At 62.1% G+C, this 57,076-nt stretch carries 54 protein-coding genes, 2 tRNA genes and 1 pseudogene (2 of these 57 only partly in view); 38 read left to right on the forward strand and 19 right to left on the reverse strand.

Features of this window, described 5'->3' with window-relative positions; genetic code table 11:
• Positions 1–746, reverse strand: partial view of a DHA2 family efflux MFS transporter permease subunit gene (locus tag KYT97_RS21885; protein ID WP_219110671.1) — the beginning only. The gene continues 871 nt to the left of window position 1, outside the view; 746 of the gene's 1,617 nt are visible here — the first part of the coding sequence; it begins with the start codon at positions 744–746; its stop codon lies off the left edge, out of view.
• Between the two features lie 162 nt (positions 747–908).
• Here KYT97_RS21885 and KYT97_RS21890 point away from each other — a divergent pair, with 162 nt between their 5' ends.
• Positions 909–1,343, forward strand: a complete 435-nt coding sequence (locus KYT97_RS21890; RefSeq protein ID WP_202026646.1) for a MarR family winged helix-turn-helix transcriptional regulator — start codon at positions 909–911, stop codon at positions 1,341–1,343.
• Between the two features lie 37 nt (positions 1,344–1,380).
• Here KYT97_RS21890 and KYT97_RS21895 read toward each other — a convergent pair whose 3' ends face one another.
• Positions 1,381–1,947 (reverse strand): P-loop NTPase family protein, encoded by a 567-nt coding sequence (locus KYT97_RS21895; protein WP_245005899.1) that lies wholly within the window; start codon positions 1,945–1,947, stop codon positions 1,381–1,383.
• Positions 1,948–2,024: 77 nt separating this feature from the next.
• Positions 2,025–3,056: an ABC transporter substrate-binding protein gene (locus KYT97_RS21900; RefSeq protein WP_172937715.1), complete on the reverse strand. Its 1,032-nt coding sequence runs from the start codon at positions 3,054–3,056 to the stop codon at positions 2,025–2,027.
• Between the two features lie 168 nt (positions 3,057–3,224).
• Between KYT97_RS21900 and KYT97_RS21905 the strand changes: the two genes are divergently transcribed.
• Genes KYT97_RS21905 through KYT97_RS21915 form a run of 3 tightly spaced genes read left to right on the forward strand, consistent with a single transcriptional unit; the run spans position 3,225 to position 7,761 of the window.
• The gene (locus tag KYT97_RS21905) at positions 3,225–4,781 is read left to right on the forward strand and encodes an acyl-CoA synthetase (protein WP_219110672.1); all 1,557 of its coding nucleotides are present in this window, start codon (positions 3,225–3,227) and stop codon (positions 4,779–4,781) included.
• A gap of 53 nt (positions 4,782–4,834) precedes the next feature.
• On the forward strand, positions 4,835–6,388 hold the full coding sequence (locus KYT97_RS21910; RefSeq protein ID WP_219110673.1) for an SIR2 family protein: 1,554 nt from the start codon (positions 4,835–4,837) through the stop codon (positions 6,386–6,388).
• 59 nt (positions 6,389–6,447) lie between these two features.
• Entirely contained in the window at positions 6,448–7,761 is a 1,314-nt protein-coding gene (locus KYT97_RS21915; RefSeq protein WP_219110674.1) for a wax ester/triacylglycerol synthase family O-acyltransferase, read from the forward strand.
• Here KYT97_RS21915 and KYT97_RS21920 read toward each other — a convergent pair.
• The 3 genes from KYT97_RS21920 to KYT97_RS21930 all read right to left on the reverse strand — a co-directional run bounded on the left by KYT97_RS21920 (position 7,742) and on the right by KYT97_RS21930 (position 9,248).
• On the reverse strand, positions 7,742–8,065 hold the full coding sequence (locus KYT97_RS21920) for a hypothetical protein (RefSeq protein WP_045066546.1): 324 nt from the start codon (positions 8,063–8,065) through the stop codon (positions 7,742–7,744). The genes KYT97_RS21915 and KYT97_RS21920 overlap by 20 nt on opposite strands.
• Positions 8,066–8,151: 86 nt before the next feature.
• Positions 8,152–8,225: transfer RNA gene (locus tag KYT97_RS21925), tRNA-Pro, on the reverse strand.
• Between the two features lie 54 nt (positions 8,226–8,279).
• Entirely contained in the window at positions 8,280–9,248 is a 969-nt protein-coding gene (locus KYT97_RS21930; protein ID WP_033235920.1) for a metallophosphoesterase, read from the reverse strand.
• A gap of 57 nt (positions 9,249–9,305) precedes the next feature.
• Between KYT97_RS21930 and KYT97_RS21935 the strand changes: the two genes are divergently transcribed.
• On the forward strand, positions 9,306–9,782 hold the full coding sequence (locus tag KYT97_RS21935; RefSeq protein ID WP_033235921.1) for a GatB/YqeY domain-containing protein: 477 nt from the start codon (positions 9,306–9,308) through the stop codon (positions 9,780–9,782).
• 88 nt (positions 9,783–9,870) lie between these two features.
• On the opposite strand, the gene KYT97_RS21940 is transcribed toward KYT97_RS21935, so the two are convergent.
• A complete protein-coding gene (locus KYT97_RS21940; protein WP_141485617.1) occupies positions 9,871–12,213 on the reverse strand; it encodes a penicillin-binding protein in 2,343 nt (780 codons plus the stop codon).
• A 300-nt stretch (positions 12,214–12,513) separates the two neighbouring features.
• On the opposite strand from KYT97_RS21940, the gene KYT97_RS21945 reads away from it, so the two are divergent.
• Positions 12,514–12,840 (forward strand): WhiB family transcriptional regulator, encoded by a 327-nt coding sequence (locus KYT97_RS21945; protein WP_033235923.1) that lies wholly within the window; start codon positions 12,514–12,516, stop codon positions 12,838–12,840.
• Between the two features lie 31 nt (positions 12,841–12,871).
• Here KYT97_RS21945 and bagB read toward each other — a convergent pair whose 3' ends face one another.
• Both bagB and bagA read right to left on the reverse strand, forming a co-directional pair.
• The gene (gene bagB, locus KYT97_RS21950; protein WP_095888109.1) at positions 12,872–14,026 is read right to left on the reverse strand and encodes an ATPase BagB; all 1,155 of its coding nucleotides are present in this window, start codon (positions 14,024–14,026) and stop codon (positions 12,872–12,874) included.
• A 35-nt stretch (positions 14,027–14,061) separates the two neighbouring features.
• Positions 14,062–15,078, reverse strand: a complete 1,017-nt coding sequence (bagA, locus tag KYT97_RS21955; protein ID WP_095887750.1) for an ATPase BagA — start codon at positions 15,076–15,078, stop codon at positions 14,062–14,064.
• 53 nt (positions 15,079–15,131) lie between these two features.
• Between bagA and sp36 the strand changes: the two genes are divergently transcribed.
• The 9 genes and pseudogenes from sp36 (at position 15,132) to KYT97_RS22000 (ending at position 22,479) form a co-directional block, all read left to right on the forward strand.
• A complete protein-coding gene (gene sp36, locus KYT97_RS21960) occupies positions 15,132–15,305 on the forward strand; it encodes a Sp36 family protein (protein ID WP_092805866.1) in 174 nt (57 codons plus the stop codon).
• Positions 15,302–15,772, forward strand: coding sequence for a RidA family protein (locus tag KYT97_RS21965; protein WP_033235926.1), 471 nt, complete (start codon positions 15,302–15,304; stop codon positions 15,770–15,772). The genes sp36 and KYT97_RS21965 overlap by 4 nt, the downstream gene beginning before the upstream one ends.
• Positions 15,772–16,557 carry an MBL fold metallo-hydrolase gene (locus KYT97_RS21970; RefSeq protein ID WP_219110675.1) on the forward strand — a complete coding sequence of 262 codons (786 nt, stop codon included), beginning with the start codon at positions 15,772–15,774 and terminating at the stop codon, positions 16,555–16,557. Before KYT97_RS21965 ends, KYT97_RS21970 begins: the two co-directional genes overlap by 1 nt.
• Positions 16,558–16,655: 98 nt before the next feature.
• Complete coding sequence (locus tag KYT97_RS21975) at positions 16,656–18,131, forward strand: 2-hydroxymuconic semialdehyde dehydrogenase (RefSeq protein ID WP_219110676.1); 1,476 nt, start codon at positions 16,656–16,658, stop codon at positions 18,129–18,131.
• Between the two features lie 43 nt (positions 18,132–18,174).
• The gene (locus KYT97_RS21980) at positions 18,175–18,948 is read left to right on the forward strand and encodes a 2-keto-4-pentenoate hydratase (RefSeq protein WP_219113081.1); all 774 of its coding nucleotides are present in this window, start codon (positions 18,175–18,177) and stop codon (positions 18,946–18,948) included.
• Positions 18,945–19,379, forward strand: a pseudogene (locus KYT97_RS21985) (RidA family protein); the annotation flags it as partial. The gene KYT97_RS21980 and the pseudogene KYT97_RS21985, both read left to right, overlap by 4 nt.
• Positions 19,380–19,453: 74 nt before the next feature.
• Positions 19,454–19,975: a 3-hydroxyanthranilate 3,4-dioxygenase gene (locus KYT97_RS21990; RefSeq protein WP_045066554.1), complete on the forward strand. Its 522-nt coding sequence runs from the start codon at positions 19,454–19,456 to the stop codon at positions 19,973–19,975.
• A 3-nt stretch (positions 19,976–19,978) separates the two neighbouring features.
• Positions 19,979–20,974 (forward strand): amidohydrolase family protein, encoded by a 996-nt coding sequence (locus KYT97_RS21995; RefSeq protein WP_045066556.1) that lies wholly within the window; start codon positions 19,979–19,981, stop codon positions 20,972–20,974.
• A gap of 158 nt (positions 20,975–21,132) precedes the next feature.
• Positions 21,133–22,479, forward strand: coding sequence for an MFS transporter (locus KYT97_RS22000; protein WP_033235932.1), 1,347 nt, complete (start codon positions 21,133–21,135; stop codon positions 22,477–22,479).
• Between the two features lie 53 nt (positions 22,480–22,532).
• On the opposite strand, the gene KYT97_RS22005 is transcribed toward KYT97_RS22000, so the two are convergent.
• The 4 genes from KYT97_RS22005 to KYT97_RS22020 all read right to left on the reverse strand — a co-directional run bounded on the left by KYT97_RS22005 (position 22,533) and on the right by KYT97_RS22020 (position 26,156).
• Positions 22,533–23,459 carry a LysR substrate-binding domain-containing protein gene (locus tag KYT97_RS22005; RefSeq protein ID WP_045066557.1) on the reverse strand — a complete coding sequence of 309 codons (927 nt, stop codon included), beginning with the start codon at positions 23,457–23,459 and terminating at the stop codon, positions 22,533–22,535.
• 37 nt (positions 23,460–23,496) lie between these two features.
• On the reverse strand, positions 23,497–24,774 hold the full coding sequence (locus KYT97_RS22010) for a carboxylesterase family protein (protein ID WP_172937723.1): 1,278 nt from the start codon (positions 24,772–24,774) through the stop codon (positions 23,497–23,499).
• A 163-nt stretch (positions 24,775–24,937) separates the two neighbouring features.
• Positions 24,938–25,612, reverse strand: coding sequence for a Crp/Fnr family transcriptional regulator (locus tag KYT97_RS22015; protein ID WP_003943506.1), 675 nt, complete (start codon positions 25,610–25,612; stop codon positions 24,938–24,940).
• 280 nt (positions 25,613–25,892) lie between these two features.
• Positions 25,893–26,156 (reverse strand): hypothetical protein, encoded by a 264-nt coding sequence (locus KYT97_RS22020; protein WP_033235936.1) that lies wholly within the window; start codon positions 26,154–26,156, stop codon positions 25,893–25,895.
• An 80-nt stretch (positions 26,157–26,236) separates the two neighbouring features.
• On the opposite strand from KYT97_RS22020, the gene nth reads away from it, so the two are divergent.
• The 4 genes from nth to marP are packed head-to-tail and all read left to right on the forward strand — an operon-like array spanning position 26,237 to position 29,575.
• A complete protein-coding gene (gene nth, locus KYT97_RS22025; protein WP_033235937.1) occupies positions 26,237–27,013 on the forward strand; it encodes an endonuclease III in 777 nt (258 codons plus the stop codon).
• 5 nt (positions 27,014–27,018) lie between these two features.
• Complete coding sequence (locus KYT97_RS22030; protein WP_095888111.1) at positions 27,019–27,672, forward strand: TlpA family protein disulfide reductase; 654 nt, start codon at positions 27,019–27,021, stop codon at positions 27,670–27,672.
• On the forward strand, positions 27,669–28,388 hold the full coding sequence (locus tag KYT97_RS22035) for an NUDIX hydrolase (RefSeq protein WP_045066561.1): 720 nt from the start codon (positions 27,669–27,671) through the stop codon (positions 28,386–28,388). Before KYT97_RS22030 ends, KYT97_RS22035 begins: the two co-directional genes overlap by 4 nt.
• Positions 28,385–29,575: an acid resistance serine protease MarP gene (gene marP / locus KYT97_RS22040; RefSeq protein ID WP_033235939.1), complete on the forward strand. Its 1,191-nt coding sequence runs from the start codon at positions 28,385–28,387 to the stop codon at positions 29,573–29,575. Before KYT97_RS22035 ends, marP begins: the two co-directional genes overlap by 4 nt.
• Before the next feature lie 4 nt (positions 29,576–29,579).
• Here marP and KYT97_RS22045 read toward each other — a convergent pair whose 3' ends face one another.
• From KYT97_RS22045 to nhaA, 3 genes are read right to left on the reverse strand one after another with little or no spacing between them, the layout of a single operon-like run.
• Complete coding sequence (locus tag KYT97_RS22045) at positions 29,580–30,512, reverse strand: alpha/beta fold hydrolase (RefSeq protein WP_141485494.1); 933 nt, start codon at positions 30,510–30,512, stop codon at positions 29,580–29,582.
• A gap of 10 nt (positions 30,513–30,522) precedes the next feature.
• On the reverse strand, positions 30,523–31,032 hold the full coding sequence (locus tag KYT97_RS22050) for a phage holin family protein (protein ID WP_033235941.1): 510 nt from the start codon (positions 31,030–31,032) through the stop codon (positions 30,523–30,525).
• Positions 31,029–32,264, reverse strand: coding sequence for a Na+/H+ antiporter NhaA (nhaA, locus tag KYT97_RS22055; RefSeq protein ID WP_033235942.1), 1,236 nt, complete (start codon positions 32,262–32,264; stop codon positions 31,029–31,031). The genes KYT97_RS22050 and nhaA overlap by 4 nt, the downstream gene beginning before the upstream one ends.
• A gap of 240 nt (positions 32,265–32,504) precedes the next feature.
• Here nhaA and KYT97_RS22060 point away from each other — a divergent pair, with 240 nt between their 5' ends.
• The gene (locus KYT97_RS22060; RefSeq protein ID WP_033235943.1) at positions 32,505–33,890 is read left to right on the forward strand and encodes an MFS transporter; all 1,386 of its coding nucleotides are present in this window, start codon (positions 32,505–32,507) and stop codon (positions 33,888–33,890) included.
• Between the two features lie 68 nt (positions 33,891–33,958).
• Here the strand turns inward: KYT97_RS22060 and acs are convergent, their stop codons facing one another.
• Positions 33,959–35,890: an acetate--CoA ligase gene (gene acs, locus KYT97_RS22065; protein WP_033235944.1), complete on the reverse strand. Its 1,932-nt coding sequence runs from the start codon at positions 35,888–35,890 to the stop codon at positions 33,959–33,961.
• Positions 35,891–36,254: 364 nt separating this feature from the next.
• On the opposite strand from acs, the gene KYT97_RS22070 reads away from it, so the two are divergent.
• From KYT97_RS22070 to KYT97_RS22090, 5 genes are all read left to right on the forward strand, one after another.
• Positions 36,255–37,871 carry a peptide ABC transporter substrate-binding protein gene (locus KYT97_RS22070; protein WP_219110677.1) on the forward strand — a complete coding sequence of 539 codons (1,617 nt, stop codon included), beginning with the start codon at positions 36,255–36,257 and terminating at the stop codon, positions 37,869–37,871.
• 125 nt (positions 37,872–37,996) lie between these two features.
• Positions 37,997–38,923, forward strand: coding sequence for an ABC transporter permease (locus KYT97_RS22075; protein WP_033235977.1), 927 nt, complete (start codon positions 37,997–37,999; stop codon positions 38,921–38,923).
• Positions 38,916–39,872 (forward strand): ABC transporter permease, encoded by a 957-nt coding sequence (locus KYT97_RS22080; protein WP_019746638.1) that lies wholly within the window; start codon positions 38,916–38,918, stop codon positions 39,870–39,872. Before KYT97_RS22075 ends, KYT97_RS22080 begins: the two co-directional genes overlap by 8 nt.
• A 5-nt stretch (positions 39,873–39,877) precedes the next feature.
• Complete coding sequence (locus tag KYT97_RS22085; protein WP_106939760.1) at positions 39,878–41,602, forward strand: dipeptide ABC transporter ATP-binding protein; 1,725 nt, start codon at positions 39,878–39,880, stop codon at positions 41,600–41,602.
• 56 nt (positions 41,603–41,658) lie between these two features.
• Positions 41,659–42,411, forward strand: a complete 753-nt coding sequence (locus KYT97_RS22090; RefSeq protein WP_033235946.1) for a Fic family protein — start codon at positions 41,659–41,661, stop codon at positions 42,409–42,411.
• A gap of 401 nt (positions 42,412–42,812) precedes the next feature.
• On the opposite strand, the gene KYT97_RS22095 is transcribed toward KYT97_RS22090, so the two are convergent.
• Positions 42,813–43,631 carry an HAD-IB family hydrolase gene (locus tag KYT97_RS22095; RefSeq protein WP_033235947.1) on the reverse strand — a complete coding sequence of 273 codons (819 nt, stop codon included), beginning with the start codon at positions 43,629–43,631 and terminating at the stop codon, positions 42,813–42,815.
• A gap of 335 nt (positions 43,632–43,966) precedes the next feature.
• Between KYT97_RS22095 and ssd the strand changes: the two genes are divergently transcribed.
• From ssd to KYT97_RS22130, 7 genes are all read left to right on the forward strand, one after another.
• Complete coding sequence (ssd, locus tag KYT97_RS22100) at positions 43,967–45,067, forward strand: septum site-determining protein Ssd (protein ID WP_092805963.1); 1,101 nt, start codon at positions 43,967–43,969, stop codon at positions 45,065–45,067.
• Entirely contained in the window at positions 45,064–46,266 is a 1,203-nt protein-coding gene (locus tag KYT97_RS22105) for a TadA family conjugal transfer-associated ATPase (protein ID WP_219110678.1), read from the forward strand. The genes ssd and KYT97_RS22105 overlap by 4 nt, the downstream gene beginning before the upstream one ends.
• Positions 46,263–47,051: a type II secretion system F family protein gene (locus tag KYT97_RS22110; protein ID WP_219110679.1), complete on the forward strand. Its 789-nt coding sequence runs from the start codon at positions 46,263–46,265 to the stop codon at positions 47,049–47,051. The genes KYT97_RS22105 and KYT97_RS22110 overlap by 4 nt, the downstream gene beginning before the upstream one ends.
• 71 nt (positions 47,052–47,122) lie before the next feature.
• A complete protein-coding gene (locus tag KYT97_RS22115) occupies positions 47,123–47,632 on the forward strand; it encodes a type II secretion system F family protein (RefSeq protein WP_245006178.1) in 510 nt (169 codons plus the stop codon).
• A 60-nt stretch (positions 47,633–47,692) separates the two neighbouring features.
• Complete coding sequence (locus KYT97_RS22120; RefSeq protein WP_033235950.1) at positions 47,693–47,893, forward strand: DUF4244 domain-containing protein; 201 nt, start codon at positions 47,693–47,695, stop codon at positions 47,891–47,893.
• Complete coding sequence (locus KYT97_RS22125) at positions 47,893–48,246, forward strand: TadE family type IV pilus minor pilin (protein ID WP_033235951.1); 354 nt, start codon at positions 47,893–47,895, stop codon at positions 48,244–48,246. The genes KYT97_RS22120 and KYT97_RS22125 overlap by 1 nt, the downstream gene beginning before the upstream one ends.
• A complete protein-coding gene (locus tag KYT97_RS22130; protein ID WP_033235952.1) occupies positions 48,246–48,596 on the forward strand; it encodes an Rv3654c family TadE-like protein in 351 nt (116 codons plus the stop codon). Before KYT97_RS22125 ends, KYT97_RS22130 begins: the two co-directional genes overlap by 1 nt.
• On the opposite strand, the gene KYT97_RS22135 is transcribed toward KYT97_RS22130, so the two are convergent.
• The gene (locus tag KYT97_RS22135; RefSeq protein WP_219113085.1) at positions 48,597–50,885 is read right to left on the reverse strand and encodes a DEAD/DEAH box helicase; all 2,289 of its coding nucleotides are present in this window, start codon (positions 50,883–50,885) and stop codon (positions 48,597–48,599) included.
• 458 nt (positions 50,886–51,343) lie between these two features.
• Between KYT97_RS22135 and cspE the strand changes: the two genes are divergently transcribed.
• From cspE to KYT97_RS22165, 6 genes are all read left to right on the forward strand, one after another.
• A complete protein-coding gene (cspE, locus tag KYT97_RS22140) occupies positions 51,344–51,547 on the forward strand; it encodes a transcription antiterminator/RNA stability regulator CspE (protein ID WP_033235953.1) in 204 nt (67 codons plus the stop codon).
• A 118-nt stretch (positions 51,548–51,665) separates the two neighbouring features.
• Positions 51,666–52,250 (forward strand): hypothetical protein, encoded by a 585-nt coding sequence (locus KYT97_RS22145; protein WP_033235981.1) that lies wholly within the window; start codon positions 51,666–51,668, stop codon positions 52,248–52,250.
• Between the two features lie 146 nt (positions 52,251–52,396).
• Positions 52,397–55,324: a type I DNA topoisomerase gene (gene topA, locus KYT97_RS22150; RefSeq protein WP_219110680.1), complete on the forward strand. Its 2,928-nt coding sequence runs from the start codon at positions 52,397–52,399 to the stop codon at positions 55,322–55,324.
• Between the two features lie 36 nt (positions 55,325–55,360).
• A complete protein-coding gene (locus tag KYT97_RS22155; protein WP_033235955.1) occupies positions 55,361–56,590 on the forward strand; it encodes a DNA polymerase III subunit delta' in 1,230 nt (409 codons plus the stop codon).
• 30 nt (positions 56,591–56,620) lie between these two features.
• A tRNA-Thr gene (locus KYT97_RS22160) sits at positions 56,621–56,693 on the forward strand.
• A gap of 119 nt (positions 56,694–56,812) precedes the next feature.
• On the forward strand, positions 56,813–57,076 hold the 5' portion of the coding sequence (locus KYT97_RS22165; protein ID WP_033235956.1) for an RDD family protein. It continues 342 nt past the right edge of the window; only the first 264 of its 606 coding nucleotides appear in the window; the start codon lies at positions 56,813–56,815; the stop codon falls past the right edge of the window.

A 57,076-nucleotide genomic window follows, 5' to 3' on the forward strand; every position in this document is an offset into this window, starting at 1 on the left:
ACTAGCGCGATCAGAACCGGTGACGGTCCGCTGGACCATGACAGGCCGAACAGTTCGAAGGGCTGCTTCGTGGTCAGCCACCCGTACGTACGTCCCTCGACGAGGCCGAAGGCCAGCAGGCCCAGGCCGGCGATGGACAATGCCGCTCCGGTGGCGTCGATGCGCCCAGTGGTGCGGGGTGAGGGCGCGATGAACAGCACTGCGCCGATGAGAATGAGCGCAGCAAGCGGAATGTTGATCCCGAATGCCCAACGCCACGAAGCGTGTTCGGCAAGCCAGCCGCCGAGCAATGGGCCGAGGGCGGAAGCTGCACCGATGGTGGAACCCCACACTGCGAAGGCCTGGCCGCGGGCTTTGCCGGTGAACATCGCGTTCAGAAGCGACAGTGAAGTGGGCAGGATCATGGCCGCGCCGGCGCCCTGCAGGAATCGCGCCAGGATGAGCAGGCCGCCGTTCGGTGCCAGTCCGGCCAGCAGGCTCGTTGCGCCGAACACGACGACACCGGCGATGAAGACGCGACGGGCGCCGACCAGGTCGGCAACTCTGCCGACCAGAAGCAGGAGTGCCGCGAACACGATTGCAAAGGACTCTTGGATCCATTGAGCCTGAACGGAATTGATTCCGAGATCTTCGATGATCGAGGGGACTATGACGTTGACGATGGTGGTGTCGACGACGATCAGTGCCACGCCGAGTGCAATGGCGATCAGGCCCAACCACTTGCGGGTGGTGGGTGAGATGTTCATGAATAAACCTCCATTGTGAAGTAACTTCACGATGAAGGTATATTTGGGACGGTAAGTTGTCAATGTGCGCGCTGGGCTCGACCGGCCGCCGTCTGGCACAGGAAAGGTGGGATCACCGAGGTGGAAGCACCGCGCGACATCTCCGTGGAGCGGGAGCGGCTGATGGATGAATTCCGCGCGTACGGTGCGACGTTCACCGAATTCAGCCATCGATTCGCCTCGTGGCTTGGTCTGCATTCCACCGACGCAACTGCTCTGATGGAAATCACCGCGGCTGAGGAGAAAGGTGCGCCGCTCTCACCCGCACGTCTTGGAGAGCGGATCTCACTGACATCGGGCGCCACTACCGCGTTGCTCAACCGTCTGGAAAAGGCGGGACATATCGTCCGGACCCGCGAGAATGCAGACCGTCGAGTGGTCACGCTGCACAGCAGTGCGCATGTGCAGGACCTGGCTGACGAGTTCTTCGGACCACTCGCCGTACGACTCGACGCCATGATGGAGAAATATCCGCCCGAATTACTGAGTCGATTCGAGGAATTTCTCGTCGACCTGCACTCGACGATGAACGAACACCTCGAGCAAGACACTCGCTGAACAAAAAATGCCGCTCGACTCCGGAGAGTCGAGCGGTTCACGCCCTAGTTTGCAGCGGTCCCGCGATCCACCGTTCGATGTCGGCATGGGTCCGTAGGCGGACAATCGTGAGGTCCGGTCGCCGATCTCGCAGTGCCGCGATCCGGAGTGCACTCGTACGGTGCGTGTTCCAGGCCCAGCGAACGATGTGATCTCGGTCGGAGAAGAACGTGTGTAGTGGTGGCTCGATATTGCCGTTCCACAAGACTTTTCGCCCCAGCCGCCTCTGTACCGTCCGAACGATAACCTGGCGCATCACGGTGCCGCGCGACAGGTCCAGCCACACAAGAAGATCCGCTTCATCGGCGAGTAGATCGCGAACGGACCGGTACTGCCATTCCGTCACCCACCGCGGCGCCGAACTGAATGTTGTGACGTCGACCAGGAATTGCTCACGCGGTGTCCAGTTCGGGCCGTGATAGAGACCGTCGATCTCGACGTGTTCGATGCCGAGAAGCATTCCAATTCGGGAGGCCAAGGTCGTTTTTCCGGAACCGGATGTTCCCGCTACGAGAATGCGCTTCGGGCATCCGGGCAAGCGATCTTCTGGACCGACAAGAGGCACGAGAACACTGTAGCCATCGGCCGAATCAAAAAAACGGCGAGGGGAATAGCAATTCCCCTCGCCGTCTTCTGTCGTAACTACTTTCCGAGCTTGGCCTTCAGGTCTTCGAGAACCAAGTTGGCGCCTGTCGGTCCGAGACCCAGGAACCAGGTTTCGTCGCTGACTTCGCTGGCGCGACCGTCCTTGACGGCGTCCATCGTTGCCCACAAGGGGCCGGCCGTGACGGTGGTTTGACCGGTGTCAGCGGGACTTCCGTAACTGGAGTAGAAGATCTGATCGCCCTCGGCTTGGGTGATCGTTTCCGGGCTGACCTCGACGGCCAGTTCGTCGATGTCCTGGATTGCCGGACGGGGGAGTCCGACGTCCTTCAGGATGACGCCGATGAAGGACAGGTTTCCGTACAGACGCAGCTTGCCGGACATGAAGCGGACCAGCGAGATGGTCGGGGAACCGTCGATCGACGCGCGGACCTCGTCGGCATGGGTCTGGTAGTCGTTGAGGATCTGCTCGGCCTTCGTCTCTTCACCCAGCGCGTCACCGGCAAGGAGGAAGTTCTCCTTCCACGGGAATCCGGGACGGATGCTGAAGACCGTCGGCGCGATCGCGGACAGCTGCGGGTACAGCTTGTCCTGGCGCAGTTTGCTGCCCAGGATCAGATCGGGCTTCAGGGCAGTGATGGCTTCGAGGTTGAGATTGTTGGTGGTGCCGACATCGGGGACGCCCACCAACTTGTCGGCGAGGTACGACGGCTGGCCGGCTGCGCTTTCCGGGCTGGCGATACCGACCGGGGTGATGCCGAGTGAGAGGACTTCGTCCAACTCTCCGCTGTCCAGGACGACGACGCGGGTCGGCTTCGTCTCGAGTGTGACCTCGCCCAGTGCATGTGTGACGGTGCGCGGGAACTCGCCGGGAGCGGAGTCACTACCGAGCTTCGCGGTTTCCGTGTCGGCGGTGCTGAACAGCTTGCCGCCGGTCGCGACGTCGGTGTTTCCGTTGGCGTTACTTCCGGCGTCGGAAGTTCCACAGGCTGTTGCTGCAAATACTGTCGCCAGCGCAACCATGGCGATCCGGACCGATGTGCGGGTCCGGAATGAAGTACGAGTGAGCATTAGGCAAGGCTACGCTTGTGGTATTGGGCACTTTTAGCTGGTCTCGGGGCGAACATTGCTGATCCCGACTAACGGAACCTACTCCGCATTTTGCATTCGGCGACTCGGTAAAAGTGTTAGCTTCGCGAAAGACCTGCCAATTGTGAGCGAAGACACGTGAGGAACCCGATGACCCTGAACGTTGCCGATCTGTTCGAGGCCGTTGCCGATGCGATTCCCGATCGAACACCGCTGATTCTCGAGGAAAGGCGCCTCACTTATCGGGAACTCGAACTACGGTCCAACCGATTGGCGCACCACCTTCAGTCCGTCGGCGTCAAACCGGGGCAGCACGTCGGAATCCACATGAGGAACTGCGTTGAATATGTGGAAGCGCTACTGGCCTGCATGAAGATCAGGGCTGTTCCGATCAACGTCAACTTCCGCTACACCGACGTCGAACTTGCGTACGTCTATACCAACTCGAAGATGGTGGCATTACTGGTCGAGGACGAATTCGCGGAGATTGCATTGGGCGTTGTACCGCAGTGCCCCGAGATCGACCACGTTCTCATCGTCGGCGACGAGTACGAAACTGCACTGGCCGCAGCGTCCGACGTCCGGGATTTCGAGACTCGCTCAGACGATGACCATTTCATCATCTACACCGGCGGAACTACGGGGATGCCCAAGGGGGTTGTCTGGCGGCACGAAGACTTCTTCTTCGCTGCTCTGTCCGGAGCCAACCTCAGCGGACCGCCGCGTCGTAGTCTCGAAGAAGTGGTCGATGCGGCGATTGCGAATACCAATCCCACTGTGCTGCTGCTTATTCCACCGCTCATGCATGGTGCTGCCATCTACTCGCTGCTCACTGCCTTTCTGATGGGAGCGCCGCGAGTCCTGACCCGGAGCTTCGACCCCCTCGACGTGCTCAGGCTCGTCGAGGCCGAGAAGATCACCGGCATCACTGTTGTCGGCGACGCGATCGCCCGTCCGATCGCCGATGCGATCGCCGATGCCGACGGTAAGTACGACATCTCCTCGTTGAAACTGATCGGATCCGGCGGCGCGCTGTTCTCGCCGAACCTCAAGGAAGAGTTGAAGTCTCGAATTCCCGGGTTGGTGATCAAAGATGCGTTCGGTGCCTCCGAATCCGGTAACGACGGCGTCGTCGAATTCGGCGAGGACGGAACGAAGCGAATTCGGTCCAACCCCAACATGATTCTGGTCGACGAGGAATTCCGTCGGATCGAACCGGGATCGAATACTGTCGGCTACATCGCACGAGCGGGGCATGTGCCACTGGCCTACTTCGACGATCCGGAGAAATCAGCCGCGACGTTCCCCGTTGTCGACGGTGTACGGATGGCAGTCCTGGGCGATATGGGAACGATGGAAGTGGACGGCACGATCGTGCTGCTCGGACGCGGTTCCATGTGCATCAACTCGGGCGGAGAGAAGGTGTATCCCGAAGAGGTGGAACAGGCGCTCAAGACTCACCCAGCGGTTTTCGACGCCCTGGTGGCGGGTGCACCCGACGCGCGGTTCGGGGAGAAGGTGGCTGCGGTCGTCCAGATCAGGCCTGGGTTCGAAGATGTGGAACCAGATGCCCTGTCCGAGCACTGCCGGATTCATGTGGCGGGGTACAAGATTCCCCGTTCGATCGTTCTTGTTCCGGCGATCCTTCGCTCACCGAGCGGAAAAGCGGATTACCGTTGGGCAAAGGAAACCGTCGCTGGGGTGTAAGCGCCGCGCAGCGGTTTGCGGACACCTGTGCTGGAGATCGCTGGGAGTCGTGTGTGGCTGGGAACGATGCAGGTGCAGGGCATGTGTTTGTTGTTCGCGGACGGCTCGAATCGGTTGACTGGGACGCAGCTGTCGTCTCGACGAGCGGTAGTTTCCTACCACGCGAGCACTGGTGGCCTGTGCTTGGACTCACTGCACAGTTGGACTTCGCACCGGCCGGCGCTGGTCGGGTTCGGTCCTTTCCGAAGGAGGGGCGTCCAGCTTGGCTGTTGAATGTCGCGTCGCGGATTTCGGTGGACTGGTTGGTGGAGGGCGTCTACGAAGTCCTTGACGTGATCGCCAGAACTGGAATTCAGCCGGGCGGTAACCGAGTCAAACCGCTCGTTGCATTGCCGACGTTCGGAGTGGGGTTGGGTGGCCAGGGTGGAGTACGCGGCCACGTAATCAAGGCACTGATCGACGCCGCAGCAGTGTGCGCCGACAAATACGACTTCGATATAGCATTTGTCGTTGCCAATGCCGCCGATTATGCTGCCTACCAATCTGTTCGGCGTGGGCATCTGTATAGCGCCGGAGTACCTCCGCAGGTCCAGCAGCTAGCAGATCGACTGCGTGCCGGTGACGTCTCGTTGTTGTTGGGTGCGGGAGTCAGTATTCCGGCCGGATTGCCTTCGTGGGACAGCCTCCTTGACCGGATTCGAAGCGAAGCGCTTCCGTCTATCGATGCCGAATTGTTCTCCGGTCTCGGAGTTTTGGATCGCGCACAACTGCTGTCCAAGGCATTGCATCCTCAAGGATTGGGCGCCAGCGTTGTCGAGTTGACCGGGGGTGGCGCCAAGCCGACGCTGTCTCATTGCCTACTTGCTTCACTGGGCGTGACCAAAGTGGTCACCACCAACTACGACTCGCTCTACGAGAAAGCTTTCGAATCTGCTCACGGCCGAGGTTCGATAGCGGTGCTCCCAAGGGAGGAAGCAACCGCAAGCCGCCCCTGGATACTCAAGATGCATGGCGACAGCGGAGACCCGGACAGTATCGTGCTGAGCAGACGAGATTTCGTCAGATACGACGCGGAGCGGCGCCCGCTGGGATCAATTGTTCAGTCCCTCATGGCTACTGGTCACCTGGTTGTTGTCGGGGCTTCAATGACCGATGACAACGTGCTCAGGCTTGCTCACGAGGTGCTCGCTCTCGACGAACATAACGGTCGACAGAGAAAGATCGGAACAGTGATAACTCTGCGCCAAGACAATCTGCGAACTGAATTATGGAAGAATGACTTCGACTATGTCGCGGCGTCGGAAGCAGATAACGACTCTGCTGCCGCTCGCGATCTCGAGATATTTCTCGACAACCTTGCAATTCTGACAACCGTCGACACGCCGTATCTCTTGGATGTGAACTACAGCGGGTTGCTCGATGGTGAAGAGATCGCACTTGCAGATTCCTTGCGCGAAGTTGCCAAGATCGTTCGTTCTCTGCCGGAATCAAGTCGCGAACGATGGGGAGTTCTGGAAGCGACGCTGCACAGGTTGGGTGCGGAAACGCGGCCTATGCGTCGTCGCCGGGGTGTAAACGATCGGGCGAACATTTCGCGAAGCGGGTAGTGGTTGTTTACCCTTTTCATGCCCGCTTTGTCTCGTTTATGCTGGATCGGAGATTTGTCGTGCCTGCCAAACAACTGACTTCAGTGGATTTCGAATTGATTCCCGCAAATATGGAAACCCGCTCCACTGATGTCCTGACGATTTTCCTGTTCGATTCGGGTGACTCGACTCCGCTCGACAAGAAGGAACTACTCGAGTTCCTCGGTGCACGCGCGTCGAGGATCCCACAATTGCGGTGGACCGTGACCGCAGTTCCCGGCGGGTTCGGGTTTCCCTATTGGATCGACTCCGCACCCTTCGATATCACCAAGCATGTCGAAGACAATGTCGAAATATCCTCGTGGAAAGGTGTTTTCGAATACTTCGCCGACATTGCCGCACGGATCGTCGATCCCTACGAATGTCTGTGGCGACTGCACGTTGTTCGAGGTGTTCGTGATGCCCCAGGGGTGCAGGGTGAAGCAACGGTGGTGATCCTCAAGGGCTCGCATGCATTAGGTGACGGGCATGTGTACAACGCGATTGTTCACGACCTGTTCTCGTCGAAGCATTTACCCGACTTCATTCCGGAACTCACGGCGCCGAACCCGTGGTGGTCGTCCGTCAAAGGACTCCTCGGAACTCCGCGCCGGTATGTCCGCGCATTTCGTGCTCTGCCGGAAACCCGGAAATACGACGCACCGGATTCCGGCGGTGGTGCCGTGACCTTTACGGGCAAGCGGTCGGCTGCCGCGATCATGCTCGATCTGGTGGCGATTCGAGAAGCCAAGAAAATGTGGCCAGGCGTGACAGTGACGGCTATCGCCCAGACGATCATCTCGTTGTCGCTGGAAGAACATTTTGGTGACAAGAGTCCACGCTCGATGCAGGTGATGTCCGGCGCCCCCGTAGGGGCAGAGGTGCGCGGACAAAATCACATGGGTTGCTATCACGTCGATCTGGCGATGGATAAACAAGATATTGCGGAACGACTTGCCGCGATCACCACAAACAACAACCACGGCAAAGCGGAATATCCTGACGCATACCGGGCCGTACGTGCGCTGCAATACGAACTTCCGGCTATTGCGGTCAAACCTGAATTGTCATCGGATCCGAAACTGGGAACTGTAGCGAGCAGCGTCAATCGTGGACCGGCCGTCATGACTCTCGGCGATTCAAGAATCGTTTCGACCACGTCATTTCCGTACGTGTCGCCGCGGAGCCCGTTCAATCACGGGATCTACTCGGTGGGTGACGTGCTTGCGATCTCGGTACTCAGCGGAACCCCGGACAGCGGTGACATCGATATCTACGCGGCTGTCCTGGAGAAGAACGCGGCCCGCGTCCTGGCGTGCCTCGAGGAACGAAGTACTAAAGCCACGGCTCGATAGGCTTCTTCACCCACATGATCTTCTCGTCGGCGTGCGTGCGCTGCGCCTCAGCGCGATCAGGATGCGCCGCTGCCCACTGATCCTTCTCGTCGATGAGACCGGCTGCGATGGTCCAGGTCTCCCGGGTGCTCGGGGGATTCGCGTCGGCGGCACGCGCGAGTTTGCGCAGTCGATCGTCGGGCATGTCGAGTAGTTCGGCGGCGGTGATCCCACGATTCCATGCGAACTTGGCCAGACCCACCGCCTTCTCACGTCGACTGCGACTGGCGATGTCGTTGTGCGCGAAGTCCTCGTTCTTGCCCATGGGTAACCACCTCCTGGAGAGCACGGTACAACAAAAGAAGGCACCTTCTCCGCGAGGAAAAAGTGCCTTCTTCAAGTTCTTCACTGTCGGGGTGGCGGGATTTGAACCCACGACCTCTTCGTCCCGAACGAAGCGCGCTACCAAGCTGCGCCACACCCCGTGTCGAACCTCGGTTAGCTTACAGCACGAAGTCGGCAGGCATTAAATCCGCAGGTCAGTTGCGTAAAACCGGCGCAGCTGAGTGAGCGGAACCGCGCTCGGTGGAGTGCTCCGGTTCGCGGCCGGTAGACGGCACCAACGTCAACAGGGTTGCCTCGGGGCGGCAGCAGAAACGTACCGGAGCCCACGGCGAGGTTCCGATGCCGGCAGACACGTGAAGCTGTGTGTGAGCACCCCACTTGGACGGGCCCTTCACGCGGGAGCGGTCCAACTCGCAGTTGGTGACAAGCGCGCCGTAGAACGGCAGGCACAGCTGCCCGCCGTGTGTATGGCCGGCGAGAACAAGGTCGTAGCCGTCCTCGGCGAACCGATCCAACACCCGGGGTTCGGGGGAGTGCGTCAAACCGAGCTTGAGCTGAGCCAGGGGATTGGGCGGGCCCGCGATGGTGTCGTAACGATCGCGCTTGAGATGCGGATCGTCGACGCCGGCCGTGGCGATCTTGATGCCGGACACCTCGAGTTCGCGTCGTACATGCGTCACGTCGAGCCAACCACGTTCGGTAAATGCAGCCCGCAGGTCTCCCCACGGCAGCGGATCGCCCGTGATGCGCTTCTTCTTGTCGAAGAGGTAGCTCAACGGGTTCTTCGGCTTCGGAGCGAAGTAGTCGTTGCTGCCGAACACGAATAGACCGGGGCGTGCGAGCAGGTCGCCCAGTGCCTGGACAACTGCGGGGACACTGCGCTGGTGCGACAGGTTGTCGCCGGTGTTCACCACGAGATCCGGGTCGAGGCTTTCGAGCTCACGCAACCAGTTCTGCTTCAATCGCTGGTTAGGCATCATATGCAGATCGCTGAGGTGGAGAACCCGCAACGACGACGACCCCGGCTCGAGTACGGGCATCGTCACCTCGCGCAACGTAAAAGCATTGCGTTCGATGCCGGATGCGTACCCGATTCCGAGTGCAGCGACGCCCGCGGCACCAAGTGCGGTGCGGGTCAGGTTGGTGCGGAACTGGTCAGACACCAGTCAAGGATATAACTAAGGGGACGGGAGGCGGGGCGTGCGCGTAGCGTTTCCCCCATGTCCGACACGACAGCAACGCTCAAAGACAAACTCCGTTCCGACATGGTCGCATCCATGAAGGCCAAGGATCCGCTTCGCACCGGCACCCTCCGGATGCTCATCGCAGCAGTTCAGACCGAAGAGGTTGCCGGTAAGGAAGCGCGAGTCCTCACCGACGAAGAAATCATCAAGGTTCTTGCCAAGGAATCGAAGAAGCGCGGGGAATCCGCCGAAATCTACACCGAGAACGGCCGTGGTGAACTTGCCGCGAAAGAGCGCGCCGAAGCGCAGATCATCGACGAGTACCTGCCGACGCCGTTGACCGACGCAGAACTTGTCGACGTCGTCGACACGGCGATGGCGCAGGTAGCCGAGGAGCTCGGCGAGCGTCCGGGTATGCGTCAGATGGGTCAGGTCATCAAGGCCGCCAGTGCTTTGGCCAAGGGTAAGGCTGATGGCGCGCGTATCTCCGCTGCCGTGAAGTCTCGCCTGTAGGCGTCACCGACAGCGCTTGTCAGCTCCACCGACAAAAGAGAACGGCCGCAACCTCGTGTGAGGGTGCGGCCGTTCTTTCGTGCGGGTGCTAGCGCGGTTGTGGCGCTCCGGGTGCCGGCGAATCGGGTGCCGGTGAGGCCGGAGCAGGTGAGCCGTCCGGTGCCGCCGGTGCCGCCGGTGCGCGTACCGACCCGTCACTGATGTAGATCGTGATGGTGGAACCCGGTATCGCCGAGCCCGACGGAGACGCGCCGGTGACAGTTCCGGCACGCGCTCCCGATGCGGACGTCACCGCGTTGACGGTGAATCCCGACTCCTGCAGGCGGGACGTGGCAGCGGACTGGCTCAATCCGACAACCTCGGGAACCTGTCCGTTCTGCGAGCCACGTGCATACTTCTGATCGATCGGCGGAAGCGCCGTCGGACCGAAATTGTTGGCAACCGGCATCATCGCGGCGAACCAGCTCCGAGCCGGTTCGGTACCGCCGTATAGGTTTCCGCTGTAGCACGGGCGAAGCGGAGTCGAGCAGATCTCACCCGGAGTCGGGGAGTCGCCGAAGATGTAGACGGCCGCGGCCAGATTGTTCGTGAAGCCGAGGAACGCCGAAGACTTGTGGGTCTCCGTGGTACCGGTCTTACCGGACATCGGCAGAGACCATCCAGCGCTGCCTGCGGCACCCGCAGATGTACCTGCACCCACGTCGTCGCGGCTGAGCGCATTGGCGAGGGTATCGGCCAATCCGGGCTCGACTACCTGCTCGCAGCCCTGTTCCGTGACCGTCACCGGCTTGCCGTTGCGGTCGACGACGGAATCGATCGGACTGGGCGGGCACCACTTGCCGTGCGACGCCAATGTTGCCGCGACGTTCGACAGTTCGAGCGGATTGATCCAGGTCGGGCCGAGCGTGAACGAGCCGAGATTCTGTTCCTTCTGGAAGTCGGCCATGCTGCGATCGTCGAAGCCCGACGTATTGGGCTCGGCGTACGAACGCAGGCCGAGACGCACGGCCATATCGACTGTCGGCGTCACACCGGTTGCTGCGATGAGCTTCACGAACGCGGTGTTGGGCGACTGCGCGAGAGCATCCGTCACCGACATCGTCGCCGGATAGTTACCGACGTTCTCGACGCAGTACGTGGACACCGGACATCCCGCCGCGCCGCCACTACCGAAGCCCTTGGCGTCGAAGCGGCGGGGAACATCGAGCATCGCGTCGATGCCGAGGCCCTTCTCCATGGCGGCGGCGGTGGTGAATACCTTGAACACCGAGCCGGCACCGTCACCTGACAGTGAATACGGCTGAGCCAGGACGGTTTCGCTTGCGTCGGCGTCGAGACCGTACGTGCGGCTGCTGGCCATCGCCACGACCTTGTGCGAGTCCTGGCCGGGCCGAATCACGCTCATGACGTTGGCGATGCCGTCGAGGTCCGCCTTGGCGTTTGCGTTGAGACCAGCCTTGGTGGATGCCTGCACCGCCGGGTCGAGCGTGGTTTTGATGAGGTAGCCGCCCTCATTGATCTGCTCGCGACTGATCCCGGCGTCCGAGAGGTATTTGAGTGCGTAGTCGCAGAAGAATCCGCGGTCACCGGCCGCGATGCATCCGCGCGGGAGCGTATTTGGGGTGGGTAGAACACCCAACGGTTCGTCTTTGGCCGCCCGGAACTCGTTGGCCCGGTCGGAAATGTTGGTGATCATGGTGTCGAGCACGGTGTTGCGGCGCTCGGTGACACCTTCGACGTTGGTGTACGGGTTCAAGGCCGAACTCGACTGAACCATGCCGGCGAGCATCGCGGACTGCGGAACGCTCAAGTCTTTGGCGTCGATGCCGAAGTACGTCTGAGCGGCATCCTGGATTCCGAAGGAACCGTTACCGAACGGCACCAGGTTCAGGTAGCGGGTGAGGATCTCGTCCTTCGTGAGTTCCTTGTCCAGGGTGAGCGCCATCCGGATTTCGCGGATCTTGCGAGCCGGAGTGGTCTCGATCGCGGCGCGGCGCTCGGCATCGGTTTTTGCGACGACCAACAGTTGGTAGTTCTTCACGTACTGCTGATCGAGCGTCGAGGCACCTTGCTGGACCTCACCGGAGGTGGTGTTGGTCAGGAAGGCGCGCAGCGTTCCCTGCCAGTCCACTCCCTTGTGATCGGGGAATCGACGGTCCTCGATGGAGACGATCGCCAACTTCATGTTGTTCGAGATCTGGTCGCTCGGGACCTCGAACCGGCGTTGCTCGTACAGCCAGGCGATGGGATTGCCCGCCGAATCGACCATCGTCGATACCGCGGGGACCGTGCCGTCGACCAATTCAGCTGAAACGTTGTCGACCGTGTCCGCGGCTCGATTGGATGCGAATCCGAGTCCGCCTGCCAGCGGAAACATCACTCCGGCAACGAGGACACCGGCCAAGGCAGAGCTTCCGGCGAGCTTCGCCACTGTTTTTGCAATCGACACGATCTACAGAGTACGTGTGCGCACCCCATGGACGTGGCATGCGAAGAATTCGTGCCGAATAAAACGTCCTGAACACCCGGTTTGTACTGCCGTACCAAAAAAGGTGGACGCCCGTCTTGCGTCTGGGCGTTTCTTTACCTAAATTGTGTGAACGGTGTGATTGACATAACACTCGATCACGAATGTGTCTCAGCTTTCGTCGTGATATCCCGCGACGGAAGCAGAGATGTTGTGCTGCTCGCCCTCGAGGCGACGGACATACTTTGTAGAGGGGACCAGAGAATGTACACAGCCACCCCGAGTAGCCGTTTGGATGTCGAACAAGCAGAGGCTCGCATCGCCTGGGTAACACAGGCACGCTGCCGCGAAGTAGATCCGGATCAGCTTTTCGTTCGAGGTGCCGCGCAACGTAAGGCAGCAACAATCTGCCGACACTGCCCGGTCCTGATGCAGTGCGGCGCCGACGCTCTCGACAACCGCGTCGAATTCGGAGTGTGGGGCGGGATGACCGAACGCCAGCGACGCGCTCTCCTCAAGCAGCACCCCGACGTCGACTCGTGGTCCGAATTCTTCGAGGATCGACGCCACCAGCAGTCAACTGCTGTCTGACCTAGCTTTTTCTGGTCTAGCCTTTCCTGATCTAGCCCTTCCGAGTGAGCTGGTCGCCCACAGCGCGCAGTGCCTCGAGGTCTGACACCTCGAACGGCAGTGACGGAACGCCGATCAGCGGCACCCTCGGATGAGCTGCGGTAAACCGGCTCAGCAGCGCCACCTCACGTTTGGCGATTGCTGCGCGGTGAGCATGAATGCGAAGCACCGCCTCCGTCAGTGCCTCGGCGTCGGTCGGATTCTCCTTGGCTGCGAGTTTGTCCGCGGCCGTTGCCGCGTGATCAGCCGGCAGTGCGGTCAGAGTCGGATGTGTTCGGTTCAACACCAACCCGGCAAGCGGCATCGAATCTCCGGCCAGGCGGTCCACGAAAAACGCCGCTTCGCGCAACGCGTCAGGTTCCGCAGCAGCGATCACCAGAAAATGGGTGCCTGGCTGACGCAGGAGTTCGTAGGTCTTGGTGGCGCGCTCACGGAAGCCGCCGAACATCGAATCGAGCGACTGAACAAACGCCGACGCGTCAGCGAGCATTGCGCTTCCGACGATCGTCGACACACCCTTGAGTGCCAATCCCATGGCGCCGGCAACAAGCTTGGTCAAACCCCGCCCCGGAGCTGAGAGCAACCGGATCATCCGGCCGTCGAGGAACGTTCCCAGCCGCTGCGGAGCGTCCAGGAAATCGAGTGCGTTCCGGGACGGCGGCGTATCCACGATCACCAGGTCCCACTTGTCGTTCGACGCGAGCTGTCCCAGCTTCTCCATCGCCATGTATTCCTGAGTGCCGGAGAACGATGTGGCAACGGTTTGGTAGAAGGGGTTCGCGAGGATCTGCTGAGCCTTCTCGGGGCTGGAGTGCTCGAGCACCATCTCGTCGAACGTGCGACGCATGTTGAGCATCATCGCGTGCAACTCGCCCGTTGCTTCCGGACCGAGTTTCACCGGTTGCGGTGTGTTGTCGAGTTCCGCGACGCCCAGAGCCTGAGCCAGCCGTCTCGCGGGATCGATCGTGAGAACGACGACGCGTCGGCCCTGCTCGGCCGCCCGCAACGCCAACGACGCCGCAGTGGTGGTCTTGCCGACGCCGCCAGCGCCGCAGCACACCACAATTCGTGCGGTCGGATCGTTGATGATCGCCGAGATGTCGAGCACCGGAGCACTGCGGCGTCCGGTTCTGGAACTGCCGACCATGACATTGTCAGGGACCGCGTTTTCGGTGGTTTCGGTCATCGGACACCCTGTTCCATGAGGTATTCGGCCAGTTCGTAGAGGCCACCCAGATCGACGCCGTCGGCCAGAGTAGGCAAGTGCAGTCGGGCGCCGTCGATCTCCTGCAGTTTCTCCGCACTGGATTCCTGCGCTTCGAGAACAGACGCGTGCTCGATGGTTTCCGTCAGCAATCCGGCGAAGTCGTCGTCCGACAGTTCGAGGCCGACATCCGTGAGCGTGGATCGAATGGACGCGGCATCGATCTTTCCGGCCGCAGCACCCGCCAGAGTGCCCTCCGGCAGGAACTTCGGGCTGGTGCGGTTGACGATGATCGCGCCGAGATTGAGCTCGTCGCGCGCCAATTCCAAGGCGGCATCCGCGGTTTCCTGCACGGGCAGTGCCTCGAGTAGCGCCACCAGATGCACCACTGTTTCCGGCGAGTGCAGCAGTCGCACGACGCCCTCACTCTGCGAATGCACCGGCCCGCCTTTGGCGAGATCGGCCATAGCCTTCGTGACGTCGAGGAAACTGCCGATCCGGCCCGTCGGCGGGGCGTCGACGACAACGGCGTCGTATACGCGCTTCCCGGTCCGATCGGTGCGGATGACGCACTCCTTGATCTTGCCGGTGAGCAGTACGTCACGCAGGCCAGGTGCAATGGTCGTGGCGAACTCGATGGCGCCGAACTTGCGCATCGCGCGGCCGGCGAAGCCCAGGTTGTAGAACATCTCCAAGTACTCGAGGAAAGCCGTCTCGATATCGACGGCCAACGCCATCACCTCACCGCCACCTTCGGCAGCTGCGACTTTCGTTTCCTGCGGGGGTAGCGGTGGCACGTCGAAGAGCTGCGCAATTCCCTGGCGGCCCTCCACTTCCACCAGCAGAACGCGTCGGCCACCTTCGGCTAACGCGAGCGCCAAGGCGGCGGCTACCGTCGACTTACCGGTCCCGCCTTTTCCCGACACAAAATGCAGGCGGGCCTTCGATGCGGACTCCGGCCAGCTCTTGCTCAGCTCATCTTGGGATGCAACCACACCGCGAGCCTATAAGTCTGGGGCCGAAGATGTGCGCGGGATAGGCTCACCGCATGAGTGAATTGACTTCCTGGGAATACACCGTTACTCCGTTGCTGGTCCACAACCCGAAGGCCATCCTCGACAATTGGGGCGTCGACGGTTGGGAGCTGGTGACGGTTCTTCCGAGCGCGTCGGGCGAACAGCACGTCGCATACCTCAAGCGTCCGAAGGTTGCAGGCGCATGACCGAAACAACACAGACCTGGTCAGCGCGTCTCGCGGAACTCGGCATCGAACTGCCCGCGGTTGCGGCGCCGGTCGCTGCCTATGTCCCTGCGGTTCGTAGTGGCGATCACGTCTACACCTCGGGCCAGTTGCCTTTTGTCGACGGAAAGCTGTCGCTGACGGGCAAGCTAGGCGCGGACGCGTCGGATGCTGACGCAAAGGCCGCCGCGCGTGTCTGCGCGCTCAACGCTCTTGCCGCGATCAACGCTCTGGTTGGCATCGACAACCTGGTTCGTGTGGTCAAGGTCGTCGGATTTGTCGCCTCCGCGCAAGGCTTCACCGGTCAGCCCGGCGTGATCAACGGCGCGTCCGAATTCCTCGTCGAGGTCTTCGGCGACGCAGGCATTCACGCTCGCTCCGCTGTCGGTGTTGCAGAACTTCCCCTCGGCTCCGCTGTCGAGGTGGAACTGATCGTAGAAGTTCGCTGATGACAACGGTTCATCCCGCATACGCGCAGCTTCGCCGCGTCACCGACATCGCGTCGGTCATGCTCGAGAACAACCCGGGCATGATGACGCTCGACGGCACCAACACCTGGATTCTGCGGGCGCCGGGCAGTGACCAGTATGTAGTCGTCGATCCCGGTGACAACGACGAAGAACATCTGCAGCGAGTGGCCGGAGTCGGCGCGGTGGCGTTGGTCCTGATCACGCATCGGCACTTCGATCACACCGGCGGAGTGAGCCGTTTTCACGAATTGACCTCGGCGCCAGTGCGTTCCGTTTCTCCCGAGTTTCTGCGCGGCAGCGGTACGACGCTTGTCGACGGTGAACTCATCGAGGTTGCCGGGCTGCGCCTGCGTATCGTGGCAACTCCCGGTCATACCGCGGACTCGGTCTCGATCGTCATCGAGAACGAGGGCAGTGTGCTGACCGGCGACACGATACTCGGCCGTGGCACAACGGTTCTCGATGATTCGGACGGCGATCTGGGGGACTACCTCGCATCGCTGCGTGCGCTCATCGAACTCGGCGACGGGCGAACCGTTCTTCCTGGGCATGGCCCGGAATTGCTTGACCTGCAGGAGATTTCGAAGCACTACCTCGCGCATCGCGAAGAACGGCTCGATCAGGTGCGAGCGGCATTGGTCTCGCTCGGCGATTCCGCGTCGGTACGCGACGTGGTCGAGCACGTCTATTCGGATGTCGATCCGAAACTCTGGCCGGTGGCAGAAAAATCGGTCAATGTGCAGTTGGCATATCTGCGTCGCTGAACCGTGCAGTGGAACTGCCGCCTGTTATGCCAATTGAGGTATAGCTGGCGGCAGTTTTTGCATTTGTTTGATATGGGTTCGGGGCCAATAGTTAGTCCATGACCTCACAATGCGACGGATGGATCCGCAACTACGTGGATGGCTCCTACGTCGAACCCGACGCGTCGTCGAGCTTCGACCAGGTGGACCCCGCAACCGGCCGTGTTCTTGCCAAGGTCCACGAGGCCGACAAGGCCCTGGTCGATCGGGCTGTGATCTCTGCCAGACGTGCTCTGGACAACGGTTGGGCCGATACGCCGGTCCGAGAGCGGACGGCGCTGCTGCGACGGGCCGCGGATCGGATCGAGGAGCGGTTCGAGGAATTTGTCGCCGCGGAGATGGCGGATACGGGCAAGCCGATCACGCAGGCGCGCGAACTCGACGTTGCTCGCGCCCTGACGAACTTCCGTACCTTTGCCGACATCGTCGCCGCAGCGGGGCAGGAGTCGTTTGTCACGGATCTGGCCGGCGGCAAGCAGGCGCTGAATTACGCGATCCGCAAGCCGCTCGGTGTGGTTGCGGTCATCGTGCCGTGGAACCTGCCACTGCTTCTCCTGACCTGGAAGGTGGCGCCCGCGCTGGCATGCGGAAACTCCGTGGTGGTCAAGCCTTCCGAAGAGACGCCGGCGACGGCGTCGTTGCTGGCCGAGGTGCTCGAAGAAGTCGGCCTTCCTGCCGGCGTCTACAACGTCGTGCACGGGTTCGGTGCGAATTCTGCGGGCGAGTTCCTCACCACCCACCCCGGTATCGACGGTGTCACCTTCACCGGGTCTTCGGCAACCGGCTCGCACGTGATGAAAACCGTTGCACCACGGGTGCGTCCGGTCTCGTTCGAGCTCGGCGGCAAGAACGCCGCGATCGTGTTCGACGACGTCGACATCGACGAAGCGCTGACGGGTCTGACCAAATCGGTGTTCACCAACACAGGCCAGGTCTGCCTGTGCACCGAACGGGTGTACGTGCACCGCAGCATTTTCGACGACATCGCCGGTGGACTTGTCGAGCGGGCAGCAGGATTGCGTCTGGGTGACCCGACGCTCACTGCGACGACGACAGGCCCGCTCATCTCGCAGGCACACCGGAAGAAGGTTCTCGACTACTTCGAGATCGCGGAGCAGGAGGGCGCGAAAGTGCTTACCGGTGGCGGAATTCCGGATCTCGGGCAGGATCTGTCCGGTGGATCGTGGGTCGAACCCACCCTGTGGACTGGCTTGACCAACAAGAATCGCGTCGTGCGCGAGGAGATCTTCGGACCCGTCGCCGCACTCATCCCGTTCGATACCGAGGCAGAAGCGATCGCCTTGGCAAACGACACCGAGTACGGCTTGGCGGCCTCCGTGTGGACCAACGACCTGCGCCGCGGACACCGCGTCGCCCAGAAGATGAACGTCGGAATCTCCTGGGTCAACACGTGGTTCACCCGTGAACTGCGATCCCCCTTCGGCGGTATGGGCCTGTCCGGTATCGGACGTGAGGGTGGCGAGTCCTCGCTGCACTTCTACACCGAACCGACAAATGTGTGTGTGCAACTGTGAACATCGAAACCGCAGGAAGTTCCAGAGAAATGAGCGAGGCGTGATGACAGCCCCAGAAGACACCGTATCCGCGCTTGCGCGTCGCCTCGACGACGCTGCGCAGAGTCGCACCGACACACCGAGCCTCGCCGACGATCACACTATCGATATCGACGACGCCTACCGGATTCAGAACGAACTCATCGAACGACGCACTGCCCGTGGCGAATCGGTGGTGGGCATCAAGCTCGGCTTCACCAGCCAAGCGAAGATGGCGCAGATGGGTGTCTCCGAGGTGATCGTCGGGCAGTTGACCGACGCGATGGCGGTGACGGACGGCGGTGACCTGGAACTATCGGCGTTCATCCACCCCAAGATCGAACCCGAAGTTGCGTACCGGCTGTCGAAGGACGTCGATCTCGACGACCCGAGCATGGACATAGAATCCTGCGTCGACGCGGTTGCTCCGGCGATGGAGATCATCGATTCGCGCTACCGCGACTTCCGCTTCACCTACACCGACGTTGTCGCCGACAACACCAGTGCCGCTGGATATGTCATCGGCCCGTGGCAGTCGATGCGCAGTGCCGCGAACTTGGTGGTGCGCATGGAGGTAGGAAGCGAAACGGTTACCGGTTCGACGGCAGCAATCCTCGGAGATCCCGTGCACGCGTTGCATGCCTTGGTGGATATCGCCCGCCGTCGGCACATTCCGCTCCGGGCCGGCTACGTGATTCTGGCCGGCGCGGCGACTGCTGCCGTGCGACTCGACGAGGGAGTCGCACAGTGCAGCATCGACGGACTGGGTACCGTCTCGGTGAATGGTGTGCGGCGATGAGTGGGGCGCAGGTCATCGAGAAGATGGCAAAGCCGCGCGGAAAGTTCCCGCACGTCAAGGTGGTAGGTGACTTCGTCTACGTCTCCGGTACCAGTTCACGTCGGCCCGACAATACGTTTGTGGGCGTCGAGGTCGACGAGATGGGCACCACGGCGCTCGACATTCGCGCGCAGACACGTGCCGTCATCGAGAACATCGCGGCGATCCTCGCCGAGGTGGGTGGTGAACTGCGTGATCTGGTTCAGGTCACGTCATACCTGGTGTCGATGAACGACTTCGGCGGATACAACGAGGTCTACGCCGAACTATTCGATGAAAACGGTCCGACGAGAACCACAGTGGCAGTTCACCAATTGCCCCACCCGCACTTGCTCATCGAGATTTCCGGTGTGGCCTACGTGCCTGCCTCCCGACGGCTGTCAATCGAGAACCCCGCCGCCCGACGGCTGTCAATCGAGAACCCCGCCGCCCGACGGCTGTCAATCGAGAACACGGAGAACGCATCATGACCACCATTCCTCCCGTCATCGACTTCAAGAAATGGATCGACGACAACCGCCACCTGCTGCAGCCACCGGTCAACAACCAGACGATGGCACTCGGAGACGACTTCATCGTGCAGGTTGTCGGTGGGCCCAACCAGCGGACCGACTACCACCTCGACCCGTACGAGGAGTGGTTCTACCAGGTCGAGGGCGACATCCACGTCAACGTCATGACCGAAGACGGACCGGTGCGGGTCGACATCCGCGAGGGCGAGAGCTGGTTGCTGCCGGGAAACCTGCCCCATTCGCCGCAGCGCCCCACCGCAGGATCGATCGGTCTGGTGATCGAAAGAGTGAGGCAGGAAGGAACATTGGAGCACTTCCAGTGGTACTGCCTGGAGTGCAATCACAAGATCTACGAAGTCGAACTTCAGGTACGCGACATCGTGGCCGACCTTCCGCCCGTCTTCGTCACGTTCTACGAGAGTGAAGACGCCCGCACGTGTGACAAGTGCGGCACGCTCCATCCCGGCAAGGGCTGAGCGATGAGCAACATGATCGACATCCACACCCACTACGTGCCCAACGGGTGGCCCGATCTCACGGCTGATGCCGGCCCGGACGCGCCGTGGCTGAAAGTGGAGTCGGAAACCGAAGCCATGATCATGATGGGCACCAAGGAGTTCCGACGGATCCAATCCGACGCCTGGGACGCCGAGGTGCGCCTGCGTGACATGGATGCCGACGGTATCCACACCCAGGTCGTCTCGCCGACACCGGCATTCTTCAACTACGGCCGAACAGGCGAGCAGGCCAGTCGTATCTCTCGGATCTTCAACGACCTGGCGCTCGAGATCGTCGAACCGGCAAAAGATCGACTTATCCCGTTCTGTCAGGTTCCGTTGCAGGACACCGATGCTGCGTGCCGCGAACTCGAACGATGCATCGCCAACGGGCACCGAGGCGTCGAGATCGGCAATCACGTCGGCGACCTCGATCTCGACAGCGAAGGAGTCGTGACATTCCTGCAGCACTGCGCGTCACTGGATGTTCCGGTCTTCGTGCACCCGTGGGACATGGCGTCCTCACCGCGCCTGGATCGGTGGATGGCGCAGTGGCTCACCGCAATGCCCGCAGAAACGCATCTGTCGATACTCGCGCTGATTCTCGGCGGCGTGTTCGACAAGATCGACGACCGACTCAAGATCGGATTTGCCCACGGCGGCGGATCTTTCGCGTTCTGGCTCGGCCGGATGGAAAACGCCTGGTACGGCCGCAACGACATTATCGGTACATCGGAATTCCCGCCGTCGCACTATCTGGGCCGGTTCTACGTGGATTCTGTCGTCTTCGACGAACGTGCACTGCGACTACTGGTGGACACAGTGGGCGTTGACCGGGTGATGGTGGGAAGCGATTACCCGTATCCCCTCGGCGAGCGACCGGTAGGTGAGGTGGTGCGCAAGAGTGAGTTCTTGGACGAGACTGCACGCCAACTGATCTCGCGGGGAAATGCGGAACGCTTCTTGGGGATCGGCTGATCCTTCAGCTATACCATTTCCGGTATGCCGCACGGTGATTTCGGCATTTGTGAGTCATGTCTCTAATGAGCATAATTCAGACAACCTTTGAAACATGCTCGGCAAAAACAGATTTCACCGTACCGTACTGCCCCTCATCCAATCGATAGGTATCCGCGATGACCACAAGCGTAACCAGTGACGGAAAGCCGTTGCCGGAGAAAGCTGCCCGCAGCCGGGTTGCCATGGCAACCCTCGCCGGCACAACCCTCGAATGGTACGACTTCTTTCTTTACGGAACAGCCGCAGCGCTGATCTTCAACAAGCAGTTCTTCCCGAGTCTGAGTCCGACCGCCGGCACCCTAGCAGCCTTCAGCACCTTTGCGGTCGGGTTCATCGCCAGGCCCGTCGGCGGCTTGGTGTTCGGGCACTTCGGTGACCGGATCGGTCGCAAGGCGACGCTTGTGGTGTCTCTGGTGATGATGGGAGTCGGGTCCACGCTGATCGGACTCATTCCGAACTACGATTCCATCGGTTTCTGGGCGCCGGTACTTCTGGTGGCGATGAGAGTTGTCCAGGGCATCGGCCTCGGCGGTGAGGGCGCCGGTGCCACGCTGATGTCGATGGAGCACGCGCCAGCCGGGCAGAAGAACCTGTATGCGGGTTTCCCGCAGATGGGCACCCCCGCCGGACTTGTTCTGGCCAATGGCATCTTCCTGACCACCAGTGCGTTGATGTCGGACTCGGCCTTCCAATCGTGGGGTTGGCGCATACCGTTCCTGCTCAGCTTCGTTCTGGTGGCGATCGGTCTGGTGATCCGGTTGCGGGTTACCGAATCGCCCTCGTTTGCCGGGATCATGGAGAAGGGCGAGATAGTCCGGTTCCCGCTGCGTGAGTCGCTCAAGGTCGGGTTCCCCCGGTTGTCACTGACGCTGGCCGCGTGTTTGGCGAACTCCGCCGTGGCATATGCCTTCATGGTGTTCACTCTGTCGTACGGAACTCAACATCTGGGCTACGACAAACAATTCCTGGTGCTCAGTGTCACCGCGGCAGCGGTCCTGTGGTTCCTTTCCATCCCGATCTGGACCAAGGTGGCCGACAAGTACGGTCGACGGCACATGTTCATCGGAGGATCCGCCGCAATCCTGTTGTGGTGCATCGCGTTCTTCCCGCTGCTGAACACCGAGAACAAGGTCGTTGCAGTTGTGGCGTTCCTGGGAATGGGACTGATCATTCCGGTGACTCATTGTGTCCAGGGAAGCATCATTGCCGACACGTTCCCGGCCAAGGTTCGATACTCGGGTTCGTCGTTGATTCTGCAGAGTGGTGCAATTCTGGGCGGCGGATTGGCTCCGATGATTGCGACGGCTCTGCTGGACGCCACGGGATCATCTGTGGGCGTGACGTGGTACCTGGCGTCGATCTGCTCGATCAGTCTGGTTGGCGCGATAGCGCTGTTCAAGGTGGTGCCCGACTCATCGCGGGGATTGCAGCACGAAGAGCAGCGGGTGGCAGAAAACGCCTGACGTGTAACGATATTCGAAGCCCGCTCCCGCTCCGGGAGCGGGCTTTCGAACGTTTACTGGTTCATGAGTTCTTCCGCGAAACTGCGCAACGACGCGATAAGTGCCTGTGCCGACGGACTGGACGTCCTCGTCGCCGACGACGTGAGACCGACGCTGTGACCGATGGGATCCAGGGTGATCGGGAGTGTGGTCAAGCGGGTGTCGTCGCGATGAATCAGACTCGGAAGGACAGCGATCATGTCGGTTTCCAGCAAGAGCTGTCGCACCGTGAGGAAAGACGTTGCCTCTACCCGGTTCTCGGGTAAGGGGAGACCGTTCCTGGCGAAGAACTCCTCGAGTTCGCGTCGGAGCACCGTTTCGACGCCGGGCAGGATCCAGGGGAACTCGCGGAGTTCGTCGAGCTGCACCTCGTCACGGTTGGTCAGTGGATGATCCACGCGGGTAACAAGTTCAACTGACTCGGCGTAGAGATTGCGTCTGACGGCGCGGTCGTCTGTCGGTGCTGTGAGTCGGCCGACGATGAGGTCGATACGACCGGCCTCCAAGTCGGTGAGTAACTGCTCCGGAGTGCCTTCGCGGACGATCACGGTCAGTAGCGGATGCTGAACTTTCAGCCGCGCAATGGCGCCGGGCAGCAAGACGTTGGAACCGGCGAGATGTGTTCCCACGATGACGGTTCCGCGGTGTGCGTCGGCCAATTCGACGACGTGTCGACCCGCTTCGGTGAGCTGAGCGATAACCGCCCGAGCGTGGGTGGTGAAGGCATCGCCGAATATTGTCGGGGTGATGCCGCGTGGTCCGCGATCGAACAGGGAGACGCCGAGGATGGACTCTATGTCGTGGAGGCTGCGGGTTGCCACAGGTTGTGTGATGTGCAGTGCGGCAGCGGCGCCGACCACGCTGCCCTGACGGCTCAGGGCGTCGACCAGAAGCAGGTGGCGAAGTTTGAGTCGCCCGTCGAGGAGCTTGGGCATGTCCATATCTGCAATCCTAGCGGGGATTGCCGCCCGAAGTTGCTCAGGTGAAGGTGATTCCGATCGGTTCGTCGGTCGAGAACTTCTTCCAGGTGTTCTCGTTGTCCGGACTTCCGTTATGTGCAAACGAAGTCCAGAGCGTGCGGATGCGTCTACCCATTTCGTCGACGGTGGTCCAGTCGGCTATGCCCAGCATGGGTGAACCGTGCCAAGACTTTTCGGTGCCGAGGATGAACGGAAGTTCGATGCAATGCGTAGCACCGAAGATGTTCTCGGGAGGTGTCCAGTCGAATCGGTAGGTGTAGACCGAGGTACCCGCCTGAGTGAAGGTATCGGCCAGTTCTGCGACCGTCTCGGCAAACATGTTCTGCGTCAACGTGGTTTCGTCGGCCATGGAGCCGCCGGGGAGCCCGCGAACGAAGGCGGATCCCTCGTCGTGGGTATATCCGATGACTACCTCTGTCACGCCACTGTCGGCGCTTCCGGTAAGTGGTGCAACGTCGGATATCGGGGCAAAGGGTGGCTGAACAACATTTTCAGACCGTCTGCCGAACTCGACGGCTGTGGCGCGGAAGGCGTCCAGGATTAGGGGGAGGGGAGCGGTATTCGGATCGCCGTCGAGCAGTCGGGCAAAGGTCTCGCCGTTCTCGATCGCAGCGGTCTTGGTGAAGTTGAGGTCCAGCCGCGGGGTGCTTTGCAGAATTGCTCGGTGGAACAAAGGCCGAGAGTTATTACTGTTCAACAGGTTCACGATGGAATGAGCGCCGGCGGACTGGCCGAACACGGTGATCGAATTGGGATCACCACCGAATCCCGCGATGTTCTCGCGTACCCACTCGAGGGCCGCGATCTGATCGTGGACGCCGAGGTTGCCGTCGCTGACGCCCTCGAGGAGGAGATAGCCGAGTACGCCTACGCGATAGTTGACCGATACGACCACGACATCGCCTTCGGCCGACAACGCGCCGCCGTCGTACCACGCCAGTGAACCTCCGCCGCTGGAGTATCCACCGCCGTGCAGCCACACCATGACGGGCCGGCTACCGGACAACGAGGGCGTCGTGACGGTGACGGTGAAACTGTCCTCACTCTGCTCAGGCTCGGGGTGCGGCGCTCCCATGACACGCTCGAGTCGCGACGGTGGTTGAGGAAACACGGTGCCTGGCCTGGTGGCGTCGAGAATGCCGGTATGAGATGCGGCAGGTTCGGGCCGTTGGAATCTGGCCGCGGTTGCGTAGCGGATCGCGCCGAAATACAACGAACCGTCGCGTCGGATGCCGCGGAACTTCCCCGCAGCAGCGGAAGCGATTATCTCGGACATGCATCCCCTTGGAGTCGTATTTGCCTCCATCGAGCATGCCAGCGCTCGCACGTGACACAAATGCCTATGTGGTTGCGCGCTATACCCGTCGCGCCGAGCGTCGGAAACGACTTCGGCCGCCCCCACCGATGTGGGAGCGGCCGAAAGAGTCGAGACGGTAGAACTAGCGTGCGCGACGCGCGAGACGCTCGGAATCCGAAATCAGGACGCTCTTGCCTTCGAGGCGCAGCCATCCGCGATGAGCGAAGTCGGCCAGAGCCTTGTTGACGGTCTCACGGGAAGCGCCGACCAGCTGGGCGATCTCTTCCTGGGTGAGGTCGTGAGTGACGCGCAGCGCGCCACCTTCCTGGGTGCCGAAGCGCTGTGCGAGCTGCAGCAGTGCCTTGGCGACACGGCCGGGAACGTCCGTGAAGATCAGGTCGGCGAGCGTGTTGTTGGTACGACGCAGGCGACGTGCGAGAACGCGGAGCAGCTGCTCGGCGATTTCGGGGCGCTGCTGGATCCAAGCCTTGAGAGCGTCGCGGTCCATGCTCACGGCACGAACCTCGGTGACGGTGGTGGCCGTCGAGGTGCGGGGACCCGGGTCGAAGATGGACAGTTCGCCGAACATGTCGGACGGACCCATGATCGTCAGCAGGTTCTCGCGACCGTCAGGTGAGCGTCGACCGATCTTCACCTTGCCGGACACGATGATGTACAGGCGGTCACCGGGTTCACCCTCGTTGAAGATGACATGTCCACGGGGGAAGTCGACGGGTTGCAGCTGCTTGGTCAGCGCCGCTACCGCTGAGGGCTCGACTCCTTGGAAGATGCCGGCTCTTGCCAGGACGTCGTCCACGTGCGCTCCTTGTTGGGATTTGTTCGTTTGTGGTGTCATTTTTTGCGCTATCTAACTTTGTACCCGGTTGTGCTTGGTTTGTACTCACGAACCGCCCAGACGCAGGCCTTCACTCGTGCGAGCGAGACGCTGCGTCAGACACAGTCCGTGTTGAATACAACAGGTACGGCATCGAAGTCTACGTCCCACGCGCTCGGCACGAGTGATTGATGCCACGAAAGCGTCGAAATTATCCTGATGGCGAATAAAATTGACTACCTTGTATGCCTCTTCGATCGCCTTAGCGAGTGGGCAGTTCTTCTGCGCCCGATTGCCGCGGAGCGATGGCCGGTCGACCCTTCCGGCGCAGGTGGAAGCGGGCAAACGCATGCGGGAACCCATCGGTCGCCAGCGACGCGACGTCGTCGGGACCAGCCTGGTCGAGGAACTCCGCCACCTCGTTCTCCCGAACCGAGAGTCGACGCAGTCTCCGTTCGACCCGTTCCATGGCCAGCGCAAAAAGCATCAACAGCACTGGGAAGAGAATCACGGCGAGTCCTTGCATAGAGGAGAGTAAACACGGCCAACATCTCGGAATCGACACGACCAAATGTCATGTCGGGGTGTATCCGTACAGTTGTCTGAGTGCAGACCACCCCGACCGAGCGCTCAGCGACCCGCCGGTCTGCCGGCGCTCGCGACGAGGAATCCCATCTCGCGCTGGTCCGTCGCGCGCGTCGGATGAACCGGAAACTAGCCGTTGCCTTCCCACATGTGTACTGCGAACTGGACTTCACGACGCCCCTCGAGTTGACGGTGGCGACAATCCTGTCGGCGCAGTGCACTGACGTCCGCGTCAATATGGTCACCCCGGCGTTGTTCGCCCGTTATCCCGACGCCAAGGCCTACGCCGAAGCCGACCGGACCGAGCTCGAGGAGTACATCCGGTCAACGGGCTTCTACCGGAACAAGGCCAACTCGCTGATCGGATTGGGTCAGGCGCTGCTCGAGCGTTACGACGGCGAAGTGCCGAACAAACTTGCAGACCTCGTGACGTTGCCGGGAGTCGGTCGCAAGACAGCCAACGTGGTTCTGGGAAATGCGTTCGACGTCCCGGGAATCACCGTCGACACCCACTTCGGACGTTTGGTACGTCGGTGGAAGTGGACGGACGAAGAAGATGCCGTCAAGGTCGAACATGCTGTCGGGGCTTTGATCGAACGTAAGGAATGGACCCTGCTGTCACATCGTGTGATCTTCCACGGACGACGCGTCTGTCACGCGCGTAAGCCGGCGTGCGGAGTGTGCGTTCTGGCCAAGGACTGCCCGTCCTACGGCCTTGGTCCTACCGACAAAACTGAAGCTGCTGCGCTGGTGAAGGGCCCGGAGACGGAGCATCTGCTCGCTCTGGCCGGGTTGTGACCCAGATGTCCAATGCTGCTCGGTGGTCCCTTGTTGTGCTTGCGGTTGTTGTTGCGCTCGCTGTTGCAATCTGGCCGCGCGGGGGAGATGACACCCCGGTTTCGGCTGGCGGTTCCTCGACGTCCGCCTATCGGCCGCCGACGTTCACCCCGTCGTCCGAATCGCTCGATCAGCTTCGTGGGCAAGCCGGACTGACAGCGTGCCCGACGCCTACCGCCGAAGCTCCGGCCGGCGCCGCACTCGCTGGGATCACGCTCGACTGTGTTGCAGACGGAAGCTCGGTCGATCTTGCTGCCGCGCTGGGAGGTAAGCCCGCGCTGCTGAATTTGTGGGCGTACTGGTGCGCGCCATGCGCCGAAGAACTGCCGCATTTGCAGGAATTTGCGGATCGCGCGGGGGACAGTATCACTGTGCTGACCGTGCATTCCGATCCGAACCAGGAAAACGCTTTGACCCGACTGATCGACTATTCCGTTCGACTACCCGGAGTTCAGGACGGTTCGAGCAAGGTGCAGATTGCCGTCGGCGCGCCACCTGTGCTGCCGGTCTCTGTGCTCATTCGTCCCGACGGAACCGTCGCGAAGGTGTTGCCTCAACCGTTCCGCAGTGCGGATGAGATAGCTGCCGCCACGGCGCAGTATTTGGGAGTTGTCGTATGAGCTCATCCGTTCCCGAATGGTTACGTGCTGTAGCCAGCACCCAACCCACTGATCCACATCGACTCAACCCCGTGCTCGACCGTCGGCCGCCGCGCGGGACGACCACCAGGCCCGCCGCGGTGCTCGTCCTCTTCGGAGGATCCCGAGAGGCTGATCCCATGTGCCTCGGTGGGATGCCGGACGACGCTGACGTACTACTGACACAACGCGCGTCGACTATGCGCCAGCACAGTGGACAGGTCGCTTTCCCCGGCGGTGCCGCCGACGACGGTGACGACGGTCCGATCGGCACAGCGCTGCGCGAGGCGCAGGAAGAAACAGGTCTCGACCCGCGCGGTGTGCTCCCGCTGGCGACGTTGCCCGAAATATTCATTCCGCCGTCCGGATTCGACGTGACACCGGTGATCGCTTATTGGGAAGACCCGGTCTCGGTGGGCATCCAGGATTCCGGCGAGGTCGGCCGTGTCGCGCGGGTTCCGCTGCGCACTCTGCTCGACCCCGACAACCGCTTCCAGGTGCGTCACCAGGCCGGGTACCAAGGTCCGGCGTTTTTGGCCGACGGCATGCTCGTGTGGGGCTTCACTGCCGGAATACTGGCCGGACTCTTCGAGGTGTCCGGTTGGGAAATCCCCTGGGATCATCACGACGTGCGTGATCTGGACACAGCGCTCGCAGAACTGGGCGAAGACATCGAAGATTCGGCGGTTCCCCGATGACAGGTTCGCGGTGGGTCGATCTTGCGATCGTGGTGGTGGCTCTCATCGCCGCGACATCGGGATGGCGTCAGGGCGCGGTAGCGTCGGCGTTGGCTTTTGTCGGTGTGATTCTGGGTGCTGTCGCCGGAATTCTGCTGGCACCGCATGTTCTGGTGCATGTGACCGAGGGCAAGCTGCGCATCCTCGCCGGCATCTCACTGATCGTCGTGTTGGTGATCATCGGCGAAGTTGCCGGCATGGTTCTGGGCCGAGCCGCGCGCAGCGGTATGCATTCTCCGGCCGCAAGATCAGTGGACAGCGTGATCGGTGCAGGGCTTCAAGCAGTTGCCGTGGTGGTTGCCGCGTGGCTTTTGGCAATTCCGCTGACGTCGTCGTCTCAGCCCAACGTCGCAGCAGCAGTCCGAGGGTCGAACGTGTTGGCCGGTGTCGACGACCTCGCGCCGCAATGGTTGCGGCAGATTCCGACGGAATTCTCGGCGCTGCTCGACACCTCGGGATTGCCCGATGTCATCGGTCCGTTCGGCCGCACACCCATCACCGAAGTGGAAGCGCCGGACGCGAGTGTTCTGGCGAGCCCGCTGGCCGCGCAGTTGCGTCCGAGCGTTCTGCGCATCAACGGCGTCGCGCCGAGTTGCCAGCGCGCGCTCGAAGGTTCCGGGTTCATCGTCGCGCCTGAGCGTGTCATGACCAACGCACACGTCGTGGCGGGTACCGAGAGCATCACCGTCGACACGATGCAAGGTGCACTACCCGCCCAGGTTGTGCTCTTCGACTCGGCCGTCGACATCGCGATCCTCGCGGTGCCCGGACTCGAGGCGCCGGTTCTGCCGTTTGCCGCTCAGCCCGCTCAAACGGGGGACAACGCACTGGTGCTCGGATATCCGGGTGGAGGTCCGTACACGGCCAGCGCGGCTCGTGTTCGCGAAATCCTGAACCTCAACGGTCCTGACATCTACAAAGCCGGCACCACACAGCGTGAGGTGTACACCGTTCGTGGATCGATTCGACAGGGCAATTCCGGTGGGCCCATGGTCAACGATCAGGGTGAAGTGCTCGGTGTCGTGTTCGGTGCCGCCATCGACGACACTGACACCGGGTTCGTCCTCACTGCCAATGAGGTGTCGCGCCAACTCGCCATGGCGGAAAGCGCGTCGACGCCGGTCTCCACCGGCGTCTGCATCCTCTGAGTAGCTAGTCGGCTGCCAGGAAGTCCCGGAGCGCGTCGTTGACGCGCTGTGGGGCTTCCCAATGGGCGTAATGACCGACTCCGGAGACGGGGTGCAACTGTTCGCCGGGCGCCCAACGCCGACCGCGTCGTATTGTCCGCGTGAGAATGTACGGGTCGAGTTCGCCGTGTATCTGCAGGATCGGAATGTGCAGTGTCTGATCCATCAGACGCATGAACCGGCGCCCCTCGGTGCGAAGCTGACTTCGGAACGCCCACCGCTGGTACTCCAGCGTCGAATGAGCGACCCCCGGAATGCGGATCGCTGAACGTAACTTGGAGACAACGTCACCGAACTCGGCCTGCTCGGGCCACGCAGGACCCGAGCGGGAGCGCACCAGACGCTCCACTTCGGCGCCGTTGTCGGCAGTCAGACGCCGTTCCGGGCGGAACGGAAGCTGGTTCGCCAGGAACGCCGGAAAGAGTGCCTTGCGCTGATAGCGGTCGCGGAGGACTGATTGTTTGAGCGCGTGCGGATGCGGCGACGACACCAGAGCGATCGACCGCACCAGACGCGGATGCAGGATCGCGGTTGCCCAGCACACCAGGCCGCCGTCGGCGTGACCGATCAGAGTGGCCTTGCCGTATCCCATCGCCCGGATCAACCCGGCCACGTCGCCGGCCAGCGTCCAACCGTCGTATCCGCGGGGCGGTTTGTCTGAATCTCCATAGCCGCGTAGATCAATGGCAACCACTCGGAAACCCTGCGTGGACAGTGCCGTCAACTGGTGGCGCCATGACCACCAGAAGTCGGCAAAACCGTGCAGCAGAACCACCAACGGAGCATCCGGATCAGCGTCGCCGACCTCGACGACGTGAAACCGGATGCCGTTGGCATGAATGTCCCGGTGAATCCAGGGGCCGTCGAATCTGACGGTGGATGGATCTGGGGCTGACACAGCTGCTTCGTTACCTGCGCGCGTTGAAGTCGACCGACGGCTTTGTGTCGTCGTGGCTGCCGGGAATGACGCTCTTTGCGGCTCTGAGCGATTCGATTGTCTTCTCGGGAGCCCGCAACTTGCGAACCCGCAGATAACCGAGGAGTGCGAGTACTGCGGTGGTCAGCACCATGATCAGGAACACGATCAGGAAAGCGGCCCAACGCTCGAGCCATACGCTGAGCAATTCCGCCAGGAAAAAGAAGAAGAAGAATGAACTGAACAGCAGAACAGTGAAGGCCAGAATGAAGAAGACGCTGCCCTGCAGGCCCTTCTTGACCTCACCGGTGACTTCGGCCTTGGCAAGCTCGACTTCGGCACGCACCAGTGTCGAAACCTGAGCCGTCGCATCCCTGACCAGTGCGCCGATCGAGGCTTCAGCCGGTGTTCGGGCGTCTACGTCGGTGAGAGGAATGGACGACACCGTGTTCGGCACCCCATCTCCGGTGAAGCGTTGGCTCTCTCCGTTGGTCACGCTCACTTGTCGACCTCTCCAGGTAGTTCTCTCGCGTCTGTGGCTATGGCATTGGCTTCAGCTCGCGCCGCATGAACCCGTCCACGTCGCCACAGCAGCGCTGATCCGATCAGCGACGCTATCAACGATGTCACGAGAACTGCGGCCTTCGCTATTTCGGCCTCGCTGCCATCGCCGACCCCGTCCAGTGCGAGGTCTGCTACAAGCAGGCTAACGGTGAACCCGATGCCGCCGAGCACTGAGAGGGCAAACATGTCTCTGCGTTCGAGTGTCTTGGGCTTCGTGGCTATGCCCAATTTGATCGCGAGCAGGGAAATTCCGAAGATTCCCACAGTTTTTCCGACGAGGAGGCCGACAAAGACCGATTGCCCGACGGGGTCGGTGAAGATGTCGCCGAGTACCTCGGCGTTGATGGGAACGCCGGACGCGAACAGTGCGAACACCGGAACGCAGAAGCCGGCGGAGTACGGCTGGATGCGATGTTCGAGTCGGGTGCCGGGGGCGTATTCCTCGTCCTTGTCGCGGACAACTCGGGTGAGCAGGCCGAGCGCGACGCCGGCGAGAGTGGCGTGGATACCGGCCTCGTGCATCGAGTACCAGGTGAGCAGGGCAAGTGGCACGTAGAGGAACGGCGTCGTGATGCGTTTGTGTTGGGCGTAGGCGTACACCGCAAGCGCCGCAGCGGCGGTGAGCAGCCACAACATCGCGATCGACGCGGTAAAGAGCACCGCGATCAAGATGATGGCCAGGAGGTCGTCGACTACCGCAAGACTGAGTAGGAACACGCGGGCGCTGGCCGGTATCCGGGAACCGGTCAGGGCGAGGATACCGAGGGCAAACGCGATGTCGGTGGCAACGGGGATCGCCCAACCCTTGTCCATCCCAGGAGTGCCGAAGCCGATCGACGCCGCGATGAGCGCGGGAACGAGAACTCCGCCACATGCCGCGATGATCGGAAGCGCTGCAGCTTTGCGATCGGAGAGCTCTCCGACAACCAGTTCGCGCTTGAGTTCGAGGCCGGCCACGAAGAAGAAAATGGCCAGCAGACCGTCCTGCGCCCACGTGCCGAGACTGAGGTTCAGGTGCAGCGCAGACGGTCCGATCTGGAAGTCGCGCAGCGCGATGTAACTGTCGCCGAGTGGTGAATTCACCCAGATCAGAGCAATGGCAGCGGCGATCAGCAGGATAGAGCCGCCAACGGTTTCGGTGCGTAGGTATCGGGACAGTTCGGAACGCATTGTGGAGATCACGCGGGAGCAACGCCTTTGTTCGGTTTGCAGACATGTGGACGCGACGAATCACGTGCCGACCAGACTTCCCGGCTCACCTTTACGGAATTTTATCGCGGATTCGGCCCAGAACCCGAATTTGCGCGAGAAAACGCGCAGGGTGTTCAATTCCTACTGACTGAGATTCATCCCACCAATTGGGCAATGTTCGTATACCGCAATGTTCGTACAGCTGCAGGAGCACCACGAGTGAGCACGTCACTGAGTAAGAACCCGCCGACGCCGGCGGGCGGCGAAACTGTCGGCGGCGTACCTCGCCGTCGAATCGTTGTCGCGAGCATGATCGGCACGTCGATCGAGTTCTACGATTTCTACATTTACGCAACGGCCGCGGTGTCGGTCTTCCCGCTTCTGTTCTTCCCCAAAGGCAACGACACCACCGCGCTCCTCGCGTCTCTGGCGACATTCGGTCTGGCATTCGTGGCGCGTCCACTCGGCTCGATTCTGTTCGGTCACTTCGGCGACCGGGTCGGACGTAAAGCGACCCTCGTCGGCTCGCTCCTGACGATGGGCGTCGCAACCTTCCTCATCGGCCTCCTGCCGACCTATTCGCAAGTCGGGCTGCTCGCGCCTGCGCTACTCGCGCTGATGCGCTTCTGTCAGGGCCTCGGCCTCGGTGGTGAATGGTCCGGAGCAGCGCTGCTTGCCACCGAAACCGCAAAGGAAGGCAAACGGGCCTGGGCGGCCATGTGGCCACAGTTGGGTGCACCCATCGGCTTCTTCCTTGCCAACGGACTGTTCCTGACGATCTCGTTGATGATGGACCACGACAGCGCCAACCCGGACCTTGATGGCGCGTTCCTCTCGTGGGGCTGGCGAATTCCGTTCCTGCTCAGCGCAATCATGGTGATGATCGGCCTGTACGTGCGTCTGCGGCTCGAAGAAACGCCGGTGTTCGCGCGCGCCGTCGAGCGCGGCGAGAAGGTCAAGACACCCCTCGCCGAGGTATTCAAGACAAGCTGGCGTCAGCTGATCATCGGCACATTCGTCATGCTCGCCACCTACACGCTGTTCTACCTCATGACCACGTGGGTCCTGAGCTACGGAATCGGCAAAACCGCCGCGGACGGCGGTACGGGAGCGGGCTTCAAGTACACCGATTTCCTTGTCCTGCAGCTCATTGCGGTTGTGTTCTTCGCAGCGGCGGTCCCGGTGTCCGGGTGGCTGGCCGACCGCTACGGTCGACGGATCACGCTGCTCGTCATCACCGCGACAATGATGCTGTTCGGCCTCACATTCGGACTCTTCCTGCACACCGACGGTATGAGTGACGGCCGCATGCTGGCCTTCCTGGTTGTGGGCATGATCCTCATGGGCCTGACCTTCGGACCGATGAGTGCTGTTCTCCCGGAACTGTTCCCGACCAACGTCCGGTACACGGGCTCCGGTATCGCCTACAACACCGCAAGCATCCTCGGTGCGGCAGTAGCGCCGTTCATCGCGGTCTACCTGGTCGACCACTACGGCGTCGGCTGGGTCGGGATCTACCTACTCGTCGCGTCGGCTCTGACGTTTGTTGCATTGCTCGTCATGCGTGAGACGAAGGACGAATCGCTCGATGATGTAGGGGCGTAGGGGGCTCCGCCCCTGTGCGCCTTCCTGGTAGCGGGGACCACCAGAAAGGCTCACAGGGGCCGCAGGCCCTACTTACCGCGTATTGCGTCGAATACCTTGGGGTCGACCAGGGTTGAGGTGTCTCCGAGGTCGCGGCCTTCGGCTACGTCGCGTAGGAGGCGGCGCATGATCTTGCCGGATCGGGTCTTCGGCAGTTCCGGCACGATGGTGATCTGACGGGGTTTGGCGATGGGGCTGATGTCGGTGGAGACCTGAGCTTTGAGCTCTGCGATGAGGATGTCGCCGGTGTTTTCGACGCCTTCGCGCAGGATGACGAACGCGACGATGCCCTGTCCGGTGGTCTCGTCCGCGGCGCCGACGACGGCGGCTTCGGCGACGCCGTGATGGTTGACCAGTGCCGATTCCACTTCGGAGGTGGAGATGCGGTGGCCGGAGACGTTCATGACGTCGTCGACGCGGCCGAGGACCCACAGGGCGCCGTCCTCGTCGTACTTGGCGCCGTCACCGGCGAAGTACCAGCCTTCTTCGGCGTAGCGGGACCAGTAGGTGTCGCGGTAACGCTCCATGTCGCCCCAGATGCCGCGGAGCATCGCCGGCCACGGCTCGTCGAGGACGAGGTAGCCGTTGCCGCCGGGGCCGAGGGGCTTGGCGTCGTCGTCGACGATCTTCGCGGAGATACCCGGTAGCGGCGCCATCGCGGATCCGGGTTTGGTGGCGGTGATACCGGGCAGCGGGGAGATCATGATCGCGCCGGTCTCGGTCTGCCACCAGGTGTCGACGATGGGGGCCTTGTTGCCGCCGATGACGTCGCGGAACCAGCGCCACGCTTCGGGGTTGATCGGTTCGCCGACGGAGCCGAGGAGGCGGATGGAGGACAGGTCGTGGGCGTCGGGGATCTCGCGCCCCCACTTCATGAAGGTGCGCACGAGGGTGGGTGCGGTGTAGTAGATGGAGACGCCGTACTTCTCGATGATGTCGAAGTGGCGGTGCTCGTTCGGGGAGTTGGGGGTGCCTTCGTAGACGACCTGGGTGACACCGTTGGAGAGGGGTCCGTAGACGATGTAGGAGTGTCCGGTGACCCAGCCGATGTCGGCGGTGCACCAGTACACGTCCTTGCCGGGCTTGTGATCGAAGACGTTGTGGTGGGTGTAGGAGGCTTGGGTGAGGTAGCCGCCGGAGGTGTGGATGATGCCCTTGGGCTTACCGGTGGTGCCGGACGTGTAGAGGATGAACAGGGGATGTTCGGCGTCGAACGGCTGTGCCTCGTGCTCGGGTGAAGCCTGGGCGACGGTCTCGTGCCACCACAGGTCGCGACCGGGCGTCCACTCGACGTCGATGCCGGTTCGGTTGACTACCAACACGTTCTGTACGGAGTCGGCTCCGGCGACGGACTCGTCGACCGCTGTTTTGATGGGTGCTGCGGCGCCGCGTCGCCACTGACCGTCCACGGTGACAACAAGTTTGGCTTGCGCATCGTCGATGCGTGAGCGCAGCGCGGTGGCGGAGAATCCGGCGAAGACGACCGAATGGGTCAGGCCGAGGCGGGCGCACGCGAGCATGGTGACGATCGCTTCGGGGATCATCGGCATGTAGATGGCGACGCGGTCGCCGGCGACGAGGCCGAGGTCGGTGAAAGTGTTTGCGGCGCGGCTGACTTCGGCGAGAAGGTCGTTGTAGGTCAGATCGCGGGAATCGCCCGGTTCGCCTTCGAAGTGAATGGCGACGCGGTCACCGTTGCCGGCGAGGACGTGGCGGTCGACGCAGTTGTAGGCGACATTCAACTGTCCGCCGACGAACCACTTGGCGACGGGGGCGTCGGTCCAGTCGAGGACGTCGGTCCATTTCTGGTGCCAGTGAAGGCGCTCAGCCTGATTCGCCCAAAAAGCAAGGCGGTCGGTATCTGCGGCAGCCTGCAGTTCCGGTCCCGCGTTGGCGGCCGCAGCGAACTCTGCGCTCGGCGGATATGCCTGGGGGACGTCCGTTTCGGCTGCGCTTGTCATGGCTGACGGCCTTCTTTCCACATTGATCGACACTTTTCTGACTCCGTGTGAGGGTAGTCACAAGCTCGCGCAAACGCACCGTTGCATCACGTTGCAACTCGTTGTCCTGCGACGATCGGTCGAATCGATGCGACGGGTGGTCGCTTCCGACGACGAATGAATGTGTCCGAATTGAATTACCCCCAAATTTCCAACAATGGGTGCGGTGCGCACTTCGAGGTTGATGTGTCTATTGTCAAACCATTATTCGACCGCAACTCGAAGTTACGTTCATCTTCAGTTGTAGGCGACACGACGCCGGCAGTTACGGCTGTCGGCAGGCCACGAGCATGCTCGGGGTCTATTAGATGTGGAAGGAACTCCTTTGCGTATCTCACGCATAGCGACCGGTGCGGTCGCGCTCGGAATGACGGCAGTGCTGATCACGGCATGTTCGTCCGACGATTCGTCGGGCGGATCGTCCAGCGGGGTCGTCAACGCCTGGGCGGGCGAGCCCCAGAACCCGTTGATCCCTACGAACACGGGCGAGAACATGGGCGGCCGCGTCGTCGACGCCGTATTTGCCGGCCTCGTTTCGTACACCGCCGCTGGTGGCACGGAGAACGAGGTGGCCGAGTCCATCGACAGTACGGATGGTCAGAACTTCACCGTCAAGCTCAAGGAGGGCTGGACCTTCACCGACGGCACCCCGGTCACCGCGAAGTCGTTCGTCGACGCGTGGAACTACGGCGCTCTCTCCACCAATGCTCAGATTCAGGCTTCGTTCTTCGATCCGATCAAGGGCTTCGACGAAGTTGCAGCCGAGGTCCCGACGGCGCAGACGATGTCGGGTCTGAAGGTAGTGGACGACTCCACCTTCACGATCGAACTCAAGCAGCCCGAATCGGCGTTCCCCGACCGCCTCGGCCACTCGGCGTACTACCCGCTGCCTGAGGTCGCTTACCAGGACATGACCGCGTTCGGTGAGAATCCGATCGGTAACGGTCCGTACAAGCTCGACGGAACGGGTGCGTGGCAGCACAACGTCCGTATCGACACGGTCGTGAACCCGGATTACAACGGCAACCGCAAGCCGAAGAACGCCGGCGTCGACTTCATCATGTACAACAGCCTCGACACGGCGTACACCGATCTCCTGGCCAACAATGTCGATGTTCTCGACCAGGTTCCGCCGAGCGCGGTCACGACCTTCGAGTCGGACCTGCCCGGACGCACGGTCAACCAGCCGTCGGCAACCATCGAATTGGTCACGATCCCGGGGCGCCTGCCGCACTTCAGCGGCGAAGAGGGCATGCTCCGCCGTCAGGCGATCTCGATGGCGATCAACCGCGATCAGATCACGCAGCAGATCTACAACAAGACCAGGACGCCTGCGCTCGACTTCACCAGTCCCGCAATCGAGGGTTGGAACGACTCGCTGACCGGAAACGGCAACGTGAAGTTCGATCCCGAGGCAGCCAAGGCTGCTTGGGCGAAGGCCGATGCAATTGCTCCGTGGTCGGGCAGCTTCGAGATCGCGTACAACTCCGATGGTGGACACCAGGAATGGGTCGACGCCACGTCGAACAGCATCCGCAACATCCTCGGCATCGACGCAAAGGGCAAGCAGTACCCCACCTTTGCTCAGATCCGTACCGAAGCCACCAACCGCACCATCCAGAGTGCATTCCGTGCCGGCTGGCAGGGTGACTACCCGCAGCAGTACGGCTTCCTGGCGCAGAACTACCAGACCGGTGGCAGCTCCAACGACGGTGACTACTCCAACCCCGAGTTCGACCGCCTCCTGCGCGAATCGGCCGGCCAGACCGATCAGGCGAAGGCTCAGGAACTGCTCGACCAGGCTCAGGAAGTCCTGCTCAAGGACCTGCCTGCAGTTCCGACGTGGTACCGCAACGCAGCCAGTGGATGGTCGGAGAACGTCTCCAACGTCACCATCAGCTGGAATGGTATTCCGGTCTACGAAGACATCGAAAAGAACTGACGCGTAGAACGATTCGCATCTGAAACGTGAGTTCGGGGTGGCAGGCGCTCTGCCTGCCGCCCCGAACTCGTGTTCACGTCGGATTGTCCGCTGACGGACACGATCATCGACAAGGAGGTGATCCGATGCTCTGGTACATCGGTCGCCGAGTGCTTCAAATGATCCCGGTTTTTCTCGGGGCCACTCTTCTGATCTACGCCATGGTCTTCTTGCTTCCCGGTGATCCGATTGCCGCGTTGGCGGGCGACAAGGCGCTCAGTCCGGCTGTTGCACAGCAGCTTCGGGAGCGCTACCACCTCGATCTCCCCTTCTATCAGCAGTACCTGCTGTACTTGAAGGGCATCTTCACGCTGGACTTCGGCACGTCGTTCTCCGGACGGCCTGTCAGTGAAGTTCTGGCACAGGCATTTCCGATCACGATGAAACTTGCCTTCATGGCACTGATCGTCGAGACGGTCTTCGGTGTCGGCTTCGGCCTCATCGCCGGCCTGCGTAAGGGCGGATTCTTCGACAGCACCGTCCTGCTGTTCAGCCTCGTTCTCATCGCCATCCCGATCTTCGTGATCGGCTTCCTGGCTCAGTTCTTCATCGGCGTCAAATGGGGCATCGTCCCGCCGACGGTCGGTGGCAACACCAGCTTCAAGAATCTCCTGCTCCCCGCCCTGGTTCTGGGTTCGGTCTCGTTTGCCTACGTACTGCGACTTACCCGAACGTCCGTGGCGGAGAACCTGAGTGCCGACTACGTGCGAACAGCCACCGCCAAGGGACTTTCCCGCGGACGAGTGGTTCGCGTGCACGTGTTGCGCAACTCGCTGATCCCCGTGGTCACCTTCCTGGGTGCCGACCTCGCGACGTTGATGGGCGGCGCCATCGTCACCGAGGGCATCTTCAACATCAACGGCGTCGGCGGCACGATCTACCAGGCGGTGACCAGAGGTGAAGCGCCGACGGTGGTTTCGTTTGTCACCATCCTGATCGTGATCTACCTGATCGCGAATCTGCTCGTCGACCTCTTGTACGCCGCGCTCGATCCGAGGATCCGCTATGTCTGAGACCGTGAAGACCGGACGTGCAGTCCGGCAAAGTCATTTCGTGGCACCGCCCGAAGTTGCGGCACCGGGGGAGACGGACGCCGTCAAGCTCGATCAGGCGCCGACAAGCATGTGGACCGACGCGTGGCGCGATCTGCGCAAGCGTCCCCTGTTCATCATCTCGACGATCATCATCCTCGCGGTCATCGTCATCGCAGCGTTTCCGAGCTTGTTCACGAGCACCGATCCGCGGTTCTGCGATCTGACCTACAGCATGCAGGGGCCGACCTCAGGGCACTGGTTCGGTTTCGATCGTCAGGGCTGTGACGTCTACTCGCGCACCATCTACGGTGCTCGCGCATCCGTACTCGTGGGCGTCGGCGTCACGGCGTCGGTGCTGGTGATCGGAGTGATCTTCGGTGCACTGTCCGGGTTCTACGGGGGCTGGACCGATTCGATTCTCTCCCGTGTCGCCGACATCTTCTTCGGTATCCCGCTGATCCTCGCTGCCATCGTTCTGATGCAGCTGTTCACCGATCGCACCATCTGGACCGTCGTCGGCGTCCTGGCGCTCTTCGGCTGGCCGCAGATGGCAAGAATTGCTCGTGGTGCGGTGATTTCGGCGAAGAACAACGATTACGTCATGGCTTCGGAAGCGTTGGGTGTCTCGAAGCTCAAGACCCTGATTCGCCACGTCATCCCGAACTCGTTGGCTCCCATCATCGTGGTGGCCACCATCTCGCTCGGCACGTACATCGTTGCCGAGGCGACGCTGTCCTTCCTCGGTATCGGGCTCCCGTCCACCGAGGTTTCGTGGGGCGGTGACATCAGCAACGCTCAGGTGACGCTGCGTCAGGGATCGACCATTCTGTTCTACCCGGCAACGGCTTTGGCGATCACCGTCCTCGGATTCATCATGATGGGTGACGCGCTGCGCGACGCCCTCGATCCCAAGTCGCGGAAGCGGTGAGCACGATGACCACCAAGGAAACTCTCACCTCGGAGGAAACTCCGCTGCTCGAGATTCGTGATCTCGAGGTGTCGTTCCAGTCCAATTCCGGTCCGGTTCCGGCAGTTCGAGGCGTCAGCCTGACTGTCTATCCGGGTCAGACGGTCGCCATCGTCGGCGAATCGGGTTCGGGTAAGTCCACTACCGCGCACTCGATCATCAATCTGCTTCCCGGCACCGGCAAGGTGACGGCAGGCGAGATCATCTTCGACGGCAAGGACATCTCGAAGGTCTCGGAGAAGGACTTCGTCCACATCCGGGGCAGCCAGATCGGTTTGGTTCCGCAGGACCCGATGTCGAATCTGAACCCGGTGTGGAAAGTGGGCTTCCAGATCGAGGAAGCACTGGCCGCCAACGGGATCGCCAAGGGCAAGGCAGCCAAGGTTCGCGCCGCGGAGTTGCTCGAGGAGGCAGGTCTCGCTGACGCCGAGAGCCGGCTGGGGCAGTACCCCCACGAGTTCTCGGGCGGTATGCGTCAGCGTGCGCTCATCGCGATCGGATTGTCAGCTCGTCCGAAACTCCTGATCGCGGACGAGCCGACGTCGGCGCTCGACGTCACGGTTCAGCGTCAGATTCTCGACCACCTCGACGGTCTGACAACGGAACTCGGCACCGCCGTTCTGCTCATCACCCACGATCTGGGGTTGGCCGCCGAGCGTGCCGAGCACCTGATCGTGATGAGCAAGGGTCGCATCGTCGAATCCGGTCCGGCACTGGAGATTCTGAAGCGACCGCAACACCCGTACACGCAGAAGCTGGTCGCTGCTGCGCCGTCGTTGGCGTCGAAGCGGCTCAGTTCGTCGGTGGCCCGCGCCGAGATTCGGGAACAGGCGGAAGAGGTCGCCGAAGCGGTCAAGGCCGAGGAAAGTACGGCAGAGTCCTTCGGCAAGGCGACCGACGACGTTCTTGTTGTCGATCATCTGACCAAGGTGTTCAAGCTGCGCAAGGGTTTCCGCAAGACCACCGACTTCACAGCTGTGAACGACGTGTCCTTCAAGGTCCGCCGCGGAACCACCACGGCGATCGTCGGCGAATCGGGTTCCGGTAAGTCGACGGTCGCGCAGATGGTTCTCGGTTTGCTCGAGCCCACTGCAGGCAACGTGGTCTTCGACGGTCAGGACGTGTCCGAACTCGGTGCGAAGGAAACTTTTGCGTTCCGTCGCCGAGTGCAGCCGATCTTCCAGAACCCTTACGGCACGCTCGACCCGATGTACTCGATCTACCGCACGATCGAAGAGCCGCTGCGTACCCACAAGGTCGGGACCAAAGCCGAGCGTGAGGCTCGCGTCCGCGAACTTCTCGACAAGGTCGGTCTGCCCCAGTCGGTCATGCGACGGTTCCCGAACGAGCTGTCCGGTGGACAGCGTCAGCGCGTCGCAATTGCGCGAGCGTTGGCCTTGCAGCCGGAGGTCGTGATCTGCGACGAGGCGGTGTCCGCTCTCGACGTGCTCGTACAGGATCAGATCTTGACCCTGCTCAACGACCTGCAGGCAGAGTTCGGGTTGACGTACCTCTTCATCACGCACGACCTGGCCGTGGTCCGTCAGATCGCGGACAACGTGTTGGTGATGTCGCGTGGCTCGATCGTCGAATCGGCGCCGATCGACGACGTGTTCGGCAATCCGCAGCAGGACTACACACGCAAGTTGCTCGACGCGATTCCCGGTGGGTCCATCAAGCTGGGAAGCTGACGCAACAGGTAGGTAGGCAAGTCCACAGAGGGGCTGCAAGGGTACCGTCGTTGATCGTGACGGACCCCTTGCAGCCCCTCGTCGATCTTCCAGGCGTACGCGCCGCCGCTGATCACGCGCGCGACGCACTCGGTGAGGTGCATCGGCACAAAACCAACCGCCGCGGATGGCCGACGACGGCTGCCGAAGCTGCAGTCCGCGCCGCTCGGGCATCGGCGTCTTTGGCGGGAGGGTCGACGGAGCTGCCGGCAGAGGGGATGGCCGGTGATCCGATTCTTGCCGGCGCCCTGCGGGTTGCGCAGGCGCTGGACGGTGACGGTCTGCCACTGATGGAGTCCACGTGGAAACGGGCGCCGCTGCAGGCTTTGGCCAGGTTGCACCTACTGGCGGCGGCAGATCTGGTCGAGGATCCTGACGAACTGGGACGACCTCGCATGGATCCGGGCGTCGGCGAGCGTCTCGACGCTCTCGCCCAACTGGTGACGGGTGGAACGTCGGCGCCGGCTCCGGTTCTTGCGGCAGTCGTGCACGGCGAATTGTTGGCACTGAGTCCGTTCGGTACCGCCGACGGCATTGTGGCGCGCGCCGCGTCCCGACTCGTCGCAGTCTCGTCCGGTTTGGATCCCCACAACCTCGGCGTCCCTGAGGTCAGTTGGCTGCGTAGGCCGCAGGCGTACGCCGATGGAGCCGCGGGATTTGCTTCCGGTCGTCCGGAAGGCGTCGGGAGTTGGGTAATTCTGTGTTGCGGCGCGCTTGAAGCTGGTGCTCGCGAGGCAACGTCGATTGCCGACGCCGCGAGTCCGAGCTAACCCACATCGGGCTGGTACCACATCGGGCTCGTTCCACACACAAAACGGGCGGCGCTGCCGATTATCGACTTCGCCGCCCGTTAGCACGGACTACTCGTTACCAAGCGTGCTCGGTGGGTTGTGTGGATGGCCTCGGCGAGGGATCGCCATTTTGAGGTCGTCCCCGCAACTTGTGCGGAGTCCTCGCTCAAATTGAACGAATCTCGCAGGCCCACAACACTTCTGCCCTTATAGTGGCTTGTGCTCCGCGTGGGTGCCCTAGTGCCCGTGCTGGGAATCCGGGTTGGGGAAACGGTCCTTCTCTTCTGAGCCGTTCCTGGCCTTCCGTTCTTCCGTAACTCCTTTGTACCCTGTGTTGCGGCTCACAGCAAGTATCAATTTTTGTTTGTGTGCTTGAAGTTTCACCGTTTTCGGCGAAGTAGTGCAAACGTCACAACACCGGCTGTCACAGCTCCGATTCCGAGCGCTGCAGTAGTCGCCACAGCGGTGCCCGACTGTGCTGACAGCCGAGCGCGAAGCGAGACCGGATTCGAGAAAGTCAGTATGGGCCAACCATTTCCGGCTGCTGCCTTGCGGAGCGCGCGGTCGGGGTTGACGGCACTCGGATGCCCGACGGCCTCGAGCATCGGCAAGTCGGTGATCGAGTCGGAATAGGCGTAACTCGCGGAGAGGTCGTATCCGTACTCGGCTGCGAGTTTTTCCATGGCTTCCACTTTGCCGGGGCCGTAGCAGTAGAAGTCGACCTCGCCCGTGTAGTGCCCGTCCTCTTCCTTCATCGACGTCGCGACCGAGTGTGTTGCTCCCAGTGCGCGGGCGATCGGAGCGACGATCTCCTCGCCCGACGCGGACACCACGATGACATCGTGGCCGCGCACCTTGTGGTCGGCGATCAAATCGGCGGCCTCGGCGTAGACGAGGGGGTCGACAATGTCGTGCAGAGTCTCCGCGACGATCGACTTGACCTGTTCCACATCCCAGCCGGCACACATCGCGGTGATGTGTGCGCGCAAGCGCTCCATCTGATCGTGATCGGCGCCCGAGAGCAGGAACAGGAACTGCGCGTAGCTGCTCTTGAGAACCGAGCGCCGGTTGATCAATCCTTGCGCGAAGAACGGCCTGCTGAAAGCCAACGTGCTGGATTTGGCTATGACGGTTTTGTCGAGGTCGAAGAAAGCGGCAGTCCGCCCGGTTGTCAGTCCATTCCCAAGCTTGTCGGTCACAGCTACCGAGGATAGTCCGACAGTCGGTTCGGTTGCGTCACCACAACCGGGAAATGAACGGCGACACTTACGAATCGCTGCTGTTCAGGCTTGCATTTCCCGGACATTTGCAGTGTAGGATTACGGCAGTTCGACTTGCTCGGACTGTGTTCAGCCCAACCCCCCGGGGCTGAACAGACAAGACAACCCCCGCCTCCCCCCAGGCGGGGGTTGTCCACTTTCTCGGGTACATCAACTCGGCTTCGTCAAGTGAGAGTTATCCACAGAACCCGAGTTGTCCACAGCTCGATTCGGGTATCTGTTCTTTACCGGCGACAACGCTCAGGCTCATGCTCATGAACTCGAATGCTTCAGGGGAATCAGGGCATGTCGACGCGGATGTCCTTGTGTTGGTCGAAGATCCGCTGGTTCTTGCCAGCGTGCGGCGCGTCGTGGCTGCCGTTGATCAGTCGGCGGACGAGGGGCCACAACCGGTGTCGCGCCAACAATGGAACAGGGCATCCGCGGTGGTGCTGGACATTGCACACGCGAAGGCGTGCTCGAGCCGCAACCCGAGGCGTTCACGCGTCTTCCTTGTCGGTGAGTCCGAACCGACGCTCGACGAGTGGAAATACGCGACCTCGATCGGCGCCCAGGCGGTATTCACTCTGCCGGCGGACGAGAATGCGCTGGTTGCAGTGTTAGCCGAGCACTCGGTGAGCCGTGGCGAGGGCACAGTTGTTGCCGTTGTCGGCGCGTGTGGTGGAGCTGGTGCCTCGGTAAGCGCAGCGGCGATCGCCTTGGCGTCCGCCGCCCGTCGCATCCCGACGATGCTTGTCGACGTCGACGCACTTGGTTGCGGCGCGGACGTCGTGCTCGGTGTCGAAAATGTTCCAGGGTTGCGATGGGCGGCGTTGACGGTTGAGGGTGGGCGTTTGTCGGCGGATGCGCTTCGTGATGCTCTGCCCGCTCGCGGGCAGCACCTGCGGGTGCTCTCGTGCAGCCGCGGGGAGATCGGTGGTCCTTCGGTCACTGCGCTCGGGGCGGTGCTCGACGCCGGCCGACGATCCGGCGGTCTTGTCGTGTGCGATGTTTCCGGTTGTCGAGGACTGGAGGGTGAGGCCGTATTGGAGGGTTCGGATGCCGTCGTGATGGTTGTTCCCGCGACGGTGGCAGCCTGCGTCGCTGCGGAGAAGGTGGGAATGTGGGCGGCGCAACATAATTCGAATATCGGGTTGTTGGTGCGCGGACCGGCTCCGGGTGGTCTGCGCGGGGCCGATGTTGCGACCATGCTCGGGTTGCCGTTGATCGCAGTTGTCCGGGGACACCGCTCGCTCGGGTCGATGCTCGAACGCGGCGGGCTGGAATTACGACGCAAGTGCGCGCTGACCCTCGGAGCGGACGCGGTGCTGGACGGACTCGCGGCTGGATCACGTTCCTGGAGTGTTGCAGCATGAGTGGTCTGGTCACGGCGGAACTGCTCGATCGGGTCCGTGATCGGTTGGCGGCGTCGACGGCCGCTGAGCCGACAGCGGCGACGGTCGCCGACGCCGTTCGGGCTGAGTCCGCCGGAGTGCTCGGTGATACAGATCTGCTCGAGGTCGTGCGAATTCTCCAGACCGAGCTGACCGGCGCCGGGCCGCTCGAGTCTTTGTTGCATGAACCAGGAGTCGCGGACGTTCTGGTGACTGCTCCGGACCAGGTGTGGGTCGATCGTGGGGTGGGACTGGAACGAACGAGCGTGAAATTTGCGGACGAGGCAGCGGTGCGACGCCTTGCTGCGCGTTTGGCCTTGTCGTCCGGAAGGCGACTTGACGACGCACAGCCGTGGGTCGACGGCCGGTTACGCGGAGTCGGCGACGGGCATTTCGGTGTCCGATTGCACGCTGTTCTCGCGCCGGTCGCACAAGGGGGAACCTGCTTGTCGCTACGGGTGCTCAGACCTGCGACGCAAGGCCTTGACGCATTGTGCGCTCGCGGAGCGATCGAACCGGAGGCACGTGCGCTGCTTGATCGAATCATCATGTGCCGTTTGGCTTTTCTTGTGATCGGTGGCACCGGTGCGGGGAAAACGACATTGCTGTCGGCTGCGCTCGGTGCGGTAGACCCCAGGGAACGGATCATCTGCGTCGAGGATGCGGCCGAGTTGGCTCCGCCGCATCCGCATGTGGTTCGACTGGTCGCACGCGCGCCGAATGTGGAGGGCGTCGGCGAGGTAGCGGTACGTGATCTAGTGCGACAGGCGTTGCGCATGCGACCCGACCGCATTGTTGTGGGCGAAGTGCGGGGAGCCGAGGTCATCGACCTTCTGACGGCCCTGAACACGGGTCATGACGGCGGGGCAGGCACCATCCACGCGAATTCACCCGAGGAAGTGCCGGCGCGGTTGGAGGCGTTGGCCGCGTTGGGCGGAATGGATCGACATGCGTTGCACAGTCAACTTGCAGCCGCAGTCCAGGTGGTTCTGCACGTGCACCGCTCCGCCGACGGTTCTCGGCGACTCGAGCAGATCGGGGTCATCAACCGCGCCGCAGACGGATTCGTACACATCAACCAGGCCTGGCCGGCTGCGGGTCCGGGGCGCGATCAACTCGAAAGAATGCTGCGCCTCCGTGATCGGGATGGGCGCAGTGATCGGGACGGGCTGCCGGCATGAGCGCCACGTTGCTGCTGTGCGCGCTGTCGGTGATGGTTGCTCCGACGGTGAATTCGCGTTCCAGGCTCCTCGAATTCGCAGATTCGCGGGGGAAGGCATCATTCACCGTGCCGTGGACGCTGATTGTCGCTGCACTGCCACTGGTACTGGGTGCGTTGTTCGGAGGTATCTCTGCATTGGTCGCTGCCGCGATTGCAGTGGGAACTGCGCTCTTTCGTGCTCGGCGGAAGAAGGCATCGTTGGCAAGGGACTCGGAACTGGCGTTGCTACTTGCCGGATTGGAGGTCCTGATTGCAGAGTTGCGGATCGGTGCGCACCCGGCGTCCGCGTGTTCCATTGCCGGTGAGGAGTGCTCGGGCGCTGTGGGGGAAGTATTCCGTCGCGGTTCGGCGCGAGCTCGGTTGGGTGGCAGTGCAGCCGATGCATTCCGATCCGGTGGTTCGCTCGTCGACAGGGAGTTGGTGCGTGTTGCGTCAGCGTGGTCTGTCGCTGAACGATACGGTCTGGCGCTGGCCGAACTTTTGGGAGCTGTGCGGACGGATATGTTGGGTCGCAACCGTTTCCGTCAGCGCACCGAAGCCGGACTGGCCGGCGCGCGAGCTACCGCGACGGTGCTTGCAGGGTTACCGGTCCTCGGCATCGGATTGGGTGAGCTGATGGGGGCGGCGCCGTTGCAGGTGCTGTTCGGGGGTGGCGCCGGCGGAGTGATGCTGGTAGTCGGAACGGGGTTGGTAGCTCTCGGCCTCCTCTGGACCGACAAGATCACGTCGAAGGTTACCTCGTGATCTGGCTGGGAGTAGTGACGATCGCGCTGTCGTTATGGATAGTTCCGGACACGCGAATGTCACTGCCACGCATGGCAACAATGCTCGACAGAAGTGCCGTGGATACAGTTCTGCCGGATGAGCCATCGGCCGGCGATCCTCTGGCAGTCGCAGCAAGTTTCGACCTTCTAGCTGCATGCCTTCGTGGCGGTTTGCCGGTTGCCGAAGCAGTGGGGGCTGTTGCCGCTACGGCGCCGGCGCCGATGGATGACACTTTGCGGCGTGTATCGGATCTGCTCACCCTTGGCGCCGATCCGGATGTGGCCTGGGGTGAAGCTGCGTTGGATCCCGACACCGAATCACTGGCCCGACTGGCGCGCCGGTCGTCACGGTCGGGGACGTCGCTGTCCGTCTCGATGGCGGAACTTGCAGAACGCCGTCGAGATGACGCGGAGGATGTTGCTGCCGCGTCCGCCGAACGCGCGGGCGTGCTGATCAGTGGTCCGCTCGGACTCTGTTTCCTGCCTGCGTTTCTCGCGCTGGGGATAGTGCCGGTGGTGGTCGGATTGGCTTCGTCGGTACTCGGCGACGGGCTTATCTGAGAAGAACCACGATTCTTCCGCGGCAGAACAACTGTCGTGGTCTTACAGGAGGGGAAAACGATGTTCGGAATGATGGGAAAGTTGTCAGCGAGGTTGACGTTGCTCGTCGCCGAGGACGACGGAATGTCCACGGCAGAATATGCAATCGGGACCATTGCCGCCGCGGCATTCGGAGCGGTTCTCTATTCGGTGGTCACCGGCGATTCCATTGTCACGGCGCTCACCGGAATTATCGACAAAGCGCTCAAGACAGCTGTGTGATGTTGTCCACGAGGAGCATCCGCGAGGCTGATGACGGTGCAGTCACGGTCGAGGCAGCAATTGCGCTCGCCTCGATGATCACTGTGGTGGTGCTGTGCGTCGGCGCGGTTCTGGCGGTGACGATGCAGGTTCGGTGTGTGGATGCTGCTCGTGAGGCGGCGAGATTGACTGCCCGCGGTGATGGGGACAACGCGGTCACCACGTCGCGCCGAATCGCACCATCCGACGCCCGGATTTCCGTGCAGATCGTGGACGGATTTGCCGTGGCGGTGGTGAGCGCCGACAGTGTTTTGCTGCCGATGTTGGACATCACCGCAGAAGCAGTCGCAGCCGTGGAACCCGGAGCGGACTGATGACTCTGCAGGCGGACGACGGTATCGCAACAGTGTTTTCGTGTATTGCGCTGGCAGGGATCGTCGCGGTGACGGGTGGGCTGCTGCACGTGGGTTCGGCGGTCACCGCGCGTCACACCGCTCAGTCGTCTGCGGATCTCTCGGCCTTGGCGGGGGCCGGAGCGCTCGAGCGCGGCGCGGAGGCAGGCTGCGCCGCGGCAATCGACGTTGCGACGCGGATGCGAACAGTGCTCGCGGAGTGCACTGTCGAGGACTGGGATGTCATTGTCCAGGTGCGGGCGCCGGTATTGTTGTCCCGCTTCGGTATCGGCGATGCGGAGGCGTCGGCGCGCGCTGGCCCGGTCGACTAGTCAGCTGATGGTGTCGATGACGGCCGTCAGGATCTTCACGGCGCCGTCCTTGTCGAGTGGATCGTTTCCGTTGCCGCACTTGGGGGAGTAGACGCATGACGGGCAACCGTTGGCGCACTCGCACGAGGTAATTGCGTCGCGGGTTGCGGAAAGCCAGCGCGAGAGTTCACTGTGCCCCCGGTCGGCAAATCCCGCGCCACCGGCGTGGCCGTCGTAGACGAACACGGTGGGCAGACCGGTGTCGGCGTGGATTGCCGTCGACACTCCGCCGATGTCGCCTCGGTCGCAGATGGCGACCAGTGGCAGGAGGCCGATAGCTGCATGCTCTGCCGCATGCAGCGCCCCGGGGAACCGCTCGGGCGAGACGCCGACGGATTCGAGCAGTTCCGGTGTGACCGTGTACATCACGGCCCTGGTCTCGAGCGTATGTGCGGGCATATCCAATTCGATGGAATCGAGGACTTCGCCGGAGTTGAGGCGTCGGAGGTACCCGACAACCTGATGGGTCACTTCGACGCGCACGAGTGCGACGGTGATGTCGCCGTAATTCTTGTGCTCGAGTTGTTCGGTGATGATGATCTCGGTGGTTTCGCGCGCCGAGGTGGTCCAGTCCGGATTTTCCGCGTGGACCAGTGCCAGACCGACTTCGAGGTCGAGTTCGTCCACCACGTACGCATCGCCCTGGTGAATGTGGACCGCACCGGGGTGGACGGTGGCGGGTGCCCGTCCGGTGTCGACGGTTCCCAGCATCCGCCCGGATTCGCCGTCGACTATTGCTACTTGGGTGCCGATACCGCCGCGGATGTCCAGCGATCCGTGGGGGTTGGCGTCTGCCGTGATGAACCAACCGTGGGTGCGCCGCCGGATCTTCCCTTCTTCGGCGAGCTTGGTGAGGACGTCGATGGCTCCGAACGAGGCGACCTCGGCGTCGGAGAGCGGGAGTTCCATTGCTGCGCAGAGCAATTGTGGTCCCAGGATGTAGGGATTTCCGGGGTCCGTCACGGTTGCCTCGACGGGTTTCTCGAGGATGGCCGAAGGATGGTGAACAAGGTAGGTGTCGAGGGGATCGTCTCGGGCGATCAGGACCACCAGCGACCCCTCGCCGCGTCGACCGGAGCGTCCGGCCTGTTGCCAGAACGAGGCAACGGTCCCCGGGAAACCCGCTACGACAACGGCATCGAGCCCTGCGATGTCCACGCCCAGTTCGAGCGCGTTAGTCGTTGCCGCACCAAGCAGAGTGCCGTCCGCAAGTGCTGCTTCCAGTTCGCGGCGGTCTTCGGCGAGGTATCCCGCGCGGTACGAGGCGACTCGTTCGGCCAGATCGGTGTCGACTTCTGCGAGTAGCCGTTTGGTGGTCATGGCGGTCAGTTCCGCGCCGCGGCGTGAGCGTACGAAGGTGAGGGTGCGTGCGCCTTCGATCATCAGATCCGCCATGATCCGGGCGGCCTCGGCACCGGCGGGGCGACGGACTGGACTGCCGTTCTCGCCGGTGAGTGCCGGCACGAGTGGAGGCTCCCAGAGTGCGACGGTTCGCGGCCCGTGGGGTGATCCGTCGTCGGTGACCTCGGTGCAATGCGCCCCGATCAACCGGGAAGCCGCTGTTCCGGGGTCCGCGGTGGTGGCGCTGGCCAGGATGAACGTGGGCTCGGCGCCGTATCGGGCCGCGATGCGTCGGAGTCGGCGAATGATGAGGGCGACATTTGATCCGAAGACACCACGGTAGGAGTGGCATTCGTCCACGATCACGTATTTCAGATTGCGGAAGAAGTGCGCCCAGCGTTGATGGGTGCGGAGCAGTGAGATGTGCAGCATGTCGGGGTTCGTGAACAGCCAACGGGAGTTTTCGCGCGCCCATGTGCGCAGTTCCTGTGACGTGTCCCCGTCGTACGCGCTCGGATTGGTTCCCCGCAGTTCGGCGTCGAAGTCGGTGAGGGACAGCACTGCCCGTAGTTGGTCGCTGCCGAGAGCTTTGGTGGGGGAGAGGTAGAGCGCGGTGGCAAGAGGGTCCGAAGCCATCGCGGTCAGGACGGGGAGTTGGTATGCCAGTGACTTTCCCGAGGCGGTGCCGGTGGCGACCACAACATGGTTTCCGCTGTGTGCAAGGTCTGCGGCTGTGCGCTGGTGGATCCACGGAGCGGTCACACTGTGCTCGTTCAGGGAACGGACCACGCTGGGGTGCAACCACTCCGGCCATTCGGTGAACCGGGCGCTGCGAGCGGGTAGTTGAGCGGTGAACGTCAGTGGATCTTCGTTCCCGCTCACGCCGGCGACGACGCGACCGAGGAGCATCTGTCCGTAGGTTTCGCTCGGCGCCGCGTCGGGATCAGGAATGCGGGAGGCTGCGTTCACGTGACTCTCCGGGATCGGCGTTCGGGTGTCCCGACAGTTCGAAACTGCCGTTACCTGCAGTTTTGATGATACGCATCGGCTGGCGGAAGTGGCGGCACGGGGTGGCGGCCGACTGCGGCGGGTCGAAGCCGGTGATATTCGGTAGCAAATTCTTAACGTATTTCGACTGTTGTGCACGCGCAGAACATGGTTGACTGACAACCGGTCGCAGCTTCTGTGTTCGTAGGCTTGAGAAAGTGCACGCTCGCAGGATCTTTTGTTGCGGACGTGGTGCTCTTGCCCTTTCCTGCGAGGATGCAAGCCTGGGGGGAAATCAGCTGGTACTGCGGCCGGAACGGGCCCGATGGATTGAATAAGCGCAGTTCATCGAATCCGGTGTTAGAAAGAGAAGGAAAAGCATGGCACAGGGCACTGTGAAGTGGTTCAACGCTGAAAAGGGCTTCGGCTTCATCGCTCCCGAAGACGGTTCCGCAGACGTCTTCGTTCATTACTCCGAGATTCAGGGCAACGGTTTCCGTACTCTCGAGGAGAACCAGCGTGTGGAGTTCGAGGTAGGGCAGGGCAACAAGGGGCCCCAGGCGACAGGCGTTCGCGCGGTCTGATTCTTCCGAGCTGGACACGGTCTGTCCCTCGTTGCCTCGCCGCAATGGGGGACAGACCTTTTCGTAATAGGTCCCATTATTTATGCCGCAACGGTCCTCGTGCCCTACGTTGCACTCTGTGAGCCAACTGTCCTTTTTCTCCGCCGAGTCGATTCCCCCTGCCGTGACAGACCTGGCCGGCATGCTGGCTGGACACGGTCAGGTGGTGACAAACGAAGATCGTGCTCGGATCTCGATCGTCGTAGATCGAGACTGGCGGGCCCAGGCCATTGCCGAGCTGATTGCGCAATGCGGACTCGGCGCGGAAGTGACGCGTAGTGATGAAGGAAGCCCGCTCGTCCGAACTCAGGCGACGCCGGCCCTGCTGCCCCTGTCCGTGCAGTGGACCAAAGGTGCCGTGAAGTCCGTCCCGGCTGGATGGGTTCCGAATCCCCGCCAGCTCCGGGTCTGGGCAGTCTCGTCCGGCAGGATGGAAGAGGACGGCGAACGCTTCGTTTTCGGCCTCGATCCGCACGCGACTCAGACTCACGCGCCGTTGGCGCAAGCCTTGATGCGAGTGGGTATCGCACCTACTCAGCTGGGCAACCGGACGCCCGGTCCAGGGCTTCGTATCGCCGGCAAGAAGCGACTGACCAAGCTCGTCGAATACCTGGGCGAGGCACCCCGTCACGTGGACCTCGAAGCGGCCTGGCCACAGATCTGACCGTGTCCATACTGTACTGATCTGCACGAATGTCGTGCGGGTATGTCACTCTGTAAAGAGAGACACGGGGTATAACTTGCTCCACACGTCTAGTTCTGAAGAACTGCCGACGGCAGTGATCGTCCAAAGGAAGGTTCGGGCAGCAGGTGGCTAAAGCGGACAACGGCAGCGGTCAGGGAGCGTCCGGTAACCCTCGTCGCCTCGTGATCGTCGAGTCACCGACCAAGGCGCGCAAAATCGCTCCTTACCTCGGTAAGGACTACGTAGTCGAGGCATCGGTCGGTCACATTCGCGACCTGCCGCGCGGCGCAGCGGATGTTCCGGCCAAGTACAAGGGCGAGCCGTGGGCCCGTCTCGGCGTCAACGTCGATCACGACTTCGAGCCGCTCTACGTCGTCAGCCCGGAGAAGAAGGGCAAGGTCGCCGAACTCAAGTCACTCTTGAAGGACGCTGACGAACTCTTCCTCGCAACTGACCCCGACCGCGAGGGTGAGGCCATTGCGTGGCATCTCCTCGAGACCCTGAAGCCCAAGATTCCGGTTCGTCGAATGGTCTTCCACGAGATCACCGAACCGGCAATTCGGGCTGCTGCCGAAGACACCCGTGAGCTCGACATCGACCTCGTCGACGCTCAGGAAACCCGCCGTATCCTCGACCGTCTCTACGGTTACGAGGTCAGCCCGGTGCTCTGGAAGAAGGTCATGCCGAGGCTCTCGGCGGGCCGCGTCCAGTCGGTTGCTACGCGTGTCATCGTGCAGCGTGAGCGTGAGCGCATGGCGTTCAAGTCGGCTTCGTACTGGGACATCTCCGCCACGCTTGATGCCGGCGCCGACGCCAGCCCACGCAGTTTCGGTGCGCGTCTTGTCTCGGTCGACGGTTCCCGCGTTGCTTCCGGTCGCGATTTCGGACCGGACGGAAAGCTCAAGGGCAGTGCCGTCACTGTGCTGGACGAGGCGTACGCGCGTCGACTGGCCGAGGCTTTGCACGGCGTCGACCTCACGGTTTCGTCTGCAGAAGACAAGCCGTACACCCGTAAGCCGTATCCGCCGTTCATGACGTCGACGCTGCAGCAGGAGGCCGGTCGCAAGCTTCGCTTCACGTCCGAGCGGGCCATGCGTATCGCGCAGCGTCTGTACGAAAACGGCTACATCACCTACATGCGAACCGACTCGACGACGCTGTCCGAGTCGGCGATCGCTGCTGCTCGTGCGCAGGCCACCGAGTTGTACGGCCCGGAGTACGTCCATCCGACGCCGCGTCAGTACACCCGCAAGGTCAAGAACGCGCAGGAAGCGCACGAGGCAATTCGTCCGGCCGGCGATGTGTTCCAGACGCCGGGGCAGTTGCACTCCAAGCTCGACGCCGACGAGTTCAAGTTGTACGAACTCATCTGGCAGCGCACCGTGGCTTCGCAGATGGCCGACGCTCGGGGCAACACGCTGACGCTTCGCATTTCCGGCACGGCCGGCACGGGTGAGGACTGCACGTTCTCCGCGTCCGGTCGCACCATCGTATTTGCGGGCTTCCTCAAGGCTTACGTCGAGAGCGTCGACGAAGAGGCAGGCGGTCAGTCCGACGATGCCGAATCCAGGCTTCCGATACTGGTCAAGGGCCAGGAAGTCACGGCAACCAAGCTCGATCCCGACGGTCACAGCACCAACCCGCCGGCGCGATACACCGAAGCCAGCCTGATCAAGACCCTGGAAGAGCTCGGTATCGGCCGACCGTCGACGTATTCGTCGATCATCAAGACCATCCTCGACCGCGGATACGTCTACAAGCGGGGCAGCGCACTGGTTCCGGCGTGGGTTGCCTTCGCCGTGGTCGGTCTGCTCGAGGCGCACTTCGGCCGGTTGGTCGACTTCGATTTCACCGCAGGCATGGAAGATGACCTCGACGCTATTGCCGGTGGACGTGAGCAGCGCGGTAACTGGCTGAGCAGCTTCTACTTCGGTGGCGAGCACGGTGCCGAAGGTTCGGTCGCCCGTGAAGGCGGCCTCAAGAAGATGGTCGGCGTCAATCTCGAGGAGATCGACGCCCGCGAGGTCAACTCCATCCGGCTGTTCGACGACGCCGAGGGTCGTGAGGTTCACGTACGTGTCGGCCGCTTCGGCCCGTACCTCGAGCGCATGGTTCAGAATCCGGACGACCCCGAAGGCGATCTGATCTCGCAGCGGGCCAATCTTCCCGATGACCTGCCGCCGGACGAGCTCACCCCCGAGTACGCCGAGAAGCTGTTCGCGACGCCTCAAGAAGGTCGCAAGCTGGGCGTCGATCCTCTGACCGGAAACGAGATCGTCGCGAAGGAGGGCCGCTTCGGTCCTTACGTGACGGAGATTCTGCCCGAGCCGCCGGCCGAGCCAGAGCCGGACATCGTGCCGGTTCCGGAATCGGAAGAGGTCAGCGCGGGCACCACCAAGACTGCGGTGAAGAAGGCCGCAGCCAAGAAGGCTCCCGCGAAGAAGGCTGCGAAGAAGGTTGCGGGCCCTAAGCCACGCACCGGATCGTTGCTCAAGTCCATGGACTTGGCGACGGTCACCTTGGAGGATGCACTTCGGTTGCTGTCCCTTCCCCGCGTCGTGGGTGTCGATCCCGAGAGCAAGGAAGAGATCACCGCTCAGAACGGCCGATACGGTCCGTATCTGAAGAAGGGCACCGACTCGCGTTCCCTGGCCGACGAAGAGCAGATGTTCACGGTCACCCTCGACGACGCGCTCAAGATCTACGCCGAGCCCAAGCGACGTGGACGTCAGGCGTCGGCTACTCCGCCGCTGCGTGAGCTGGGTGTCGACCCGGTCAGTGAGAAGCCGATGGTGATCAAGGACGGTCGTTTCGGTCCGTACGTCACCGACGGTGAGACCAACGCCAGCCTGCGCAAGGACGATGCCGTCGAATCCATCTCGGATGCTCGTGCGTCGGAGTTGCTCGCTGACCGTCGTGCTCGCGGACCGGTGAAGAAGAAGGCCGCTGCGAAGAAAGCCCCGGCGAAGAAGGCCGCTGCGAAGAAGACCGCCGCCAAGAAGGCCCCGGCCAAGAAAGCGGCTGCCAAGAAGGCTCCGGCGAAGAAGGACTGAGCCGGACTCGTCGGTGCCGACGGTTAAGGTTTTTGCATGAGTAGTGATGTGACCGAACGTGGTGTGTTCGGTCGGCTGGTAGGTCAGCACGACGTCGAGCAGAGTTTGCGAGCCGCCGCGCTGTCCGCCAGAGGCGACTCCAGCGGATCCGATATGACCCATGCGTGGCTCTTCACGGGGCCTCCCGGATCCGGGCGGTCCGTGGCGGCGCTGTGCTTTGCCGCAGCCCTGCAGTGCACGTCCGACGGCGAACCGGGATGCGGGCAGTGCCATGCATGCACAACCACGATGGCGGGAACCCATGGTGACGTACGACGGATCATTCCCGACGGATTGAGCATCAGCGTCAAAGGCATGCGCGAGATCGTCAATATCGCGTCGCGCAGGCCAACGACCGGTCGTTGGCAGGTCATCGTCGTCGAGGACGCGGATCGATTGACCGAGGGCGCGGCCAATGCGCTCTTGAAAGTTGTCGAGGAGCCGCCGGACCGCACGGTGATCCTGCTCTGCGCTCCCACCACGGACCCAGAGGACATGTCGGTCACACTCCGTTCGCGATGCCGGCACTTGGCTCTCGTGACGCCGTCTGTCGAGTCGATCGCCCAGGTGTTGATCGGGCGCGACGGATTGGCTCCCGACCAGGCAAGATTTGCCGCATCGATCAGCGGTGGTCACGTCGGTCGAGCGCGACGCTTGGCTACCGACGATGTCGCGCGGGACGAACGTGCGCGGTCGCTCCGGCTTGCCTTTGATGCCGCGTCCGCATCGACGGCGTACAAAGCAGCCGAAAATCTGGTGAAGTCGATCGAGTCCGAAACCAAGACACTCTTCACCGACGTCAAGGAACGTGAACTCGAAGAACTGAAGGTCTCGCTCGGCGGCGGCGGAACCGGTAAGGGCACAGCCGGCACGCTCCGAGGGTCTGCCGGATTGATCAAGGAACTCGAAGCGCGGCAGAAATCGAGGGATACGCGGGCCAAGCGTGATCTTCTCGACCGGACGCTGATCGATCTTGCCGGCATGTATCGCGACGCCTTGTCGTACGCGTTGGGGTCGTCGTCCACGTCCACTCATCCTGATATGGCCGAGCGGGCTTCCGATCTGGCATCGCGGACGTCACCGGAAGGTCTACTGAAGTGCATCGAAGCAGTGCTTGCATGCCGCGAAGCCGTCGATTTCAACGTCAAGTTGCAGTGGGCTCTCGACGCGATGGTTGCGAGTATCGGCGAAGCCTTCCGACCCCCGTTTTCGCGTTCCGGGGGTTGACCAGTTAGACTCGCCATCGCCGAAAGGCACGCTGCCTTAGCTCAGTCGGTAGAGCATTTCACTCGTAATGAAAAGGTCGAGAGTTCGATTCTCTCAGGCAGCTCGGCCAAGAGCCCCGTACCAGGAAATTCTGGTGCGGGGCTCTTGTCGTTTGCCGGTAAATACTCGATGCCCCGTTTATCCTGATCCTGCGTACACGCGCCTGAGCAGGGGAGAATCGCCATGTCGGAGCAGAACTGGGGATCTGGCGAGCAGCCGAACCAGCCACCGCAGTACGGGCAGCAACCGCAGTACGGACAGCCACCTCAGTACGGGCAGATGCCTCCCGTGTCGTCGCAGGGATATGGGCCTCCGCAACCTGCCTACCCGTACGCCTCCTGGATTTCGCGTGTCGGCGCGTATTTGCTCGATTACCTCATCGTGCCGCTACCTGGCGTGATCGTCGCGATCATCGGCGCGGTGATCGCGTTCTCGGGAGCGGAGGTC

This window comes from Rhodococcus globerulus, assembly GCF_019334125.1.
GTDB classification, from domain to species: Bacteria; Actinomycetota; Actinomycetes; order Mycobacteriales; family Mycobacteriaceae; genus Rhodococcus_F; species Rhodococcus_F globerula.

Excerpts from the sequence above, each read along its gene's own strand:
- KYT97_RS21890 (WP_202026646.1), top strand. The coding sequence starts at position 909 with ATGGATGAATTCCGCGCGTACGGTGCGACGTTCACCGAATTCAGCCAT.
- KYT97_RS22115 (WP_245006178.1), top strand. The coding sequence starts at position 47,123 with ATGGCAACAATGCTCGACAGAAGTGCCGTGGATACAGTTCTGCCGGAT.
- KYT97_RS22030 (WP_095888111.1), top strand. The coding sequence starts at position 27,019 with ATGTCCAATGCTGCTCGGTGGTCCCTTGTTGTGCTTGCGGTTGTTGTT.
- marP (WP_033235939.1), top strand. The coding sequence starts at position 28,385 with ATGACAGGTTCGCGGTGGGTCGATCTTGCGATCGTGGTGGTGGCTCTC.
- KYT97_RS22155 (WP_033235955.1), top strand. The coding sequence starts at position 55,361 with ATGAGTAGTGATGTGACCGAACGTGGTGTGTTCGGTCGGCTGGTAGGT.
- KYT97_RS22135 (WP_219113085.1), bottom strand. The coding sequence starts at position 50,885 with ATGCTCCTCGGTCGCGTCGTCGCCGGCGTGAGCGGGAACGAAGATCCA.
- KYT97_RS22125 (WP_033235951.1), top strand. The coding sequence starts at position 47,893 with ATGTTGTCCACGAGGAGCATCCGCGAGGCTGATGACGGTGCAGTCACG.
- KYT97_RS22000 (WP_033235932.1), top strand. The coding sequence starts at position 21,133 with ATGACCACAAGCGTAACCAGTGACGGAAAGCCGTTGCCGGAGAAAGCT.
- KYT97_RS22005 (WP_045066557.1), bottom strand. The coding sequence starts at position 23,459 with ATGGACATGCCCAAGCTCCTCGACGGGCGACTCAAACTTCGCCACCTG.
- KYT97_RS21900 (WP_172937715.1), bottom strand. The coding sequence starts at position 3,056 with ATGCTCACTCGTACTTCATTCCGGACCCGCACATCGGTCCGGATCGCC.
- KYT97_RS22120 (WP_033235950.1), top strand. The coding sequence starts at position 47,693 with ATGTTCGGAATGATGGGAAAGTTGTCAGCGAGGTTGACGTTGCTCGTC.
- KYT97_RS22130 (WP_033235952.1), top strand. The coding sequence starts at position 48,246 with ATGACTCTGCAGGCGGACGACGGTATCGCAACAGTGTTTTCGTGTATT.
- KYT97_RS22035 (WP_045066561.1), top strand. The coding sequence starts at position 27,669 with ATGAGCTCATCCGTTCCCGAATGGTTACGTGCTGTAGCCAGCACCCAA.
- KYT97_RS21995 (WP_045066556.1), top strand. The coding sequence starts at position 19,979 with ATGAGCAACATGATCGACATCCACACCCACTACGTGCCCAACGGGTGG.
- KYT97_RS22080 (WP_019746638.1), top strand. The coding sequence starts at position 38,916 with ATGTCTGAGACCGTGAAGACCGGACGTGCAGTCCGGCAAAGTCATTTC.
- KYT97_RS22085 (WP_106939760.1), top strand. The coding sequence starts at position 39,878 with ATGACCACCAAGGAAACTCTCACCTCGGAGGAAACTCCGCTGCTCGAG.
- bagB (WP_095888109.1), bottom strand. The coding sequence starts at position 14,026 with ATGGTCGGCAGTTCCAGAACCGGACGCCGCAGTGCTCCGGTGCTCGAC.
- cspE (WP_033235953.1), top strand. The coding sequence starts at position 51,344 with ATGGCACAGGGCACTGTGAAGTGGTTCAACGCTGAAAAGGGCTTCGGC.
- ssd (WP_092805963.1), top strand. The coding sequence starts at position 43,967 with ATGAACTCGAATGCTTCAGGGGAATCAGGGCATGTCGACGCGGATGTC.
- KYT97_RS21905 (WP_219110672.1), top strand. The coding sequence starts at position 3,225 with ATGACCCTGAACGTTGCCGATCTGTTCGAGGCCGTTGCCGATGCGATT.
- KYT97_RS22110 (WP_219110679.1), top strand. The coding sequence starts at position 46,263 with ATGAGCGCCACGTTGCTGCTGTGCGCGCTGTCGGTGATGGTTGCTCCG.
- KYT97_RS22075 (WP_033235977.1), top strand. The coding sequence starts at position 37,997 with ATGCTCTGGTACATCGGTCGCCGAGTGCTTCAAATGATCCCGGTTTTT.
- KYT97_RS21975 (WP_219110676.1), top strand. The coding sequence starts at position 16,656 with ATGACCTCACAATGCGACGGATGGATCCGCAACTACGTGGATGGCTCC.
- nhaA (WP_033235942.1), bottom strand. The coding sequence starts at position 32,264 with ATGCGTTCCGAACTGTCCCGATACCTACGCACCGAAACCGTTGGCGGC.
- KYT97_RS22010 (WP_172937723.1), bottom strand. The coding sequence starts at position 24,774 with ATGTCCGAGATAATCGCTTCCGCTGCTGCGGGGAAGTTCCGCGGCATC.
- KYT97_RS21935 (WP_033235921.1), top strand. The coding sequence starts at position 9,306 with ATGTCCGACACGACAGCAACGCTCAAAGACAAACTCCGTTCCGACATG.
- KYT97_RS22020 (WP_033235936.1), bottom strand. The coding sequence starts at position 26,156 with ATGCAAGGACTCGCCGTGATTCTCTTCCCAGTGCTGTTGATGCTTTTT.
- KYT97_RS21970 (WP_219110675.1), top strand. The coding sequence starts at position 15,772 with ATGACAACGGTTCATCCCGCATACGCGCAGCTTCGCCGCGTCACCGAC.
- KYT97_RS22105 (WP_219110678.1), top strand. The coding sequence starts at position 45,064 with ATGAGTGGTCTGGTCACGGCGGAACTGCTCGATCGGGTCCGTGATCGG.
- sp36 (WP_092805866.1), top strand. The coding sequence starts at position 15,132 with ATGAGTGAATTGACTTCCTGGGAATACACCGTTACTCCGTTGCTGGTC.
- KYT97_RS21965 (WP_033235926.1), top strand. The coding sequence starts at position 15,302 with ATGACCGAAACAACACAGACCTGGTCAGCGCGTCTCGCGGAACTCGGC.
- KYT97_RS21945 (WP_033235923.1), top strand. The coding sequence starts at position 12,514 with ATGTACACAGCCACCCCGAGTAGCCGTTTGGATGTCGAACAAGCAGAG.
- KYT97_RS21920 (WP_045066546.1), bottom strand. The coding sequence starts at position 8,065 with ATGGGCAAGAACGAGGACTTCGCGCACAACGACATCGCCAGTCGCAGT.
- KYT97_RS21980 (WP_219113081.1), top strand. The coding sequence starts at position 18,175 with ATGACAGCCCCAGAAGACACCGTATCCGCGCTTGCGCGTCGCCTCGAC.
- KYT97_RS21990 (WP_045066554.1), top strand. The coding sequence starts at position 19,454 with ATGACCACCATTCCTCCCGTCATCGACTTCAAGAAATGGATCGACGAC.
- acs (WP_033235944.1), bottom strand. The coding sequence starts at position 35,890 with ATGACAAGCGCAGCCGAAACGGACGTCCCCCAGGCATATCCGCCGAGC.